53 protein-coding genes (2 of these 53 running past the window's edge) are annotated in these 56769 nt (G+C 57.2%); 24 read left to right on the forward strand and 29 right to left on the reverse strand.

Annotation, left to right across the window (positions count from 1 at the left end; translation table 11 throughout):
- Nucleotides 1–999: the 3' portion of a hypothetical protein gene (locus tag ABVF61_RS06235; RefSeq protein ID WP_353992654.1), read on the forward strand. Its footprint begins 531 nt before the window's first position; 999 of the gene's 1530 nt are visible here — the last part of the coding sequence; the start codon falls outside the window, past its left edge; it ends in the stop codon at nucleotides 997–999.
- Nucleotides 1000–1077: 78 nt separating this feature from the next.
- A complete protein-coding gene (locus ABVF61_RS06240) occupies nucleotides 1078–1989 on the forward strand; it encodes a hypothetical protein (protein WP_353992655.1) in 912 nt (303 codons plus the stop codon).
- 50 nt (nucleotides 1990–2039) lie between these two features.
- Here the strand turns inward: ABVF61_RS06240 and ABVF61_RS06245 are convergent, their stop codons facing one another.
- Complete coding sequence (locus ABVF61_RS06245) at nucleotides 2040–3239, reverse strand: pyridoxal phosphate-dependent aminotransferase (RefSeq protein WP_353992656.1); 1200 nt, start codon at nucleotides 3237–3239, stop codon at nucleotides 2040–2042.
- Between the two features lie 130 nt (nucleotides 3240–3369).
- On the reverse strand, nucleotides 3370–4518 hold the full coding sequence (locus ABVF61_RS06250) for a hypothetical protein (protein WP_353992657.1): 1149 nt from the start codon (nucleotides 4516–4518) through the stop codon (nucleotides 3370–3372).
- A 526-nt stretch (nucleotides 4519–5044) separates the two neighbouring features.
- On the opposite strand from ABVF61_RS06250, the gene ABVF61_RS06255 reads away from it, so the two are divergent.
- The gene (locus tag ABVF61_RS06255) at nucleotides 5045–5281 is read left to right on the forward strand and encodes a hypothetical protein (RefSeq protein WP_353992658.1); all 237 of its coding nucleotides are present in this window, start codon (nucleotides 5045–5047) and stop codon (nucleotides 5279–5281) included.
- 12 nt (nucleotides 5282–5293) lie between these two features.
- Here the strand turns inward: ABVF61_RS06255 and ABVF61_RS06260 are convergent, their stop codons facing one another.
- Both ABVF61_RS06260 and ABVF61_RS06265 read right to left on the reverse strand, forming a co-directional pair.
- On the reverse strand, nucleotides 5294–5725 hold the full coding sequence (locus tag ABVF61_RS06260) for a YqaA family protein (protein WP_353992659.1): 432 nt from the start codon (nucleotides 5723–5725) through the stop codon (nucleotides 5294–5296).
- Nucleotides 5726–5927: 202 nt separating this feature from the next.
- Nucleotides 5928–6239 carry a helix-turn-helix domain-containing protein gene (locus tag ABVF61_RS06265; RefSeq protein ID WP_353992660.1) on the reverse strand — a complete coding sequence of 104 codons (312 nt, stop codon included), beginning with the start codon at nucleotides 6237–6239 and terminating at the stop codon, nucleotides 5928–5930.
- A gap of 132 nt (nucleotides 6240–6371) precedes the next feature.
- Between ABVF61_RS06265 and ABVF61_RS06270 the strand changes: the two genes are divergently transcribed.
- Complete coding sequence (locus ABVF61_RS06270; protein WP_353992661.1) at nucleotides 6372–7811, forward strand: helix-turn-helix domain-containing protein; 1440 nt, start codon at nucleotides 6372–6374, stop codon at nucleotides 7809–7811.
- Between the two features lie 57 nt (nucleotides 7812–7868).
- Here ABVF61_RS06270 and ABVF61_RS06275 read toward each other — a convergent pair whose 3' ends face one another.
- Nucleotides 7869–8267 (reverse strand): response regulator transcription factor, encoded by a 399-nt coding sequence (locus tag ABVF61_RS06275; RefSeq protein ID WP_353992662.1) that lies wholly within the window; start codon nucleotides 8265–8267, stop codon nucleotides 7869–7871.
- A gap of 18 nt (nucleotides 8268–8285) precedes the next feature.
- On the opposite strand from ABVF61_RS06275, the gene ABVF61_RS06280 reads away from it, so the two are divergent.
- On the forward strand, nucleotides 8286–8648 hold the full coding sequence (locus ABVF61_RS06280; protein ID WP_353992663.1) for a nuclear transport factor 2 family protein: 363 nt from the start codon (nucleotides 8286–8288) through the stop codon (nucleotides 8646–8648).
- A gap of 56 nt (nucleotides 8649–8704) precedes the next feature.
- Here the strand turns inward: ABVF61_RS06280 and ABVF61_RS06285 are convergent, their stop codons facing one another.
- From ABVF61_RS06285 to ABVF61_RS06325, 9 genes are all read right to left on the reverse strand, one after another.
- Nucleotides 8705–9205: a thioredoxin domain-containing protein gene (locus ABVF61_RS06285; protein ID WP_353992664.1), complete on the reverse strand. Its 501-nt coding sequence runs from the start codon at nucleotides 9203–9205 to the stop codon at nucleotides 8705–8707.
- A 58-nt stretch (nucleotides 9206–9263) separates the two neighbouring features.
- Nucleotides 9264–9944 (reverse strand): L,D-transpeptidase, encoded by a 681-nt coding sequence (locus tag ABVF61_RS06290; protein WP_353992665.1) that lies wholly within the window; start codon nucleotides 9942–9944, stop codon nucleotides 9264–9266.
- A 21-nt stretch (nucleotides 9945–9965) separates the two neighbouring features.
- Entirely contained in the window at nucleotides 9966–10541 is a 576-nt protein-coding gene (locus ABVF61_RS06295) for a L,D-transpeptidase (protein WP_502949932.1), read from the reverse strand.
- Nucleotides 10542–10608: 67 nt separating this feature from the next.
- Nucleotides 10609–10935 (reverse strand): hypothetical protein, encoded by a 327-nt coding sequence (locus ABVF61_RS06300; protein ID WP_353992666.1) that lies wholly within the window; start codon nucleotides 10933–10935, stop codon nucleotides 10609–10611.
- Nucleotides 10936–11054: 119 nt separating this feature from the next.
- On the reverse strand, nucleotides 11055–11774 hold the full coding sequence (locus tag ABVF61_RS06305; protein WP_353992667.1) for an aspartate/glutamate racemase family protein: 720 nt from the start codon (nucleotides 11772–11774) through the stop codon (nucleotides 11055–11057).
- A gap of 7 nt (nucleotides 11775–11781) precedes the next feature.
- Entirely contained in the window at nucleotides 11782–12621 is an 840-nt protein-coding gene (locus ABVF61_RS06310; protein WP_353992668.1) for an ABC transporter permease, read from the reverse strand.
- 2 nt (nucleotides 12622–12623) lie between these two features.
- Entirely contained in the window at nucleotides 12624–13574 is a 951-nt protein-coding gene (locus tag ABVF61_RS06315; RefSeq protein WP_353992669.1) for an ABC transporter permease, read from the reverse strand.
- Nucleotides 13571–14863, reverse strand: coding sequence for an ABC transporter substrate-binding protein (locus tag ABVF61_RS06320; RefSeq protein ID WP_353992670.1), 1293 nt, complete (start codon nucleotides 14861–14863; stop codon nucleotides 13571–13573). The genes ABVF61_RS06315 and ABVF61_RS06320 overlap by 4 nt, the downstream gene beginning before the upstream one ends.
- A gap of 61 nt (nucleotides 14864–14924) precedes the next feature.
- Nucleotides 14925–15914, reverse strand: coding sequence for an ABC transporter ATP-binding protein (locus ABVF61_RS06325; protein WP_353992671.1), 990 nt, complete (start codon nucleotides 15912–15914; stop codon nucleotides 14925–14927).
- 222 nt (nucleotides 15915–16136) lie between these two features.
- Here ABVF61_RS06325 and ABVF61_RS06330 point away from each other — a divergent pair, with 222 nt between their 5' ends.
- Nucleotides 16137–16892, forward strand: a complete 756-nt coding sequence (locus tag ABVF61_RS06330; RefSeq protein WP_353992672.1) for a GntR family transcriptional regulator — start codon at nucleotides 16137–16139, stop codon at nucleotides 16890–16892.
- 129 nt (nucleotides 16893–17021) lie between these two features.
- Here ABVF61_RS06330 and ABVF61_RS06335 read toward each other — a convergent pair whose 3' ends face one another.
- Nucleotides 17022–20804 (reverse strand): Ig-like domain-containing protein, encoded by a 3783-nt coding sequence (locus ABVF61_RS06335; protein WP_353992673.1) that lies wholly within the window; start codon nucleotides 20802–20804, stop codon nucleotides 17022–17024.
- Nucleotides 20805–21199: 395 nt separating this feature from the next.
- On the opposite strand from ABVF61_RS06335, the gene ABVF61_RS06340 reads away from it, so the two are divergent.
- Nucleotides 21200–22840 carry a hypothetical protein gene (locus ABVF61_RS06340; RefSeq protein ID WP_353992674.1) on the forward strand — a complete coding sequence of 547 codons (1641 nt, stop codon included), beginning with the start codon at nucleotides 21200–21202 and terminating at the stop codon, nucleotides 22838–22840.
- 31 nt (nucleotides 22841–22871) lie between these two features.
- On the opposite strand, the gene ABVF61_RS06345 is transcribed toward ABVF61_RS06340, so the two are convergent.
- Nucleotides 22872–23735, reverse strand: a complete 864-nt coding sequence (locus ABVF61_RS06345; RefSeq protein WP_353992675.1) for a DMT family transporter — start codon at nucleotides 23733–23735, stop codon at nucleotides 22872–22874.
- A 111-nt stretch (nucleotides 23736–23846) separates the two neighbouring features.
- On the opposite strand from ABVF61_RS06345, the gene ABVF61_RS06350 reads away from it, so the two are divergent.
- Entirely contained in the window at nucleotides 23847–25238 is a 1392-nt protein-coding gene (locus tag ABVF61_RS06350; protein WP_353992676.1) for an aminotransferase-like domain-containing protein, read from the forward strand.
- A gap of 56 nt (nucleotides 25239–25294) precedes the next feature.
- Here ABVF61_RS06350 and ABVF61_RS06355 read toward each other — a convergent pair whose 3' ends face one another.
- Nucleotides 25295–26179, reverse strand: coding sequence for a DUF5666 domain-containing protein (locus tag ABVF61_RS06355; RefSeq protein ID WP_353992677.1), 885 nt, complete (start codon nucleotides 26177–26179; stop codon nucleotides 25295–25297).
- A 2-nt stretch (nucleotides 26180–26181) separates the two neighbouring features.
- Nucleotides 26182–26994 carry a DUF6502 family protein gene (locus tag ABVF61_RS06360; protein WP_353992678.1) on the reverse strand — a complete coding sequence of 271 codons (813 nt, stop codon included), beginning with the start codon at nucleotides 26992–26994 and terminating at the stop codon, nucleotides 26182–26184.
- Between the two features lie 164 nt (nucleotides 26995–27158).
- Between ABVF61_RS06360 and ABVF61_RS06365 the strand changes: the two genes are divergently transcribed.
- The 6 genes from ABVF61_RS06365 to ABVF61_RS06390 all read left to right on the forward strand — a co-directional run bounded on the left by ABVF61_RS06365 (nucleotide 27159) and on the right by ABVF61_RS06390 (nucleotide 34431).
- Nucleotides 27159–28781: an AMP-binding protein gene (locus ABVF61_RS06365; RefSeq protein ID WP_353992679.1), complete on the forward strand. Its 1623-nt coding sequence runs from the start codon at nucleotides 27159–27161 to the stop codon at nucleotides 28779–28781.
- Nucleotides 28781–30094, forward strand: coding sequence for an FNR domain-containing protein (locus tag ABVF61_RS06370; RefSeq protein WP_353992680.1), 1314 nt, complete (start codon nucleotides 28781–28783; stop codon nucleotides 30092–30094). Before ABVF61_RS06365 ends, ABVF61_RS06370 begins: the two co-directional genes overlap by 1 nt.
- Before the next feature lies 1 nt (nucleotide 30095).
- The gene (locus tag ABVF61_RS06375; RefSeq protein ID WP_353992681.1) at nucleotides 30096–30866 is read left to right on the forward strand and encodes an enoyl-CoA hydratase-related protein; all 771 of its coding nucleotides are present in this window, start codon (nucleotides 30096–30098) and stop codon (nucleotides 30864–30866) included.
- A 345-nt stretch (nucleotides 30867–31211) separates the two neighbouring features.
- The gene (locus ABVF61_RS06380; RefSeq protein ID WP_353992682.1) at nucleotides 31212–31685 is read left to right on the forward strand and encodes a DUF3775 domain-containing protein; all 474 of its coding nucleotides are present in this window, start codon (nucleotides 31212–31214) and stop codon (nucleotides 31683–31685) included.
- A 146-nt stretch (nucleotides 31686–31831) separates the two neighbouring features.
- Nucleotides 31832–33034, forward strand: a complete 1203-nt coding sequence (locus ABVF61_RS06385; RefSeq protein ID WP_353992683.1) for a DegT/DnrJ/EryC1/StrS family aminotransferase — start codon at nucleotides 31832–31834, stop codon at nucleotides 33032–33034.
- Between the two features lie 407 nt (nucleotides 33035–33441).
- Nucleotides 33442–34431: an acetyltransferase domain-containing protein gene (locus tag ABVF61_RS06390; RefSeq protein WP_353992684.1), complete on the forward strand. Its 990-nt coding sequence runs from the start codon at nucleotides 33442–33444 to the stop codon at nucleotides 34429–34431.
- Here the strand turns inward: ABVF61_RS06390 and ABVF61_RS06395 are convergent.
- Nucleotides 34421–35314 carry a phosphotransferase gene (locus ABVF61_RS06395; protein WP_353992685.1) on the reverse strand — a complete coding sequence of 298 codons (894 nt, stop codon included), beginning with the start codon at nucleotides 35312–35314 and terminating at the stop codon, nucleotides 34421–34423. The genes ABVF61_RS06390 and ABVF61_RS06395 overlap by 11 nt on opposite strands.
- A 47-nt stretch (nucleotides 35315–35361) precedes the next feature.
- Here ABVF61_RS06395 and ABVF61_RS06400 point away from each other — a divergent pair, with 47 nt between their 5' ends.
- Nucleotides 35362–35661 (forward strand): Rdx family protein, encoded by a 300-nt coding sequence (locus ABVF61_RS06400; protein ID WP_353992686.1) that lies wholly within the window; start codon nucleotides 35362–35364, stop codon nucleotides 35659–35661.
- Nucleotides 35662–35985: 324 nt separating this feature from the next.
- On the opposite strand, the gene ABVF61_RS06405 is transcribed toward ABVF61_RS06400, so the two are convergent.
- Together ABVF61_RS06405 and ABVF61_RS06410 are read right to left on the reverse strand one after the other, a co-directional pair.
- Nucleotides 35986–36387 (reverse strand): carboxymuconolactone decarboxylase family protein, encoded by a 402-nt coding sequence (locus tag ABVF61_RS06405; protein WP_353992687.1) that lies wholly within the window; start codon nucleotides 36385–36387, stop codon nucleotides 35986–35988.
- Nucleotides 36335–36817 carry a MerR family transcriptional regulator gene (locus tag ABVF61_RS06410; RefSeq protein WP_353992688.1) on the reverse strand — a complete coding sequence of 161 codons (483 nt, stop codon included), beginning with the start codon at nucleotides 36815–36817 and terminating at the stop codon, nucleotides 36335–36337. The genes ABVF61_RS06405 and ABVF61_RS06410 overlap by 53 nt, the downstream gene beginning before the upstream one ends.
- Before the next feature lie 460 nt (nucleotides 36818–37277).
- Between ABVF61_RS06410 and betC the strand changes: the two genes are divergently transcribed.
- Entirely contained in the window at nucleotides 37278–38795 is a 1518-nt protein-coding gene (gene betC, locus ABVF61_RS06415; protein ID WP_353992689.1) for a choline-sulfatase, read from the forward strand.
- Between the two features lie 9 nt (nucleotides 38796–38804).
- Here the strand turns inward: betC and ABVF61_RS06420 are convergent, their stop codons facing one another.
- Complete coding sequence (locus ABVF61_RS06420; RefSeq protein ID WP_353992690.1) at nucleotides 38805–39689, reverse strand: hypothetical protein; 885 nt, start codon at nucleotides 39687–39689, stop codon at nucleotides 38805–38807.
- 223 nt (nucleotides 39690–39912) lie between these two features.
- On the opposite strand from ABVF61_RS06420, the gene ABVF61_RS06425 reads away from it, so the two are divergent.
- On the forward strand, nucleotides 39913–41445 hold the full coding sequence (locus tag ABVF61_RS06425) for a diguanylate cyclase domain-containing protein (protein WP_353992691.1): 1533 nt from the start codon (nucleotides 39913–39915) through the stop codon (nucleotides 41443–41445).
- A gap of 46 nt (nucleotides 41446–41491) precedes the next feature.
- Here ABVF61_RS06425 and ABVF61_RS06430 read toward each other — a convergent pair whose 3' ends face one another.
- Nucleotides 41492–43084, reverse strand: a complete 1593-nt coding sequence (locus ABVF61_RS06430; RefSeq protein WP_353992692.1) for a D-Ala-D-Ala carboxypeptidase family metallohydrolase — start codon at nucleotides 43082–43084, stop codon at nucleotides 41492–41494.
- 153 nt (nucleotides 43085–43237) lie between these two features.
- Nucleotides 43238–44224 (reverse strand): hypothetical protein, encoded by a 987-nt coding sequence (locus ABVF61_RS06435; RefSeq protein WP_353992693.1) that lies wholly within the window; start codon nucleotides 44222–44224, stop codon nucleotides 43238–43240.
- Nucleotides 44225–44522: 298 nt separating this feature from the next.
- Between ABVF61_RS06435 and uvrB the strand changes: the two genes are divergently transcribed.
- From uvrB to ABVF61_RS06455, 4 genes are all read left to right on the forward strand, one after another.
- On the forward strand, nucleotides 44523–47639 hold the full coding sequence (gene uvrB, locus ABVF61_RS06440; protein WP_353992694.1) for an excinuclease ABC subunit UvrB: 3117 nt from the start codon (nucleotides 44523–44525) through the stop codon (nucleotides 47637–47639).
- Between the two features lie 155 nt (nucleotides 47640–47794).
- Nucleotides 47795–47989, forward strand: a complete 195-nt coding sequence (locus ABVF61_RS06445; RefSeq protein ID WP_299472923.1) for a hypothetical protein — start codon at nucleotides 47795–47797, stop codon at nucleotides 47987–47989.
- A gap of 15 nt (nucleotides 47990–48004) precedes the next feature.
- On the forward strand, nucleotides 48005–49477 hold the full coding sequence (dgt, locus tag ABVF61_RS06450) for a dGTP triphosphohydrolase (RefSeq protein WP_353992695.1): 1473 nt from the start codon (nucleotides 48005–48007) through the stop codon (nucleotides 49475–49477).
- A gap of 103 nt (nucleotides 49478–49580) precedes the next feature.
- Entirely contained in the window at nucleotides 49581–49955 is a 375-nt protein-coding gene (locus tag ABVF61_RS06455; protein WP_353992696.1) for a VOC family protein, read from the forward strand.
- Between the two features lie 27 nt (nucleotides 49956–49982).
- On the opposite strand, the gene ABVF61_RS06460 is transcribed toward ABVF61_RS06455, so the two are convergent.
- Nucleotides 49983–51194, reverse strand: coding sequence for an MFS transporter (locus ABVF61_RS06460; protein ID WP_353992697.1), 1212 nt, complete (start codon nucleotides 51192–51194; stop codon nucleotides 49983–49985).
- Nucleotides 51195–51442: 248 nt separating this feature from the next.
- Here ABVF61_RS06460 and ABVF61_RS06465 point away from each other — a divergent pair, with 248 nt between their 5' ends.
- Together ABVF61_RS06465 and ABVF61_RS06470 are read left to right on the forward strand one after the other, a co-directional pair.
- Nucleotides 51443–51730, forward strand: coding sequence for a GIY-YIG nuclease family protein (locus tag ABVF61_RS06465; protein WP_353992698.1), 288 nt, complete (start codon nucleotides 51443–51445; stop codon nucleotides 51728–51730).
- A 438-nt stretch (nucleotides 51731–52168) separates the two neighbouring features.
- Nucleotides 52169–52456: a GIY-YIG nuclease family protein gene (locus tag ABVF61_RS06470; RefSeq protein ID WP_353992699.1), complete on the forward strand. Its 288-nt coding sequence runs from the start codon at nucleotides 52169–52171 to the stop codon at nucleotides 52454–52456.
- Nucleotides 52457–52730: 274 nt separating this feature from the next.
- Here the strand turns inward: ABVF61_RS06470 and ABVF61_RS06475 are convergent, their stop codons facing one another.
- From ABVF61_RS06475 to ABVF61_RS06485, 3 genes are all read right to left on the reverse strand, one after another.
- Entirely contained in the window at nucleotides 52731–52874 is a 144-nt protein-coding gene (locus ABVF61_RS06475) for a hypothetical protein (RefSeq protein ID WP_353992700.1), read from the reverse strand.
- Nucleotides 52875–52894: 20 nt separating this feature from the next.
- Complete coding sequence (locus ABVF61_RS06480) at nucleotides 52895–53389, reverse strand: hypothetical protein (RefSeq protein WP_353992701.1); 495 nt, start codon at nucleotides 53387–53389, stop codon at nucleotides 52895–52897.
- 83 nt (nucleotides 53390–53472) lie between these two features.
- Nucleotides 53473–53994 (reverse strand): hypothetical protein, encoded by a 522-nt coding sequence (locus tag ABVF61_RS06485; RefSeq protein WP_353992702.1) that lies wholly within the window; start codon nucleotides 53992–53994, stop codon nucleotides 53473–53475.
- Nucleotides 53995–54778: 784 nt separating this feature from the next.
- Here ABVF61_RS06485 and ABVF61_RS06490 point away from each other — a divergent pair.
- Nucleotides 54779–55315, forward strand: a complete 537-nt coding sequence (locus ABVF61_RS06490) for a dihydrofolate reductase family protein (RefSeq protein ID WP_353992703.1) — start codon at nucleotides 54779–54781, stop codon at nucleotides 55313–55315.
- A gap of 153 nt (nucleotides 55316–55468) precedes the next feature.
- On the opposite strand, the gene ABVF61_RS06495 is transcribed toward ABVF61_RS06490, so the two are convergent.
- Nucleotides 55469–56769: the 3' portion of an adenylate/guanylate cyclase domain-containing protein gene (locus ABVF61_RS06495; RefSeq protein WP_353992704.1), read on the reverse strand. The gene runs 10 nt beyond the window's last position; the window shows 1301 of its 1311 coding nt (coding positions 11–1311); its start codon lies off the right edge, out of view; the stop codon is at nucleotides 55469–55471.

Consider the following 56769-nt stretch of genomic DNA (forward strand, 5'->3'; position numbering starts at 1 on the left):
TATGCGGCGACCGGAGCGTTTGTCCTCATCTGGGCCAACGTCGCATTCGAGGATTGGCCATTGTGGCGAACAGCCATCCCGTGTGCGGCACTGGCAGCGGTCACTCTCCACGCACGCCCCAACGTTGCTATCGGCCTTTACGTGGCCTGCACCTTGTTGCTGATGTATCTGGCAGTGACATCGCTCAAGCAGAACTGGCTTCGGGTCGGCCTGGCTCTGGCAATTCTTGGCACAAGCGGCGTCGGATTTCTCGGACTGAATGTTGCACGTTTCGGCGATGCGACCGAAACCCATGGCCGATATACCAAAGACAGCATCCAATACGGGTTTGTGTTCTGGGGCTATGAGGATCGCGACAGCGCACGCGCGGAAGCTTTCAAGGAACACGGCAAGTTCAACGTGAAACGGATCCCGCACAATGTCGCGATCTATGCGCTGGATCTGCCGACGATCCAGGAGTATGTCGATCCGCTCTCCGAGCAGGTCCACACGTTCGCCAGAAACACGCTCGCCGGCGATCTGGGCTTCATCCGGATCGAAAAACCTTTCGCCGGCATTCTGTTCTTGTGGCCATTGTGGCTCGTCTTTGCGCTTTGGTCCTTCAAGGCACAACGATCGGTCTGGACGAAACTCGCCATTCCCCTGACCGGCGGGCTCGTTCTGGCCTTTCTGACACTCTCCTACGGCACCATCACGCTTCGCTATCGGATCGATCTTTGGCCGGCGCTCAGCCTCTTCGTTCTCGCCGGATTGTCCGCCGCAATGCCAAGGATCGCCGTTACCCGCAACACGGCGGCCTGGAAGTGGGGATTGGGGATCTGTTTTCTGGCCGGTCTTGCAATGTCTGCCAACGTGACGGGCCAGTTGCGCCAGTTCCGCGTCTCGCCCGAAGCCACATCCGTGTGGAGCCTTGAGGAATGCCGCCAGCTGGCATCGCTGCGGGACTTTACAACCGAGCAGACCGACACGATATGCCAGCCGCCAAGGATCGCACGATAGATTGCTCAAGGTGCTGAGAAACGAACGAGACCTCAGGTCTCAGGCAAATAGCAGGATCTGCAAAGGGAACACTGTAGCTTGAATAGCCGTCTGAAATCTCTGGCAATTTGGGGCGGCAGAGCCGTCCTGCTGGTTGCATTGGGATTTATTGCGGTTCAGATCAGATCCCACTGGACGGGTCTTTCCAGCTGGCGCCCGGACAGCACCGATGCCGCGCTTCTCGGCGCGTTGTCGCTGGCCTACTTTGCATCGTTGATGTTCGTGGTCGAAGGGTGGCACCGGATTGTGGCGCTCTATTCCGCCGAGCCGCGAAGCCGGACATATCCGTCCTTTACGATGACCCAGATCGCCAAGTACATACCCGGAAACGTTGCGCATCTGTTGGGCCGAGGTCTTTACCTGCGCAGCAGTTCCTTGAGCGATGGTCAGATCGTCAAGGCGACACTGGTGGAGCTTGCCGCGATCCCGGCGGGCGCAGTGACGGTGATCGCGGTACTTGGAAGCGCTGGATTGCTCTCCCCTCTCCTGCCATGGTTACCGTCCTGGCTATGGGTGCTTCTAGCACCGGGACTGGTCCTCGGTGTTCTGGCCGCGCTCGTGCTTGCACCCAGACTAGGACTGGTCCCGCAATCATCTACATCCGGTTTGCTGGTTATCGGCACGCTTTCAACGGTTTTCATGGCCCTGCTCGGCCTGATCTTTGCCGCCGTTTTCAGTCTGCTGGCAGCCGCGCCAATTGCTCCGCTCGCCGGGGCCGCCGTGATTGCATGGCTTGTCGGATATCTCACGCCTGGAGCACCAGGTGGACTGGGCACACGTGAAGCGGCATTGGTCGCTCTTTTGTGGTCCCTGAACCAAGAGGACGCGGTCCTGATTGCAGCCGCCCTGTTCCGGATCGTGACAACACTGGGTGACGTGCTTCTGTTTTCGGTTGGATGGCTGGTGTTTTCTGGTGGAACCGCTCGCGACGAGGCTTCGAGCAGCCACTGAAAAGGGCGGCAAATGCCGCCCTTCAATAGCGTTATGCAGCGTGTGAAATCCTACTTCAGATTGCCGCAGAACCGCTGGATGCGCTGGCAGGCCTCTTCCAGCGCTTCCGTTGACGTCGCATAGGAAATGCGGAAATTCGGTCCAAGGCCGAAGGCGGAACCATGCACCACGGCAACCCCTTCGGTCTCCAGAAGTTCCGTTACGAAATCTGCATCGTTTTCAATAACTTTTCCTGACGGCGCTGTCTTGCCGATCGTGCCGGCGCATGACGGAAACACATAAAATGCGCCTTCCGGAACCGGGCAGGATATACCGCTCGCCTGGTTCAGCATGGAGACCACGAGATCCCGGCGCCCCTTGAACACTTCGTTGTTCTTCGGAATGAAATCTTGCGTTCCCGACAAAGCTTCAACGGCCGCCCACTGTGCAATGGAGCAAGGGTTCGACGTCGATTGAGACTGAACCTTGGCCATGGCCTTGATAAGATCTGCCGGACCTCCCGCATATCCGATCCGCCATCCGGTCATGGCGTAGGCCTTGGAAACACCATTGACTGTCAGTGTACGCTCATAGAGAGACGGTTCGACCTGAGCTGGCGTCGTGAACTTGAAGTCGTCATAGACCAGATGTTCGTACATGTCGTCGGTCATGATCCAGACTTGCGGATGGTTGACGAGAACATCCGTCAACGCCTTTAGTTCCGCCTCGGTGTAAGCGGCACCGGACGGGTTGGATGGTGAGTTGAATATCAGCCACTTCGTGCGCGAGGTAATCGCCGCATCCAGCGCTTCCGGCGTGATCTTGAAGGTGGACTTGTCGGCTTCCACAATGACCGGTTCGCCGCCTGCGAGCAGCACCATATCCGGATAGCTCACCCAATAGGGTGTCGGGATGATGACTTCGTCGCCCGGGTTAAGGGTAGCGATCAAGGCGTTGTAAAGCACCTGCTTGCCGCCGGTCCCGACCGTGATCTGATTGGTGGCATAGGTCAGCCCGTTTTCCCGCTGGAATTTTTCTGCGATCGCAGCCTTGAGCTCGGGAATCCCGTCAACAGCGGTATATTTTGTCTTGCCTTCATTGATGGCTTTGACAGCTGCCGCCTTGATGTTTTCCGGGGTATCGAAATCCGGCTCGCCAGCGCCCAGACCGATCACGTCGCGGCCTGCGGCTTTCAGCTCGCGCGCCTTGTTGGTGACGGCGATGGTCGCAGATGGTTGTACACGCGCCAATGCGTCAGCAAGAAAGCCCATAATGTCCTCCAGGGGGAAACGGAAATAACAGCGCGCGGACCGTAGAACCGTGTGTGCCAGAAGACAAGACCCAATCAGCTTTGGTCAAGCTGGCTAAGCAACTTTTTGGGCTTGGGAGAACCGGCGCTTACTAGCTGCGTGTTTCCAGAATAAGCTTGGGTTCGTCCTTCTCTTCATCAATGAGAGAACACTTGAACCGCTTTTTCTTTGTCTGGCCATTCAGCGTCGTCACCGAGACCGACGACGGGACGTCCGATTCCTGCTTTGCGGCATTCATCAGTGACTGGAAGCTTTCAGCATCCAGGAGTGAATCGGTTATTTGGCGTTCGTCCAGGCTTTCCGGTGTCAGACTGTAGGTTTTCATGGCGGCCTGGTTGGCTGCAATGATCATCCGTGTCTTGGTGTTGACCACAAGGATGGGCGCGCTGCACATCTCAAAAACTTGCGCGAAATCAACGTCTCCACCCACATGGCCAGCCGAAAACAGAACGCCGCCGACCGTACCGCCGAGACGGAAATACATCGCCTCGTACTTAAGGTCGATGCTGTCGCCCGGAGCAATCAGGAACTTGCCGCGGCCTGTTGCGCTTGCTCTACGCGTCAGCGCCGCCAACGCCAGGGAGACGATCGTTCGTCCGACCCGGTTCTGGATATGTGCGATGTTCCGGCCGAGGATCAGACGCGCGTCTTCGATCTGAAAACTCTTGAGAAAGCCGTCGCTTGCAAAGCGCACGTAACCGAAATTGTCGACAAGGAGAACAATTCTTGAAGACGAGGCAACAAAGTGCGACAGGATCGGCGCCAATCCGAGTGCAATCTTGCCTGGATGGTCATCGGACTCGCCAATCGACGGGAAGCAGATCGCAATTATTCTGCCTTCGGACAATTCATAGCGATGCGCTACGATTGGAATTCCCGGAATTCGGTGATCGGGGCCGCCGCCGACATCAAACGGACCAGCCTGCCCGTCGCGAATGGCGCCTTGAACCAGGCGCAGGATTGTCTTGCGGTCTTCCGTCGAAAGATGCCGCAGCGCCTCATTCGACGGCGCTTCCTGCAGCTCCTTGACTTCGCTGTTGAAGTTCTGGGAACCCACTTCGTGCCAGAGCAGGGTTTTTTTGTTGATGTCGGCAATGAAAAACTGCAATCCCGAAAGCGAAAGCGCGGGCGCTTCCCCTTCATTTGGCTGCGACTGCACACGTGTCTGCTGATCCTCTGCGGATGCCGCGGACTCTTCGGACGTTTTGGGCAATGCGTTCTGCGCTGCGTTGAGTGTCATTCCGCGCCTGACCTGTGCTTAATCCATTATCCCGGAGAATTACTATTGCGCAAAAATGCAAACAAAGACTGAAGCGGATGACAGAATGAGCCCAATCTCGCCCGAGTTTCAATTAAGGGTTTAGCGCCGTGACCGGTGACACGTCCTGATCCGCGATCGCGCCGCATTATCGTCACGAAAACTCTCACCGAATGCCTGATTGACGTCGGTCTGAAGACCCAATTGTTGTCGAGAGTGCAAACAGGAAGACGATGGAGGTTCCCATGCGGTTTTTGACATCATCGGAAACACCTCGGCGGGCAACAAGGTCTGCGGCTCAGCCGGAGTTGCTGTTTATTCTCGCTATAGCGTTTTTGATGTTGATGACTCTCGCGGTCGCTCCACTCCTGGCTCTTCCTCTGATTGCTTTCGTTGTAATGGCTGCAGTCACCCGTCAATTGGGTCTGAGGCTTTATGACGATCTTACCCGGGCGATCGATCAAGACGGTTAGAAACACGAACGATAAGAAACCGAATAAGACTGACAATGGCAAAGACTGAAGACCTTTCCCACCGGAAATCCGTTTCCGGCCGCAGTGACTTGCGCGATGCAAAACCCCTATTGCAGGCAATCTTTCTGGGAATGGTGCTTGCCATTGCTTTGGTCGCGGCAGCCGCAATGGCGAGTTCCGATGCAGAAGACAGCCCGGATCCGCGCGGTCCTGCGATTGAGCAACCGGTGACCGGTGACGGGCAAACGCAAAGCCCCGGACACGGCATCTAATGCGCGGTGGCCTTAGATCGCACCCAGCGTGATCGCGGCCACAACAACGTATCTTCCGGTTTTGGCGATGGCCACCAGGATCAGGAATGGCCAGAACCGCTCTTTGAGCACCCCGGCGGCAAGCGTCAACGGATCTCCGATAAACGGCGCCCAGCTCAACAAAAGACTCCAGCGTCCATAGCGGTGGTACCACCGCGTCGCTTTTTCCAGTTTCTCGACACTTACGGGGAACCACTTGGCGTGCGAATAGGCGGCAGCACCACGCCCGATCCCCCAGTTTACGACCGATCCCAGCGTATTGCCGAGGCTGGCGACGAGAACCAGAACGGTCACAGGTTCACTTTCCAGATAGATGAGGCTTGCCAGTCCGAACTCGGATTGCGCGGGCAGCAAGGTCGCTGCAAGAAAAGATACGCCGAATAGGCCGATCAGACTGACACTCATGATGCCGGTTGGATATACGCACACCGGACAAAGAGGCAAGCACCTGTTCGGCGAAACGAACAGGCGTGCCCTGTTTAACGAACCAAAGGGTTCCGCGAGGGATCGGGCACCAGCTTAAAGCGTGCCGTATCTCTTCGGATTTACGAGCGATCCGTGCGGTCTTCAGATTACCACCCGAACAATCATTCATCCGGATTGCAGATTAGCTTGCGAGAAACTGCGCGTTTCTGAAAATGGCGCTGTTGGCAGCGACGATTGCGACCGCATTCATGCGGTTCTTGGCACCAAGACGGGTGATCGCATTGCGGATATGCACTTTCACTGTCGCAGTGGACACACCCAACTCATAAGCGATCTGCTTGTTGACTTTGCCTTCGCACAAAAGCAGCAGAATTTCGAGCTGACGGCTTGTCAGTTTGTCGCTCAGGGACTGCATTGCGCGCGCGGCACCCGAAAAGACCTCGTCATGTCCGGTCCGGGCAGTGTGTGTGTCGAGAGCAAAATGAGCGTTCATCACGATGTTCCTACCTAGAGCGTTTCCAATTTTTTGATGCGCTCACTTTCATCCAAAGAGAGTATATTGTAAAATGTTAAAGTGCTGACAGAAAATAGCTAAGATTTTGCAATTTGCTCACCGGGTCAAGTGATGAACAGGAAACTCTACTCAGGACACACGCTTCGGCAGATCAGGTCAGACTTCGGTCTTTCTCAAACCGATTTCGCCAAAAAAGTCGGCCTTTCAACAGCTTATGTCAACCAGATCGAAAACAACAACCGGCCGGTCACCGCATCCGTCCTGCTCACCATCAACCGCATTTTCGGCGTCGATCTGGCCGCCTTCGAAAAGAACGATCTCGACCGGGTTGTTCAGGATCTGCAGGAAGTCTTCGCCGATACACAGTTTCATACGTCTTCGGTGAACCGGCAGGAAATACAGGAACTTGTCACCCGGGCACCCGCCGTAACCCAGGCGATCATGGACCTTTACGGCGCTTTGCGCAGTTACCATGACAGGGATGTGCTTGAAGACGATCTTGTTCAGATGGGCGGGGAGGAAACCGCTGCAGGTGGTATTCGCAAATCGGCCTATGACGAAGTGCGGGATTTCTTCCATTACACCGACAACTATGTCGACAGTCTCGACCGCGCCGCCGAAAAGCTCGTACACGAGATCGGGCTTCACGCATGTGAGGACAAATTTGACCGGTTGACCGGCTGGCTCCGCCAGCGCTTCGACATTTCAGTGGAGCAGCGGCAAGACTACGAGGGCACCCTTATCCGTCACCAGGAATATACGCGAACGATTTCGATCTACCGGGCGGTTCCCCAGTCAACCAAAAATTTTCTGTTGGGATCGGTAATTGCGGAATTGTGTGTGAAGGATCTGGTTGCCGAGGAAGTCAGGCGCGCGAGTTTTCGAACCGGTTCGGCCGAAAGTATCGCGACCCTCGCCCTGCGGAACTATTTTTCCGGCGCGCTTTTGTTGCCCTACGACGATTTTCTGAAAACGGCGACGAAATGCCGGCACGACATTCAGCTTCTGTCGAACACGATGGATGCCAGCATCGAGACCGTGTGCCACAGACTGTCGACCCTTCAGCGGCCGGGTGCGAATGGTCTTCCGTTCTATTTCGTCAAAATCGACCGCGCCGGCAATGTCGTCAAACGGCACAGCGCAACGCGCTTTCAATTTGCGCGTTTCGGCGGGTCCTGCCCGCGCTGGAACGTTCACCAGGCGTTTGAACAGAACTCCAACAAGTTTACCGCCCAGATCGCGCAGATGCCCGACGGCGTAGAGTATCTGTGCATCGCGACCAGTGTCACCAAACACCAGCCGGACTATCACACCGGCGAACGCCGGTATGCGCTCGGCATCGGCTGCGAAGTCAAATATGCTGACGCCATTGTTTACGCCGATGGCCTGGCTGTGAATGAAGTCGCCGAACCGGAGCCGATTGGAGTGAACTGCCGCATCTGCCCGCGTGACGACTGTGATCAGCGGGCCTTTCCGGCAATTGGCAAAGAACCCTTCATCGATCCTGGGCAGCGCGGCATCGTTCCTTATCGGGTCAAGGCTGCCGAATAGATGCAGCCCTGTATCCATCTTCGGATGGATTGTGCGTCAAATCACCCACAGTTAGTGTCACTGTGTTGCGCGCGCTGCCGTCATCACCGCGCGCCGTGACGGAAGGTTCAGCCTTTGCAGAACCGCGTGTACGTGATCCTTTACAGTGGCGACGCTAATGCCGAACTCTTTTGCGATTTCCCTGTTTGACTTGCCAGCGATGATCAGCCGGGCAACCTCCTTCTGGCGAGGCGTGAGCAGTGCAAGAAAGGCCGGATCTCCGCCTTCGCGGACAACCGTGATCAGCGGCGCTCCGATTGTCCGGCTGGCCTCCAGGTCGATCTTCAGTTTCGCACCGCGTTCCGCAAGCGGCGCCAGAGCTTCAATGACCGAGACGGGAATAGGCGTTTGCGGCGTTTCCCGCAGATCGTCCAATGCGTTTTTCAACGCGTCAACCACCTCAGCATCCACCGTCATCCGTGAAAGGTCTCCTTCATGAGCAAGCTGCCCCTGGACATTGCAAACTTCTTTCTGGCAATGCAAGCCGGGCCCTCCGGCGCTGAGATACTTGGCTCATTCTTTGACGATGACGCGGTGTATTCCGAACCCTTCTCCGGTCAGTCGGAGCCTCATCGCGGACGCGACGCCATTCTGGCAGCTTTTGCGGCAAGTCGAAGCGAAGACTTCAGCGACGCCGTCATCAATCTTGGCGCGGTTGAAGTCGAAGCTGAAACCATCACGGTCAAATGGACTTGTTATTCCCAGGCCATACCGGGCGGCAGCGGCAGCGGAACCAATGTCTTCACCGTTTTAAACGGCAAGATTGTCTCCCTGGTCACTACGCTCGACATGCCCTGAGGCAAGACCGCAGGAAAGCCTGGTAGCCTAGCCGCCGCAGCACCCGTCACAGTCCGCTAGCTGTCCAGCAGGTTCTGGAAATGGTTTCTCAACTCATAGGCACCACGCTGTCCCTGCAGTACTTCCTGCAGGTCACCTTTCCCGTCGAAGAGGAGCAGGGTGACATGCGGCACGCCATACCGGTTGGCAAAGGTCTTGCCCTTGGCAGTCCGGATATTGGCAACCACGTAGTTGAGCTGCTCTTCCTCGAACATATCGAGCGCTTTTCGGGCGTCGGCTTGCAGGGATCTGCACAGTGAACACTGGGGATCATGGATCTGCACGATCGTCGGGCGGCCGTTGCCGACACGTGTAAGGTCATGCTCATGACGCATGTTCACGTGGTTGCTTGCGAAAACATAACCTGTGCCACCCACCAGAATGGCACCGATGGCGATGTTCCGGCCGAGGCGCAGGAAGTTCCGCCTCCCTTGATCGGTCTGCCCTTTTGACGGTGCGCCGGCGGACTGCCGGGACCTTTTGTCCCGGGCTTTTGGAGACTTGCGTTGCTTTTTCATAATTCACCTTTTGAAAGGCTTGCGCGGGACACAGGTTGCTGGCCCGCGCGCACAAAAATCAGGTCACGACAATTGCAGCACCCGGTTTGACCCGGTCGTAGAGATCGATGACATCCTGGTTGATCAGGCGAACGCAGCCGGAGGACACCGCCTTGCCGATTGAGGCAGGTTCGTTGGTGCCGTGAAGCCGGTAGAGCGTGTCGACATTGCCCTGAAAAATGTAGAGGGCTCTTGCACCGAGCGGGTTACCCAGCCCGGGCTGCATGCCGCCGTTGCGAGCACTGTACTTCTCCAGTTCAGGCTCGCGCGCAATCATTTCATCCGGCGGTGTCCAGGTCGGCCAGGGGCGCTTCCAGGCAATGCGTGCACGCCCGGACCACTCGAACCCCTGACGGCCAAGACCGACGCCGTATCGCATCGCCGTTCCGCTTGGTTCGACAAGATAGAGGTAGAAATCCCTCGTATCGACGATGACCGTCCCGGGGGCCTCGCTGCTGCGATAAGAAATGCGCTGGCGCCTGAATTTCGGCGCAAGCACCCTCGGGTCGATTGCCGGAAGCGGAAACTGTTCTTGCGATCTGGGACCGTAGTTCTGCAGGAAACTGGCATCTACACGCGGCTGCTCAGGTGCTTCAACCGGAGTTCGGCTGGTTGTCGTTGTTGAACAGCCCGCAAGCGTCAGGCCGGCCAATGCAAACCCGCCACGAAGCACGCCACGCCGTGTCACGAAGTTACTCATCGATGATGTATCCGGATCGCGCTAAAGAACCACAACCTGCGTTCCAAGGGGAACGCGTGTGTACAGATCGATGACATGGTCATTGATCATGCGGATACAGCCATTCGACACTGAACGTCCGATCGACCAGGGCTGAGTGGTGCCATGGATGCGATAATACGTGTCGCGGCCGTTCTTATAGAGATAAAGCGCGCGCGCGCCGAGCGGATTGTTGATCCCGCCTGGAACACCCTCGGCATAACGTGCATATTTTTGCGGTTCGCGTCGGATCATATTCTTTGTCGGCGTCCAGCGCGGCCACTCGGCCTTGCGCTCAACGGTCGCCTGTCCGCGAAAGGCCAGCCCGGCCTTGCCGACACCGACGCCATAGCGGCGCGCACGGCCCCAGCGTTCCATCAGATACAGATAGTGATTTCGCGGGTCGACCACGATCGTTCCGGGCGCGTAGTTCATTGAAAAGAACACGCGCTGCGGCGCATATTGCGGTGCGAGTTTGAAATTCTTGTATTTCTTGGTGTGGTGCGCCCGGGCAAGGCCAGGCTGCGCCACCAATAGCGCAGCTGCTCCACCGAGCAGCAAATCCCGTTTATTCAACACGATAATATCTCCTGAAATTCCAATACTTAGTGGGTGAGCGCGTCGGCTCACCGCTTCGTTCGGAATGTCAGGAATTGGGTGGCTTGGGTTCCAGCCGTTTCTGCGCAGAGGCCTGGCTACGGTGAGTGACCCAATCAGGGTGATCCTGCTCCTTTAAGGAAACGGACAGGACGGATGCCATAACAGCCTTGCATTCGGAATTCTTGCAGAACGAAGGTTTGGTTTCGGCCACCGGCTGTTCATCGCAACACGCGTCTTCCGACAATTGCGAAACCGCCTGGTCCATAGACATGATCACCTGTGTTTCGGTTTCAGACACATCGACAGTGCCGCGTGCAAAGCCTTGTTGCACGCCAGCGATCAAAAGGCCGACAATGAGTAAAATCCGGAACATGAACAACAATTTACCGAAGCGGGTTAACGAAACCTAGACACGCAGCTTCACACTATTGTGAGGAGCGCGAGAGCATCTGACCTCCTCGAAGCGCTTGCTGGCACATGCGCCACTGCCATTCACGGCTCGAATTCAAGCGAGTCGCGGTCATGCACCGTCTCCATATGGCTGAGATCGATCGCAACTTCCGCGAAACGGGTGGCAGCCGCGACCCCGTCGATAACCGGTATCTTGAATTCTTCAGCCAATTCGCGCGCAAGATCCGCCATCCCGGCGCACCCGAGTGCAATGGCGCCGGCTTCGTCCTCGGCAAGCGCTTTGGCAATCTCGCTCCGGATTTTGCGCTTTGCGTCCAAGCCCGCCTCTTCAAGCTCCAGCACGGGCACGCTTGAAGCACGGACTTTGCCGCATCGATGGGCAAGGCCCTGGCGCTGCAGATTATCTTCCAGCACCGGAACCGAAACCGGCAATGTAGTGACGACGGAGAACCTTTCCGCACTCATGGCTGCCAGATGATAGGCCGCTTCGCCGATGCCAAGGACAGGTATATTCAAGCGTTTCTTGAGGGTCCAAAGACCGGTGTCGTCGAAGCAGGCAATGATCAGGGCATCATATCTGATCCCTGACGACATGGCCTCATCGACGAGCGCGTAGAGCCCGGGCAGCGCCGCTTCGCCGTCATCCGCGCCCTGGATCGCCGCGGGTCCGGACACGGGGTTCACGGCCGTAACCCGGGTTTCAGCTGCCGACACGGACCGCGCACAAATCCCGATTTTCTCCGTCATCGACGCCGTCGTATTGGGATTGACGATCAGGATGTGTTTTGGGGCAGGCTTCATCGAGATCTCACACCATGCCCTGTCCGGCATCCGACCCATGACGCGCCTGCCTGCGGCGCAACAGGGCAAATCCTCCAAGGAAGGATCCGATGATGATGAGCGAAAACACCGTCGTCAGGGTTCCAAGCGCGTAGAGAACGGGCGATGTGACATTGGTCGTCATGCCGAAAATCTCCAGCGGCAACGTATTGTAGGATCCGCTGGTCAGAAGCGTTCTTGCAAACTCATCATAGGAAAGCGTGAAGCCGAACAGCGCGACACCAATCAGCATGGGCGCAATGATCGGAAGAACCACGAACCGGATCGTTTGCCACGAGGTCGCTCCCAGATCTCGTGCTGCCTCCTCGTAGGATTTGTCGAACCGGTTGAACACGGCGAACATGATCAATAGCCCGAACGGAAGCGTCCAGGTGAGCTGCGCACCAAATCCGGAGGTCGACCAGTGCACCTCCCAGTCGAGAATATTGAAGATCAGCCCAACGCCGAGCGACACGAGAATGGACGGAATGATCAGACTGGCGACGATCACGTAGAAGAGCAGGCTCGAACCGCGAAACCGGTTCCGGAACGCAAGCCCGCCCATGACCGACACCACCACCGTTACGCTCATCACCATCAGGCCCAAGAGAAGCGACCTTCGAAACGAGCCCCAGATATCGCCAACAGCCTGCTCTTCGAAAAGATCGTAGAACCAGTGCAGCGAGACACCATTCATCGGGAAGGTCAGCCCCCCTTGGGGCCCCTGGAACGAGAGTATCCCGATCGTGACGACAGGTCCGTAGAGAAACAGCAGGAAAAGCACGAAGAAGGCGGCAAGAGCGTAAAAGGAGCGGCTTCTGGGTTCCATGATCAAAGCTCCTTTCTGATGTCGACGAAGCGCATCATGATGCCGATCATCAAGAGAACCGTGCACAGGAGAACAACGGAGGATGCAGCGGCTGCCGGATATTGCAGTAGGGATATTTCGTTTGAGATGATCCGACCGACGGAAGCGCTCTGGCCGCCGGACATGTGCCGGACCGTGATGAAGTCACCCATCACCAGCGTTACGACGAAGATCGAGCCGATCATGATGCCGGGCTTGGACAGCGGCAGGATGACGTTGAAAAGAATCTGAACACCGCTGGCCCCGGCATCGCGTGCAGCTTCAATCAGCGATTTGTCGATGCGCATCATGGTGTTGAATATTGGAACCACCATGAACAGCGCATAGAGATGCACAAACGCGAGCACGACCGCGAAATCGGAGTAAAGCAGCCACTCAAGCGGCTCGTCGATCACGCCGATCTGGATCAGCGTCGAGTTGGCAATTCCGTTCCGTCCGAGGAAGGGAATCCATGAAATCATGCGGATGATGTTGGATGTCCAGAACGGGATCGTACACAACAGAAAGAGTGCAACCTGCATCGGCAGTGTTTGAACGTGAAACGCGAGAAAATAGGCAATCGTGAAGCCGATCGCAGCGCAGAAGACCCAGGTCAGGGCCATGAACTTGAGCGTCTTCAGATAGGTCGCCAGGGTCACCGGCGAGGTCAGGTGAAAAATGTAATTGTCGAAAACGAAATCCGGAAAGAAGGACCATTCATTGTAGTTCCAGAAGCTGACCACAACGATGATCGCGATCGGCAGCAGCAAAAAGAAACCGAGGATGAAGACGAGCGGCGTCGCCAGGAACCAGCTGACACGCTCGGCCAGCCTGGACGGGTCCAGGCGTCGTGTCTTGGCAGTATTGGAAGAAGCTTCCCTGTCGCCCCCTGCCCGGCCTTCCGCCGGGCAGGAAGCTGCTTGTGAATTCATCATGCTGCGATGAACTCGTTCCATTTGCGCACCATGTACTGATTTTCGTCCATGACGGCGTTCCAGCAGGCAACGGCGCCCATGCGCTCCAGGAACGCACCACCATCGCGGACGGAACCGGCTTTTTCCATGACGTCGCCGAACGGATTGACGATGTCTTCCGTTGCCGGTTTGCCTTCGAACCAGAAGCCCCACTCGTTTTCGGACATGTAGTTCTTCGACGTTTCCGGAACGGCGGAGTAATAGCCCTGGCGCATGAGGAATCCGCCGACCCAGCCGTCGAGATACCAGTTGATGTATTCATAGGCCGCATCCAGCTCGAGTCCGGACAGATTCTTGGAAAGACCGATACCGCCGCCCCATGACCGGTAGCCTTCCTTCAGCGGCTGATAGACACACGGGATACCCTTGGAGCGGACCGCCGTGATCGCCGGTGACCACATGGACTGGATGACGACTTCGCCCGACGCCATGAGGTTGACGCTCTCATCGAACGATTTCCAGAAGGCGCGGAACTGGCCGTTTTTCTTGGCCTCGGTGAAGATCGCCATGGTCTGGTCGATCTCTTCCTTCGTCATGTTGCCCTTGTCGCCATAGTTGATTTCACCCATGGCTTCACACACCATCGCCGCATCCATGATGCCGATGGAGGAAATATCCAGAATGGAAGCCTTGCCCTTGAATTCCGGGTTCAGCAATTCAGTCCAGCTTTCGATAGGGCGGCCGATCAGGTCAGGCCGGATACCGAGCGTGTCGGCGTTGTAGATTGTCGGGATCAGGGTCATCCAGCCTGTTTCTTCGGGCATGAAGGTCTTGCCGTCTGGGCCGTCGACGAAGCCGACGGTGTGCGGCGCGGTTCCCTGAGCAATCGTCGATTCCGGTGTCAGCTTGCCGCTTTTGAAAATACCGACAATCTTGTCGTAGTTCTTGATCTTGGACGTTTCCATCGGCTGAAGATTGCCGGCACCCCAGACCTTCTTGCAGATCCAGTATTCGATGTCCGCAATGTCAAAGGACTTCGGCTGGGTCGCCGCTCTCTGGGTCACGCTGTCGCTGTCCAGTGCCGTCATCTCAAGCGTGAAGCCGAGATCTTCCTTTACCTTCGCCGCAACCTCGTTCAGGTTCGACACACCGGTGCCGAACTGGCGCAGTGTCACGTCCTTGATGTTCTGGGCCCAGATTGTTGGAAATCCGGTCACGGCGCCGGAGCCGAGCGCGGCACCTGCGGCGGCCGCGCCGCCCTTGAGAATGCTCCGGCGGCTGACGCCCTTCCTGTCTGCTTTACTTGTCATTGCTCTACTCCTCATCCCCTTGGAGGTCTTGGCCCTTCAGTTCGGGCTTTTCGGCGGCGTTCTAAGCCGCCAGGTAATGCGCATCCTCAGGCTTCCAGGACAGGAAGACGGTCGCGCCAATTTCGATTGGGTCATTGAAAAAAATCTGGTCTGGAAGAGCCGCTGTCAGGTCACCAAAACCGTTGACAGCAAGAGCCAGGTTCACTGACGACCCCTGATACTCGACATCCCTGACACTGGCTTCGACGCCTGAAGTCTCGCCAGCCGACTTCTCGACTTTCAACCGGTCGGCCCTCACGGCGACCGGCGCTCCATCGACATGCAGAACATTGTGGCCGCCGATAAACCGGGCAACGAACTCGGTGACCGGCGTATTGAAAACCTCCCGCGGAGCCCCAGCCTGCTCGATCACACCGTCATTCATCACGATTATCTCGTCGGCCAGAGCCAGCGCTTCGTCCTGCGAATGGGTTACGTGTATGAAGGAAATTCCAAGCTCCCTTTGAAGCCGCTTGAGCTCCAGCCTCATGCGGATCCGAAGAAACGGATCAAGGGCCGACAGAGGCTCATCAAGGAGTAGAACCGACGGTTCCGTGATAAGTGCACGCGCAAGGGCAACACGCTGTTGCTGACCGCCCGAAAGTTGTGACGGCAGCCGGTCGGCATAGGTTGCCATGTCGACAAGCTCGAGACGCTCGTGCGCCTGTGCCCGGCGCGTCGACTTGTCGACACCGCGCATCTTGAGCGAAAAGGCAACGTTGTCGACAACGCTCAGGTGAGGAAACAGCGCGTAGTTCTGGAACATCATCGCCGTACCGCGTTTGGCAGGCTGAAGATCGGTGATATTGGTGGAGCCCAGCAGAATGTCGCCGCTGCTGACATGCTCATGGCCCGCAATCATCCGCAAGGTGGAGGATTTGCCGCATCCGGACGGGCCCAGGAGGCAGGAATATGTTGCGGCTTTGAACCGATGACTGATCGCGTTGACGGCAACCGTTTCCCCATAGCGCTTGGTCGTTGCGACCAGTTCGAGGTCTTCGGTATTTCTCATCAGGCACACCTTTGCGTCTCGCGAAGTCACGCACAGATCTGCATTTCGCGTGCCAATCGAAACGAACCGCGGTTTTCTGCCATTTCCTGACAAAAGCGTCACCACGCCTCACACAAACGCGCACAAAAATTAATCATTTTAAATACGAACTGATGAAAAATTGTATACAATTACGTTTGCGATCGGACACATGCGGCGCTATAGATTAGGCACGAACAGCACATGCATGATGACAACTCCATGGCCAGATCGATAACGGTTCAAGATGGGTTTGGCGCCGCCGCGACGCACGAGACCTTTCCGCTTCCACCCGGACGCACGCTCGACATTTGTCTTGAACTGCACTCGGCGATCCTGGAGCACCGCTTATCTCCAGGCATGAAACTGTCGGAAGACGAGGTTGGTGAAATCTATGGCGCGAGCCGGACAGTCGTGCGCGCAGCGCTCCAGGCGCTCGCGCATTCCGGTCTTGTGACGATTGCGCGAAATCGCGGTGCATTCGTATCGCGGCCCAGCATCCGCGAAGCCCAGGAAGTGTTCGAAGCGCGCGCGCTCATCGAACCCCGCATTGCCCGCCTCGCCGCAGAGGCCATGAAGACGGCGGACCTGAAAAAGCTGAGAAAGCATCTCGACGCAGAGCACGCCGCACTTGATTCCGGGGACATGGGCAAAGCGCTGTCATTGTCGGGTGCATTTCACATCGCCATAGCGGATATCGCCGACCAACAGGTCCTGTCTCAAATGGTCCGGTCTCTCATTTCCAGATCGTCGCTGATCATTGCTCTTTATTGGCGGCGTGCTGACACGACCTGCGAAAGCCATGCGCACCATGCGCTCATGAAAGCTTTTTCGGAGAAGGACGGCCCAGGCGCTGAAGAGATCCAGAAAAGTCACATAATTGATCTTCATTCCGGGCTGGATTTGAGAGAGAAGAAAGAACCGAGTTCATCTCTCGCGGACGCTTTAAAACCCGCCTGAGACACCGCGTCTTGCCAACAAGAAGACTTACGACACAACGCTATTACAGCAGTAGAACAGGCTCAAACTTTGCCTGGAGGTCTGATAGCGGGGAGCAGGATATCCGCTCCCCCTATATCTTGGCACCAATCAGATGAACTGAAAATCGTCGTTTTCGAGCGTCACTAGCAACGTGTTTTGCAGGGTCAGGCTATCGGTTTCGCTCAAAGTGAACACGGTATCGGAGCCTTCCTGAGACGCCGTTGCAAGCACGTCGTCAAAGTCGAATATACCGGCAAACGAGATCGAGATCAGATCGCCATCGGCACCAGATACCTCTTCGCCAACGGATGGATCAAAGTCCTGGACAACGTCATTGCCACTGGTGAATACGAAAATATCAAAACCGGCCCCACCGACGAGCAGGTCATTCCCAGCCCCGCCATCCAGCCTGTCGTTTCCAACACCCCCAAACAACTTGTCATTGCCATTCTCGCCCAGGAGCGTGTCGTTTCCACCTAAGCCGGAAAGCAGATCGTTTCCATCGCGGCCGAAAATACTGTTTGATGCACCGTTGCCCACGATGATATCGGCTGAATTCGACCCGACAATGCTCTCAATGCTGACAAGGTCATCATGTTCGATCGTGCCGGACGCAATCCCGGTCGTGAGTGCTGTCCAGCCCAACGATTTGTTGCCCAGCGAGGTTTCCCAGGACTGATCAAGACGGACATAGATGCCTTCCGCTTCTTGCGAATAGTCCGCCGTATCCGTGCCCTCACCGCCATCAAGCAGGTTTGAACCACTGCCACCGATCAACCGGTCGTCACCCTCTTCACCAAAGAGGTCATCGTCCCCGCCAAGGCCTGCAACATAGTCGTTGCCGTCGCCTGCGCGAACTTCGTTGTTTCCGGCATCACCAACGATCTGGTCGCCGAATGCCGACCCTATGATGTTCTCGATATTCACCAGATCATCATGTTCGATCGTGTTGGCGGCGATTCCCTGCGTCAGGGCTGCCCATCCAAGCGACTTGTTCGCAAGATCTGTTACCCATCCCTGATCCATGCGGACATAAACAGCGGAGGATTGCAGCGAATAGTCGGCAGCATCATTGCCCTCGCCACCATCAAGCAGATTGATGCCGCTACCGTCCTGCAGCCGATCATCCCCTTCGCCGCCCAGAAGATCATCATCTCCTTCACCGCCATTCAGCGTGTCGTTTCCAAGGCCACCTGAAACGATATCATCACCACCTTCACCACTGATGTCGTCATCATCGGCACCTCCGCGCAAAAGTTCGTCCTGCTCTGTGCCTGCAACCGGTTCAGAAGGTGCCGGATCATCAGCTGTCGTGAAATTGAAGGTGGACGTGTCCCCTTCAGAGATCCCTTCGAAAGGATTTCCGTCAAAGTCAACAAATGCACCCTCGGTGATTTCGACATAATAGCGATCGTCAGCCTTCAGATGTTCAGACGGCGTCACGAGAACATCCTTGCCGTTGAATTGTACGAGCCGTTCATCCGTGACATCGACCGGTGTACGCTCACCGGTATCCCGGTTAACGAGGGTAATGAAACCGCTACCGGCCTCGACCTCCTCGGTAAATTCGAGAACGAGGGCGCTGTCATTCGGAACGTCGCGTTCGTTGTCCGCTGGCGAGGCTGAAACAAGAAACGGATCTGCGTCTCCCGTGAGTGAAATTTCGACCGGGAAATAGACCGAACCGTCGGACGAAAAGCCCAGCCTGCCGTCTGAATTCGAGCCCCAGGTAAAGATCGAGCCATCGTCCGCAACCGCGATCAGCGAGTTCGGTCCGGTATGGAGTTCGACGATGTTGACGTCGTCGAGTTGCGGGATCAGCGTCGGATAGAAGAAGGCATCAGATTCAAGTCCCGGGTCGCCGTCAAGCCCACCACTCGGGCCTTCGTCATTCGGCCCCCACACGTAGACATCACCGTCTTCAGTCAATGCCGCTCCCCAGCGGGCTCCGCCCTTGACCTCAACGACATTGCCCGGAAGTCCGTCCAGTTCGATCGGTGAGAGGACATCCGCAGTATCCGCAGTGAAGGTGCCGTCGCCATTGTCCGTGCCCTGAAGCAGCTGCCCGTAACGGCTCTCACCCCAGCCGAAGACACGACCGTCGGCTGTTACGGCATAGGAGGTTTTCGTATCCGCAGTAACGGAAATGATGTTGCCTGGTAGCCCTTCGACCAGGACCGGCTCAACAGACCGGCGCGCAGGTGTGCCGTCATCTTCCAGGGCATCCGGTGATCCAAGCTGTCCGTCAGTGTTGCTGCCGAAGGCCCAGACCTGACCGTCGGCAGTCAGCGCGAGCGTGAACGCGGTTCCGGACGACACGAGGACGACGGTTTCGTTCGACAATGCTTCCACAACGGTCGGTTCAAGGCGTTCTTCCTGATCGCCCAGCCCAAGCTGCCCGTTTGAATTCGTTCCCCACGCATAAAGGGTTCCGGTATCGGAAATCGCGTAGGAAACACCATTGCCGTTTTCGATTATGACGATGTTCACATCGTCGAGATCCTCGACCAATGTCGCCGTCGTGCGCGTCTCTTCGTCACCGGTTCCAAGTGGCCCGCGATTGTTGAAGCCGAAGGCGTAAACGTCACCATCCTCAGTCAGGAAGGTGGTGTGAAGCAGACCGGCCGAAACGGACACGATCTTGCTGTCGAAACCTTCCGGCATCGCAACTTCAACAGGGGATTTCACGTCAAAACCGGTCGTCCCGATGCCGAGTTGGCCGACGACATTCTCACCGGAGGTGTAGAGTGTGTTTTTTTCCGTATCCAGGAAGACAGAGAAATGGTTGCCAGCCCCGGCTGTTGCGACGGTGACTTCGGCCTTGCCTTCATAAAACTCGACCGCACGCGGCCTGTTGAGTTGTCCGTCAAAGTCGGAGGAACCGAAAACGCTGGTTTCACCTTCATCGAGATAGTCGCCGTCACCGTTCAAGTCGCTGAGGCGGACGACGTTGTTCGCCGCACGGAACGTGTTGGCAGTAAGCGAAAGGTTGCCGTCTTCGTCGGCAGCAACGGAAAAGCCGATCTCAGCGCCGAAGCCCTCTGGCATCGCCGAGGCGTTCCAGACTTCAACTGCCTCGGACTGATCGTCGATCTGGCCTGAACCGTCCAGATCTGTCAGCCTGTAGAGCTTCAGCTCTTCACCGAATTCAGGAAACCAGGTAAGCGTGTAGAGGGAACCGTCAACGGAAGTGGCGTTGGCGATATCGACCGGTGCGCCGAAATTCATATCGTCGGAAATAAAGGTCGTGACCTCGTCGTCCTGGATCGTTCCGTCGCCGTTTTTGTCCTCGATCCGGTAGATTGCATCAGTCGCAGCGCCGGTCAGGTCGTTCAGATAGGCGACATCGCCGTCAAAGCTTATGTCGAACGGAACTGCCGTGTCGATGACGGTCTGCACGTCCAACCAGAGGGTTGCCTCACCCTCGTCGTTTGCGTCTCCGTCTCCATTCAAATCGACTGTGCGGTAAATCGCATCCTGGGGCGTCGACGACGTGCCGGCGTTTGTAACGTAGATGGCACCGTCGCCGCCTTCATAGATGCCATTCGGCGTAATCGTTGAGAACCCGGCGGCGTTTTCCGCCGAAAACCAGACCTTGGCTTCGCCGGCGTCTTGCGCATCGCCGTCATTGTTCAAATCATTCAGTTTGAAGACCGCATCGGCAGTGCCGTCACCTATATAGACGGACTTGTCCCTGGACTGATGAACCGTGAAGACATTGTTGGTTGGCAGGGTGAGTCCGGACGCATTGGTCTCATCAAAGAAGACCGTCGTCTCGCCTGCACTGCTCGCAGCGCCGTCGCCGTCGAGATCCTGAAGAAGCAAGAGTTGATCCAGGCGCTGGTCTCCGACCAGTACGCCGTTTTGAACGCGCGAAATAAGGCGTGCCATGAGAGGCTCCCAAACTGATTGAACATATTTGCCTGGCGAGCCTGCTGGGTGGTTTGGGTCCAATTATTTCTCAATGCATGAGTTGTCAATCAACCTTCGATAAAATTTGAATAAAAAATTCAAGTTTAGAATTATTCCATATTTTTCAGATAGATGAACACAGAATACGAATACAGCGTTCGCCACACAGGCGACGGCACACATGTTCTTGCGAACGTTGAGATTTCCGTGCAAAGCCAAACCAAATTCAACGAAACCGTGCCTGGAACCGGGTTGGAAGACGGGATCAAATCGTAACTTGACGTTGGGGCAATCAACCATCTGAATAAGCACAGGGACCACTGCCGAGACCGCCAGATCTTTGGTGGGCCCGACACACTGTGGGAGGCGCTGACATGGAATTCGACCTTGGAACCTATTCCCGGAAGGTCTCGACGACCTGTGAGGACGCACAGCGCCTTTTCGATAAAGGTCTGGTCTGGCTCTACGGATACAATCACGAGGCCGCAGCAGAGTGTTTTGAAAAAGCCCTTCAGATCGACCCCGAATGTGGCATGGCACATTGGGGCCTCGCCTATGCCATCGGCCCGAATTACAACAAGCCGTGGGAGTTCTTTGAACCAGACGAGCGCGTTGCCGTTTTGAAGCAGGCCGCGGAGATCGTCGAGAAAGGCCTTGCTTGCTCCGGCAAGCTGCAGCCCGTCGAAATTGCGTTGATCGAGGCCATCGGCAAACGCTTTCCGGAGGACCCGGCCGTTGAGGACTACCTGCCCTGGCATGATGCGTTTGCCGATGCGATGCGTCAGGTGTACTCAGCCCACAGAAGCGACCTCGATGTCGTGACGATTTTTGCAGAAGCGCTGATGAACCGCTCGCCCTGGCAGCTTTGGGATCTCCCGAACGGTTGTCCGGCAGAAGGAGCGTCCACTCTGGAGGCACAAGCAGCGCTCGAAACCGCCTTTGAAAGCAATTCTGCCGCATGGGACCATCCGGGTCTTCTGCACATGTATATCCATCTCATGGAAATGTCGCCGACCCCCGAAAAGGCCCTCAAGCACGGCGATCGTCTCGTCGACCTGGTGCCGGACAGCGGGCATCTGTGCCATATGGCGACCCATATCGATGTCCTTTGCGGCGAATATCAGAATGTTGTCTGGCGCAACCACCGGGCCGCACAAGTCGACCGCAAATACGAGGAAATCGCCGGGCCGCAGAATTTCTACACGCTTTACCGCATCCATAACGTCCACTTCGAGGCTTATGGTGCGATGTTTCTCGGCCAGCCGGAAAAGGCGCTCGCAGCTTCTGAAGAACTGATGCGGATGCTGCCGGATGAAATCGTTCGCTTCATGCCTGATCTGTTTGAATCCTTTTATGGAAAGAAGATCCACGTCATGGTCCGCTTCGGCCAGTGGAGCGAAATTCTGGACGAACCGTTCCCTGATGACAGGGAACTCTACTGCTACACCACCGCGGCGATCCATCAGGCACGCGCCGTCGCCCTGGCCAATCTGGGCCGCCTTGACGACGCGGCACAGGAGCGCGAACGCGCGGTTGCTGCAAGAAAGGCAGTGCCGGAAAGCCGGATGGTCTTCAACAACACTGCAGATGCAGTCCTGGCAATCGGTGAGGCGATGATGGACGGCGAATTTGCCTTCAAGTCCGGAAAGCGCGACGAAGGGCTGGTACATCTGCGCCGGTCCGTGGAGCTCGACGATGCGCTGCTCTATGACGAACCCTGGGGCTGGATGCAGCCGACACGGCACGCCCTTGGCGCTCTGCTTCTGGAAGACAACCGTTTTGAGGAAGCCGAAGCGGTTTACCGCGCGGATCTCGGACTAGACGACACGTTGGCGCGCGCCTGTCAGCACCCCCAAAATATCTGGAGCCTTCACGGTCTGCATGAGTGCCTGGTCAGACGCGGCGAGCTGACGGAAGCCCGGCATGTCAAGCTGCTGCTGGACAAGGCGGCTGCCCGCGCAACTGTCCCGGTCCACGCGTCTTGCTATTGCCGCAGCAAGGCCAAGGCGGCGTGAAGCACGCACCCCGGTACTACGCAAGCTGATCTTACGAGAACCGTTTCGCGCCGGCAACACAAAGGACGACGAAAACGGTCACCGCAATCATGAGCGGAGGCGTCGGTTCCGACAGCAGGAGGGCTGAAAGGATCAGGCCGAAGAAAGGCTGGAGCAGTTGCAGCTGACCGACCCCGGCTGTCCCACCCAGTGCGAGCCCCCGGTACCAGAAGAAAAAGCCGATTAACATGGAAAAAAGCGAGACATAGCCGACGCTGATCCAGACGGGCACCGACAGTCCCGCCAGGGTGTCCGGCTTAAAGAAGAGAGCGAAGACCAGCATCAGGGGCAGCGCTAGGACGAGGGCCCAGCAGATCACCTGCCAACCGCCGAGGCGCCGGGAAAGCAGCGCCCCTTCCGCGTAACCGAGACCGCAGGCAAGTATCGCCGCAATCATGAGAGAACCCCCAAGTAGCGAGACGTCGCTGTTTTGCTGAAGCGCGAAACCTGCAACGGCCAGACTGCCCAGCACGGAAAAAATCCAGAACAGTGGTTCTGGTCTCTTGTCACCGCGCAGAACGCCGAAAATGCCGGTCGCAAGGGGAAGCAGGCCGATGAAGACAATCGAATGGGCTGCTGTGATGTGTTGAAGCGCAATTGCGGTCAACAGCGGAAAACCGACGACCACACCGGCTGCGACGATCACGAGGGACAAAAGATCGGATCTTTCCGGTCTGGGTTGCTGGAACACCATCAGCATCGCAGATCCCAGCAAAGCAGCAATTACAGCCCTCACCGACGTCAGAAACATCGGATCAAGCGCGCCGACTGCAACACGCGTTGCCGGCAGAGAACCACTGAAGATCAACACCCCCAGGAAGCCGCTGCCCCAACCCGCAAACGAAGTATCTGTCATGCTCAATTTCATGTTTGTTTTTGTAGCGTCGATGGGATGGCGCCAACAGATACAAACCAGTACAATATGGAAAAACTGTACTGCCAATGACATCCATACAGAGAAGGTTTCATGAAGCTGGCCGAACGTCGCAAATGGGTCATGGACGACATCAAGCGCCGGATCACGTCCCGGACGATCGCCTCAGGAGACAAGTTGCCGTCCATTCGCAGTTGTGCGGCGCGACTTGACGTTTCCCCTTCAACCGTTGTGGAGGCCTACGATCTACTGGCCGCGGAAGGTTTGATCCATGCGCGTCGCGGTGCCGGGTTTTTCGTTGCCGACAAGCCGCAACCCTTTGCGGTCGCGGAAACAGGTCCCCAGCTGGAACGCGAGATAGACCCATTGTGGGTGGCGCGGCAGTCGCTCGACACAGGCGAAGATGTTCCCAAGCCGGGATGCGGCTGGCTTCCTGCCGACTGGATGCCTGTTGCCAGCTTGCGCAAGGCGATGCGGTCAATGGCAACAGCAGATATCGACATCCTGACAAACTATGGCAGCGCAAGGGGAGATGCGAAGTTGCGCCGCCTTCTGTCTCAGCGGCTTTACGACCAGGGTGTCGCTGTCGGCCCGGACCAGGTTCTTCTGACTGGTTCCGGTTCACAGGCGCTGGATCTTGTCTGCCGCATGCTGCTTAGTCCCGGGGACACGGTTCTTGTCGATGATCCTTGCTACTTCAATTTCCAGGCGCTGCTGCGTGCGCACCAGATATCGATAAGGAGCGTGCCTTATACGCGCACCGGACCTGATCTGGCAAAATTCGAACAAGCTCTGAAAGAGCATCGCCCGCGCCTCTATCTGACCAACTCGGCCCTTCACAACCCAACGGGAGCGACGATTTCCGCGCCCATCGCGCACCGCGTGTTGTCGCTTGCCGAAGCGCATGATCTTGTAGTGGTCGAGGATGATATCTTCGCCGAGTTTGAACCGGAGCTTTCTCCACGTCTTGCTGCACTGGACGGATTGGATCGTGTTCTGAGGGTCGGCAGTTTCTCAAAGACACTCTCGGCCGCCTGCAGGTGCGGTTACATCGCCGCGCGAACCGACTGGATCGAGGCACTCACCGACATGCAGGTTGCCACCAATTTCAGCGGTCCCAGCCCCATGGTAGCCGGCCTTCTTCACGCTGTTCTGACCGACGGCAGTTACCGCAAGCACATGGAATCTCTGAAAGCCCGGCTGGTCTCCAGACGCGATGAAGTCATCGACCGCCTCGGTGCGCTCGGTATTTCACCATGGGTCATGCCACGGGGTGGCTTCCTTGTCTGGTGTGAGCTTCCGGACGGGCACAACGCAACGGAGGTGGCCCGTGCGGCCCTCCAAAAAGGGTTGGTGCTTGCGCCAGGAAACGTCTTTTCCGCAGCGCTGGACAAGGAGACATTCATGCGCTTCAACGTCAGCCAGATGCAGGACCCGATGTGCTTTGAAATTCTCGCAGACCTCGTCGGAAATGCACGACAGTGATCGCGCAAAACCAGCTTTGTTCTGAGGGTCTGTCTCCACTTATCCGGACTGCGCGTTTAAAGGCAATCCAGTTTCCTGCGGATGGTTTCGATCTGTTCCGACGACAGATCGTTGACAGCAAAAACACCCAGCCTGCCGTTGGCACCGCATTGAATTGTCCGGGTTCCGGATTGAACCATCTCGGGGCGATCCGTGTAGGATATCAGTCCGGATCCAAGGACGGTGTAAAGTCCATCCGGCTCGGGGTCGGAGAAGAACCCCTCGGCCTGGATGATACCGACCGGAGCATCAAAAAGCGTTGTTTCAAGCCGGCTAGCGTCAATCCCGCCGGGAATTGGTGTGCCAGTAACATGGGCAAACGCTCCCGAAGAAATGTGTTGAGGATCTATCCCTGCAATTTCGCTGGCTCCTATCCTTGCAGGCAAAACCCCGTCTGTTTCGAAGAATGTTCCGCTTACCTGGGCAGGTCCTTGCCAGTCCGGCAAGTGCTCGATCGCCGTTACGAGTATGCGCTCCGAACGCCAGAAACCGCTGACCGCAACCCAATCCCCTTCATTCACTGTAATCGCCAGTGCTCCAAGGTCGATGGTCGTACCCAGGACGCTCAGGGATCCGTCGCCGACCGCTTCCACGGGCCCGACAAGTGGAAGCACCTGCCGGATACCGAGCGCCCGCCACGCCTCGCCTTCCAGAGCTGCCACGACTGCCACCGTCTGTCCCGGTTTGAGTGCGCCAGCGGAAATGTCTGGGACTGACCCCATCACGGGCAAGTCGCTGGCGATTTCAATCTTCTGACCATTGACCAGGATACTGCCGAGTTCAGTGATTTCACCCACAATCCCCGTGCCGACGATGCCGCCTTCGCGTTCTTCCTTTTCTTCGGCTAATACCGGGTGCACGCTGAAAACAATGGCAGCAACTGCAATGATACGGAGGAGCACTGTCACCCTTCCTTGTCTTCTGGAAGCGTCGGCAGGATGTACGTACCGGCCACAAACCGGCCTGTCTGATTGTCGTCCTCGTCCCGGTCCTGCAACTGGCGTGCCTTTGCGTTGATCGTTTGAAGAAACTGCTGTGCCTTTTCTGACGATAGGGCGCGCAACTCTTCCACCGATGCAGCAGACAAATGTGAATATCGTACGGCACGATCGAAATGGCGGGGCGTATCGTCACCTGCAATAAGGTTGTGTGTCGCGGCGGCCAGGTGTGCGGACAAGGTGGCCCGGTAGGCGGCGACCTGCTCGGCGCTTCCGGCCGTCGGCACAAATGCGTCACCCAAAAGCCTGTAGGTTCCGTCTGCCAACGCGGATATGAGCTTCTGGTCGAGGAGCGTCTGCAAAACTGTTCCGGGCGCCATGTCTATTCTTGCCAGACGCACAAGATCGTCAAACCCGGGTTGGCCATCCTTTGATTTTCGGCTGAGTTCACGCGGCGCATTGTTTTCCGACTGAAATTCCGGCGAGGTCGACCAGTAGCCGATAATGAGCGCCGCTGCACTGCAACTGCGTTTGGCGGGCACGGTCTCTTCGTCGCTGCGCAACCGTTTGACATCCTTGCGGTGGATGCCGGTCAGCGCGCTGACCTTGCTGTCGCTCAGTCCATCTTCGGAGCTTTCCTCGGCAGCTGTGACCAGGGATTTCTTCAACGCCTCCGTCGCCGTTGCGACAGTGACCCCACGCGCAACCATTGCCTTTGCCAGGGGTATTAGCAAATCGGCAAGCGCGATTTCAAACGGGTCCTTCGGTCCAGTCGACATATTAATCCATACAGCTCTGTCAGCCTAAGTATCTAGCACTCAATCCAAAACTTGCGCCCCCAGGGGGTTCAACATTTTCGTGAAAAGGAGTTTAACGAACGTGACACAAAATGGGAAAAATTCCCATTAATAATGAAACCGCTTCAAACAAATGGGAGGGTGCCATGCCGGAATTTTCGCTTCATGCCTTGAACGGGTCACAACCAGTCAATCCCGTTATCCCTCAGTTTCATTCAAACCCTCTGGCGTGCCTGTCTCCGGAAGATCGCGAGAAATTCCTTGAATTCGGCTGGGGCGCCAAAGTATCGCCGCGCCACGCCACAATTTCGGCGGCCATCGCCTACTGGCTGCGCGCACAACCCGACACGATCGCCGTTGAATGCGGTTGCGAAACCATGACCTACCAGGAACTCGATCAGGCCTCCAACAAGCTGGTTGCGGTCCTGTTTGAGCACGGCGTAAGGCGCGGAGACGCTGTTTGTCTTTATCTTCGCCGGTCGCTCGAAATGGTGGTCGGTATCGTCGCCGCAATGAAACTCGGCGCAGCTTATGTGCCACAACATGTTGGCGTTGCGCCGGAAAAGGGCCTGCTTCACATTTCCAAAGTCACCAACGCCAAGGTGCTTCTCACCCTTGGCGAAATGGCTGACCAGGTTCCGGTTCAGCCCCACCAGAAACTGGTTGCGATCGATGATGTGCTCGCCGGCCAGAGCTCGAGCCCTGAAGCACCGGACCTCTTCCTGCAGCAGGTTGAACCGGACGATCTGGCGATGATCCTGTTCACGTCGGGCACAACGGGCGTTCCGAATGGCGTGCAGGTCACGCACCGAAATCTTGCCAATATTCTCCTGACCGCACCCGGAGGTCTCGGTATGCGCCCGGGACTGAAGGTCGGTCAGATCCTTTCGATTGCCTTCGATATGGCAGCCTGGGAAATCCTGGGTGCTCTTTCGAACGGCGCAACGCTCGTAATTCGCGGAAAATCCATTCAGGAAACGGCTGAAGAAGTCGACATCATCGTCGCGACGCCGTCCATTCTCGCGTCTCTCGACCACGCACGTTGTCAGCAGGTAAAGGTCGCCGCGGTCGCAGGCGAACCATGCCCCCGTTCGCTCGCAGACAAATGGTCTTCGTTTTGTATCTTCTACAATTCCTGCGGGCCGACCGAGACGACGATTATCAATACTGCCGAGGCGCATTTTCCGGAAAAAGACGTGCTGTCAATTGGCAGCCCGACACCCAACAACACCGTCTATATTCTGGATGACGATCTGCAGCCCCTCCCGATCGGCGAAAAGGGCGAGATGTGGGCCGGAGGCGACTGCGTAACGGCTGGTTATCTCGCCAACCGGAAACTCACCGACGAGCGGTATCGCCCCGACCCGTTCCGGCCGGGCCACATGATGTTCCGCACCCGGGACCTTGGTCGCTGGACGGACACCGGGGAACTTGAACATTTCGGAAGGGTCGACGACCTCGTCAAAATCCGGGGGTTCCGGGTCGAGCTCGACGGCGTGTCGAATGCGCTTGAGCGCGCGGACTGCTGTGTCCGAGCGGTCACGTTGAAGCTCGATGACCGCAACCTGGTGAGTTTCATCTCACCGGCAACCGCCTGTCCTGAAAAGGCGCGGGAACAGGTCAATGAAAGCCTGCCTTACTATTGCATGCCAACCGTCGTGCTGCCCCTGCCCGAGCTGCCGCGCACCCCGCGCGGCAAACTGGACAAGCGCCTGCTGCACCAACTCGCCCAAACCCATATCGCCGGCGAAGGGGTGGAGCTGAACTGATGGCGTCACAAGCAACAGACCTTTCCTACGCCGCGCCGAATTGGCGCCGGGTGACACGACATCCCGCCCTGATGGAATACCGGAGGCTTTTCGTGATTGTCGCGCTTGCCAATCTGACGGTGTTCGCGGCAGGCGTTCAAAATGGCCATTGGTATGATGGCCAGGCCTTTCGCCTGGACAGGATCGCCGACATGGCACTCATCAATCTCTCATTGGGTATCTTGATCCGCCAGCAAAGGGTCGTGAATGTCCTGTTCTGGCTGGCGACCCGTATCCCTGTTTCCTGGCCTTTGTGGATCCGCTGGGGCGCCGGTAAAGTCTTTCATTTTGGCGGGTTGCACTATGGCGGCACGGTTATTGGCACGCTCTGGTTCGCGTTTTTGCTCTATGCGATGGCCCAAGGCTGGCAGTCCGGCAATGCGCAGGTTTCTGGCATTACCTTGGGTTTGAGCGGTCTCATGGTGGCACTCATGACGCTGATGATCCTGACGGCTCTCAGCCGCTTCCGGGCGAAGTTCCACAATGCGTTTGAAAAGATCCATCGCTTTGTCGGTTGGACCGTGCTGGCCCTCTTCTGGGCGCAGACGGTCTCGATTTCCGGAGACATGGGCGTCGTTCTGACGAGCACACCGGCCTTCTGGATGCTGTGCCTGATAACCCTGTCCATCGCCTCGCCCTGGCTCACGCTGAAGCGGGTGAACGTTGAAATCGTCAAACCTTCAAACCACGTCGTGCTGGCCCGTTTCAACTATGGCGACACCCCGTTTGCCGGTAGCTCGAACGCAATCAGTCACACACCCTTCGGCGAGTATCACTCCTTTGCCAACATTCCCGCGCCGAATGAACCGGGTTATCGGCTCGCGATTTCCCGTGCGGGAGACTGGACCGGCGACTTTATTGACACCCCGCCGTCCAAGGTCTGGGTCAAGGGCATCACCACGAGCGGAGTTGCCCGCATCGAGGATCTTTTCAGGAAGGTGGTCTACGTGGGCACAGGCTCAGGCATCGGCCCCATTCTGCCGCATCTTCTGAAAGGAAAGGTGCCGAACCGCCTGATCTGGTCAACCCGTTCACCCCGAAAAACCTACGGAGATGACCTGATCAATGAAATTGAGACCCATACGGAAAATCCATTGATCTGGGACACCGATACGCACGGAAAACCGGATCTTTCGGCTTTGGCACTTCAGGCCGTGCGCGAAAGCGGGGCCGAGGCGGTCATCGTGATTTCGAACCAGAAACTGACACGCAAGGTGGTCTACGACATGGAAGCGCTCGGCATCCCCGCCTACGGCGCCATCTGGGACAGCTGATATGTTTAAAACCATCGAAACATCTGTCGACGGCCGCGTGGCAACGATCCGGCTGAACAGGCCGAAGCAACTCAATGCCCTCAATTCGACGGTCATGGAGGAAGTCCTCGCGGCCGCGCAGGCGTTCGACGCAGATCCTCAGATCGGATGCCTGTTGCTGAGGGGAAACGAACGCGCCTTCGCGGCGGGCGCAGACATCAAGGAACTCGCCGTCCAGGATCATGCGAGCATGCAGGCAGGCGATTACTTTGCAGACTGGGATCGGTTTGCTGCGCTTCGCATAGCAAAAATAGCTGTCGTTGAAGGCTACGCCCTTGGTGGCGGCTGCGAGCTTGCCATGATGTGCGACCTGATCCTGGCAGGTGAAAAGGCACAGTTCGGGCAGCCGGAGATCAAGATCGGCTGCATCCCGGGCATAGGCGGCACGCAGCGGCTGACACGGTTGATAGGCAGAACCCGGACAATGGACATGATTTTGACCGGACGCATGATCGATGCTCGGGAAGCGCTGGAAACAGGTCTCGTCAGCCGTGTCATTTCGCCGGAAGATCTGGAAAACGAGATCCGGGACGTCGCGCAAAGCGTGGCGGAGGCCCCAAGAGAAATCGTCCAGATGGCGCGTGCCTGCGTCAACTTTGCCGAAAACAGCACACTGGATGCCGGAATGCGCTATGAGCGCCAGACCTATCATGCCCTTTACGGTTTGCCGGCGCAGCGCGAGGGAATGTCCGCCTTCCTCGAAAAGCGGCCGCCCCGGTTCAACGAGGCCTGACGCCACTTTTGAAAGCAAAGGCCCGGCATTATGCAATTTGCATGAATGCCAGGCCTGAGTGCCCGGTCCGCCCCGGAAACCGAAATATCGTCGACCGAACCTGTCTTTCACCGGAATGCGTCGCTGCGTTGTTTACCGCGCGCGCGTTGATCCGGGTCAAGGACAGTTCCTTGCGTCTCGTGCGAGTAAAGCAAGTGACAAAAACCACTGCAAGGCCGTTCAGCACTCTGAGAAGGCGTATAGGGTCATTTAACTGAAACCGGGTTATGATTTGAGCGACTCTCGTGGATAAACCTGTTGGAAACGATGCCTTGCACGGACTGCGGGGAACAAGGAATTCGCGACATGACCATTGCCAATGAAGAAAAGTGGATCGATAAAGAAAAGACAGGTTTGTCGGAGGCAGCCATGAACATCAACCTCACACTTTCGGCCGACACGATCCGCATGTTCGCGCAGAAGGCACGTGCGGTCGCATCCGCTCTGCAGGACACGTTCGAAGACGGCCATGACGGCGAGGTGGAATTCGACGCGGATTCCCTGGAAGAAGGCCACAACCATGATGGCCTTGCGGAGGAAGAAAGCGACGATCTCTCCGATGAGGAACTGCGGGAACTGATTGAAGACCTGAACGTGGATGAAGCGGCAGAACTGGTTGCCATCACCTGGATCGGTCGCGGGGATTTTGAAGCGGACGATTTTGAGCAGGTCGTCGAAGAAGCACGCGAACGCGCCGTCGGGTCGACTGCCAAATATCTAATCGGTATGCCGCTTTTGGCGGACTACCTGGAAGCCGGTCTCGACGCGCTCGACCTTTGATCATTTGGCTCGGCTCTCACCGGTCTGACAACGTTTTCGGCTCAAACGATGTGTCCTTCACGCACCGCGGAGATAGTTCTTCGAAAATCCGCGTGAATTTGGCAACATGCCCCGATAAGCAGCTTGTCAGGACAACGGAGAGAGCCTTGGATCCCTTTCGCGGAGTGTTTACCCAACAAGAGGCAATACCGGACGAGGCCATCGCCGCGGCGGTCGACGTCATGCGCAGTGGCCGGCTGCACCGGTATAATACGCTCGGCGACGAGTTGAGCCCGGCATCGGAGCTTGAGCGTAATTTCGCCGCCTATCAGGGAAGTCGCTATTGCCTTGCCTGTGCCTCAGGCGGCTATGCAATGTCGATCGCCCTCAGGGCAGCGGGTGTCCAACCCGGAGACCATGTTCTGACGAACAGTTTCACGCTCGCGCCGGTCCCCGGTGCGATCGCAAGTGTTGGGGCAAGACCCGTCTTTGTTGAGATAACCGAAAACCTGGTTCTGGATCTTGCGGATCTGGAAGCAAAAATCAGCGAAACGGATGCCAAAGTCCTGCTGCTCTCAAGCATGCGCGGACATTTGTGCGACATGGATGCGCTGGTTTCCATCCTTGAGGACAACGGCATCTTGCTGCTGGAAGACTGCGCCCACACAATGGGAGCCAAATGGAAGGATCGGCTCAGCGGAAACTTCGGCCTTGCGGGGTGTTTTTCAACGCAGACCTACAAGCATCTGAATTCCGGTGAAGGCGGATTGCTCACGTCAAACGATCCGGAGTTCATGGCGCGTGCCACTATGCTGTCTGGATCCTACATGCTTTATGACCGCCATGGCGCGGTTCCGGCAAGTGAGACGTTTGAGGACATACGGCTTGAAACGGCGAACATGTCAGGGCGCATGGACAATCTGCGCGCCGCCGTTTTGTTGCCACAGCTTGCGGCACTGGAAGACAGCATTCGCCGCTGGAATGAGCGGTATGATCTCATCGCCCGCCAGTTGAGCGGTTTGGGGGCCATTCAATTGCCTCACCGCCCGCCGGAAGAACGTTACGTGGGAAGCTCCATTCAGTTCCGACTGCCGTCCGTTACCCCGGACCAGGCGCGCGCTTTCCTTGCCGCCAACAAGAACCTTGGCGTTGAACTGAAGTGGTTCGGCGACGACAATCCGGTGGGGTTCACATCCAATCATCACAGTTGGAAATATGTGGATCCGCAAAAGCTTCCGGTAACGGATCAGATCCTTGCCGGCCTTTTCGACATGCGCATTCCGCTGAGTTTCACGCTTGAGGATTGCGCACATATCAGCCGCATCATCCGTAATACTGTCGAGGAACTTTCCTTGTCCGGTGCCGCCTGACGCTTTCGCGCTGATCCACAAGAGAAACTTCTCAAGAGCGACAATTGGGAGAAACACCCAATTTTTCAGGCCGTTATCGACGTCAAGAGGTGACGCACTGCTTTGCCGGATGCTCCACACCTCGATGTTTTTCTTGGGAAAACAGAGCTGGATATCAATTCCGGGCTTTTCGCATCACGCGAATTGCCCCACTCTCGCCAAAGTTCATGGTGGGACTAGGGAGTTGAGGGCAATGCTGCAAGACCCGGCGAACCGCGATGCGTTTACCGTTCATCGTCCGTCTCCGTGGCCGTTTGTTGGCGCTATGCTCGCCGCAACAGCTTTGATCACAACATTGGTTGTTGCTTTCAGCAGCTAGGAAGACAGATCACTTGAGAAACTGTCCCTGATCCGATAGCGATCGGGAGATGCAAGTTTCTACAAAAAGTTCCGGGACGCCGCCCGGTCGTTTGGCGGTGCTGGACCTTGCCCGTGGCGCGGCGGTCGTCGCCATGGCGATCTACCACTTCTCCTGGGATCTTTATTGGTTTGCCTTTGTCGACTGGCCTGTGGCCCAGGGTACGGGTTGGCGGGCCTTTGCTGTGACGATTGCCGGAAGCTTTCTGTTTCTGGCCGGGGTCAGCCTGGATCTTGCGCATCACACCGGCATTCGTTGGCAGTCCTTCTGGCGGCGATTTGCGGTCATTGCCGCCGCTGCGGCAACCGTTTCCCTGGTGACGTTTTTCACGTTCGGTGAGAATTTCGTGCGGTTCGGGATCCTCCACTGCATTGCGGCTTCAAGTTTGATTTCACTGCCATTCCTGCGATCACCATTCTGGACCTCAGGTGCCGCGGCCCTGTTTCTGCTCACTCTCCCACTCTGGGCAAGCTCCGCTGCCTTCGACGGTGCTCCGTGGCTTTGGACAGGTTTGGGAACCCCCGGTTTCGGGAGCGTAGATTATGTGCCCATTGCCCCCTGGGCCGGTATCGCTCTTGCCGGACTGAGCCTTTCAAAGGTGTTTCGAAAACTGCAGATCTGGCAACGCCTGTCAGTGTTGTCATTTTCCGGGCGCGCTGGCGGTCTCACACGGTTGATGGGCCGGCATTCGCTGTCGATTTACCTGCTGCACCAGCCGATCCTCTACGGACTGGTCTGGGCCGCGGCAATGGTCAGCCCGGAAGTCGATCGTGCAGCAAGTGCATTTGTCGGCAATTGTTCCGCCGCCTGTTCACAAACGCTTGGGGAACCGGACCTGTGCGTGGCAGCCTGCAGCTGCACACTCGATCATCTGAAATCTGACGGAACCTGGACCATGCTCGTCGTCGAACCTGACGATCAGTCGCTGCGCGAGCGTATGAATGAGCACTACAAACTCTGTTTGGCCGACCCGGACAGACGTCCGCCAGTCATCGAATAAAGTTTGCAGCCCTGGAAAGGGCCCGATCTCGCCTTTCACGCGCAAAGGCAAGGAAATCCGTGCGGTCGCTTTCCTGGCGGAGTTGTTCCAGCGCCCAAAGCGCCGAAACAGCATCACATTTGACTTTCATGATCTCGACTTGCCGGGGCGTCGGACAACGTGCATCGGGAACTACGGCCTGATAAGCCCCAACCAGCACCCTTTCCTGCGAAACTGAAAACGCGTGTTCAAGCACCGTGTACGCAATATCCCATTCCGGTGCCGCCATTGCGGAATATTCCCAGTCGATAAGCCAGAACGTGTCCGATGTTGCCAGACAATTGCCCGGCGAAAGGTCTCCATGGCTTGGCACCAGCCTGTTCGGCAGCGATCCGGCTTCAAGCAGCGACAACTCCACGAGCACACTTTCAAGCGACTTCACTTCGTTCAACAAATCTGACCGCGCCGACAAAACCTCTCTTTGGGCTTCGATGACGCGGTCTGCGCTCAGCTGGCCTTTAAAAACGGCTCCGGATGCGTGGAGCCGCCCGATAGCTTTCCCGAGCTGAACAGCCAGGGCGTCAGCGGCCAGCGAGACGGGTTCAACGGCAGGGGTCAGCAGAATGCCGCTCTCCGGTTCGCAGAAAACCGGTGGCAACGCAACCGAGAGCCCGGCGGCAATGTCGATGTTCCACGCTTCTGAAAAGCGGTCCACCATACCTGCTGTTTCCGGCCTCGGAAGACGCAGGAAAAAGCACCCCATGTCGGCTTCCAGACGATAGACGCGATTGCTCAAACCCGTCTGACGCTTCGCTGCACGAACCGCGCCGCAGATCTTGAAAAGCTCGGAATGCGCCTGAAACGCCTCACGAATATCTGGCGGTAGGGAGGTTGAATGTGTCACAAGCGCTGAAGTTCGTTTGCTCTTGCTGAAAGTGAAGGCCAGACGCCATGACCGACGTCCCCTCGCCCCATATCATCATTACCTACTGCCGCCAATGCAACTGGTTGCTCAGATCCGCCTGGATGGCGCAGGAAATCCTTAGCACCTTTTCCGAGGAAACCGGCGCCGTGACACTTGTCCCCGGCACCGGTGGCATCTTTGTTATTTCGTGTAACGGCACAACTGTTTGGGACAGAACTACCGACGGCGGCTTTCCCGAAGCAAAGGTTCTGAAGCAACGCTTGCGAGATCTTCTGTGGCCCGACAAGGATCTGGGGCATTCCGGTGGCAAGGCGGCGGATCGGTAACGCAGCGCCGCCCAGACCAGTCTCATCGAGGAAATCTTTCATCCATGAGTTCGCGCGTCTTTCAACGCAGCTGATCAACAATCCAGCTTGCCGTCATCGCTTCCCTGCTGTCCCGTTCCGGGCAATGTCCGGGCGTATTGACGACCCCTTGCTATCTTTCCCTGTTTTCAGAACGGAAATTGCCGGGCACGACGGGTTACTGGTCGCAAACAATAACCCGTCATTGCGATCTGAGCGCTGGATTGCTCAGGCTTGAAACCCGATACCTTGTGCCGGGCCTTGCCGGTTCATTTTACGACGCAGTCTTTGCGACCAGGCCAATCATTATCGCGCCTGTTCAGATTGCGACGTCTGATCCCGCTCAGCAAACACTTCGCGCGCTGCGTTCAAGCCATTGATCGCAGCCGGCAGTCCGCCGTAGACCGCCATCTGCCAGATCGCCTCGACGATTTCGACCCGGCTCGCGCCCGCTGCAAGCGTGTGTTCGATGTTGACCTTCAGTTGCGGCGCCGTTTGCCCGCCCAGCACCGTGAGAGCCGCAATCGTGCAGAGCTGCCGTGTTTTCAGATCGAGCCCCGGCCGCGCGTAGTGCCGCCCGTAGCCCCACTCCACGAGACTCTCCGTGAAGCCTGGCAGCAGATCGTCGTATCTGGACCTGAGGGTTGCTTCCAGATCAGGGTTGAGGCGGCGCGCTATTTCCCGTCCCCGGTTCAGTGCTTCGCTCATCGTCAATGCCTTTCGAAGATGGCTGCGCGCCGTGTTCGGTCCGGGCGCAGTTTTCAAAGGCTGGGTCGACAGCTTCGCCGGCCTCCATCCTTTTGTAGAGGTCGATTTTTTCGTCCAGTACCGTCAGCATCTCGGTCAGACGTGCAACGTCGCCCGCGACCTTTTCCCGATGAGTCTCGAGCATTTGTCTGCGCTCGGTCAGCGAAGCTGCGCCCTTCGTGCGCAGATCCGCATAACGCAGACGGCCCTTGATGCCCATGCCGGTCGATTTGAGCCTGGCAAGAAAGTCAATCCAGCGCAGAACCGTCTCGTCATAGACCCGGCGTCCGCCGCCATCGCGAGGCGGTTTCGGCAAAAGACCGATCTTCTCGTAGTAACGCAGCGTGTCGGTCGAGAGTCCCGACTTTTCAGCAAGATCACCAATCCGCATGACTGTCTCCGAACAGAACGATCTGCTTCACATACATGTTGGAGCGCACTCCAGGTCAAGAGCCTTTTCTGTCCTGTTTACGCCGATATGGGTTTGTAAGTTGATCCCAGGTCGACGGATTGGTCATTCCGGCTGAAGCACAGCGGAAGGCCGGAACCCGGTAACCTCTTGCTTTGTCGCCTATCCTTCCCTCGGTCACACGGGGTGCCGGACCATGGCCTTGCCGCTTGCGCATGAAACCGGGACGACAAGTCCGGCAAAAATCACCATCCAGACTTGGCGACGGACGAAGTTGTGTGGCGCTCTCAACGACAAAAAACCGGTTTCATTTTCTAATCCGGGCCGCATTGAACAAGACCCGGATGTCGGAAATCGGCAACAGATGTCCGTGTTTTGATTGATTGACCAATCAAGAACCAGATACGCTTTCAGCGACTCAGATCCAGCCACGGGGAATGCCATGACTTCTCGCAAGAACATTCTGATCTTGATGGTGGATCAGCTGAACGGCACCCTGTTTCCCGATGGGCCTGCCGATTTTCTCCATGCACCGAACTTGAAGAACCTTGCTGCGCGGTCGGTTCGGTTCCAGAACACCTACACGGCCTCGCCGCTTTGCGCCCCGGGCCGGGCCAGTTTCATGTCCGGGCAACTGCCGCGCCGGACGGGCGTCTATGACAACGCGGCTGAATTCGCTTCGGATATTCCGACCTATGCCCATCACCTTCGCCGGGCCGGGTATACGACATGCCTTTCGGGCAAGATGCATTTCGTCGGGCCCGACCAGATGCATGGCTTCGAGGAAAGGTTGACCACGGACATCTACCCTGCCGATTTCGGCTGGACTCCCGACTACCGCAAACCGGGAGAACGCATCGACTGGTGGTATCACAACATGGGCTCGGTCACTGGAGCCGGCATTGCCGAAATTTCCAATCAGATGGAATACGACGACGACGTCGCCTTCCAGGCTGTTCGGAAGATTTATGACTATGGCCGCGGCAAGTATGACCGTCCCTTCTGCCTCACGGTCAGCTTCACACACCCTCACGACCCCTATGTCGCGCGGAAGAAGTACTGGGATCTTTATGAGGACTGCGAGCACCTGCTGCCGGAAATCCCGGCAATGGACTACGAGGATCACGATCCTCATTCAAAGCGCATTTTCGATGCCAACGACTGGCGCAGTTTCAACATAACCGGAGAAGATGTCCGTCGCTCTCGCCGTGCCTATTTCGCCAATATCTCGTATCTCGACGACAAGATTGGCGAGATCCTACACGCGCTCGAGGCCATGCACCTGGCAGACGACACGACAATCCTGTTCGTTTCGGACCACGGCGACATGCTGGGCGAGCGTGGTCTCTGGTTCAAGATGACCTTCTTTGAAGGATCTTCGCGCGTCCCCTTGATGATCTGCGACAAGAACCTTTCCCCAAAGCATGTCACCGCACCTGTCAGCACGCTCGACGTATTGCCGACCGCCTGTGATCTGGTCGGCATCGACATGAGCGAAATCATGCCGTGGACCAATGGCGAGAGCCTGCTGCCACTCGCGACCGGAGAAGAGCGAAGCTCACCGGTCCTCATGGAATACGCCGCTGAAGCCTCCTACGCCCCGCTGGTCGGCATCCGCGAAGGTGACTGGAAGTACATTCACTGCGAGCTGGATCCGCCGCAACTCTTCAATCTTGCCGACGATCCGTTTGAGCTCGAAAATCTCGCAGAAGACCCGGCCTATGCCGACGCTTGCGAGCGGTTTGCCGACGCAGTTCGGGCGCGTTGGGACATGGGCGCTTTTGATGCGGAGGTTCGTCAGTCGCAAGCGCGGCGCTGGATCGTCTACGAAGCCCTTCGCAACGGCGCCTATTTCCCATGGGACTACCAGCCCCTCCAGAAAGCCTCCGAACGCTACATGCGCAACCATATGGATCTCAACGAGGTCGAGGAAGGACAGCGGTTTCCGAGGGGCGAGTGAGGTTGTCGCCTATTCGGCGAATGCCTCCAGCCCGATCGGAAATTCAGCGCCGGATTTCGATGCTTCCTGGCCAACCATTTCAAAAAGCGACACGCGACTTTCCGAGAAAGTCGGTGCCGCTGCGCCTGTCGCCATGGCAAGCCGTTCCAGGCCGAGGCCGCCACCGACGCCTCCGCCTCCGCCTGACGACGGCTCCGCCAGGCTGATCTCACCGATCTCCAGGTAACCCGGAAGTGGGTAGGACAGCTCACCTGGCGTCCCCTCTCCGCTCGGGTAATGAATACTGACAGTCGCAAAGCCCTTCGTATCAGGATGGCCTGCTGGCGCGAAAAAGCCGGAACCATCCCCTGCTGCCTGTGCCTCCGCCAGATCTCTTTTTACGAAGCGCCCCTTTTGAAACACTGGCTCGGCATTGAAATAGCGTTCAAACACTTCGGTCGATACAAAGACCAGCTTGTCCGGGTCAATTTCCATGTTGTCGACGAGATAGCCGAAGAGCTGGCCAAGAGCGTCCCCAGGCCCCGCGCCGGCCGGCAAATTGAGAACCATGATGTGAAACAGCGCAAGAACCCCTGGCTCCGTTGACTTGCCACCATCCTCAATGCGGCAGGCCGGTTGAACACAAATGGAGGCAGCGTCGGGATAGGACGGCCGCGTATCGTCATATCTGAGCCCGCCGTTGAACCCAACGCCGGTTATCAGAGGGAGCGGATCAAGGACTTTCGCACCCTGACCGGAAAAGTGCTGAATGAAACCCGTCGAAGAGGTCGCGGCCGCATTTGCCGAAAGTCCGGGCAGCATCATTCCCAAGCCTCCGGTCGCGGCAAGGCTCATAAGGCGTCTTCGGTCGAGCTCCATCGCATTCTCCTTGGCTTCGACGGGAGAGGTCAACATTATCCACCCGGCCTATAGCTTGTAAAACCTCCTTGCAGCCTCATCGCTGCAACTCCTGAAAAAAGCTCCCCTGATCTTCCTAAAATCTGCATTCACGCCCTAACCTCACATTAACTGAGACTCTCAAAACACGGGCCTTTTCGGGTGTTGCAAACCTCGTTTTCATCGTCGGCGTGCCATCACTCTCCCGGGCAAGGGACTTCTGCGAACAGGGAGCCGGGGCGTGACAGGGAACAGGCAGAACAAAGGCATATTGGCGAAGGCCGGTGAGGACAAGGCGCAAAGGGTCCGGCTGCGGCATCTCGCCTACGCCTCGATCTCGATGCTTCTTGCTGGCGGCGTCTTCGCCATGGCTTATCTGTTCCTCAGCACCACCCACAGCGCCGACCAGCTTGCATTGCGTCACGAGCGCGCTCTTGTCACCGAGGCCCTGGAGCACAGTCTGGAACTCGAAGCGCGGCATCAGACATTCATTGCCGTCAACGACAAGACGGCCCGCGAAGTTCAGATCGACGACCGCATCGACGATGAATTCGCCCACGAGATTGCCCGCCAGATGTGGCTTGATTTCCACCATGACTGGACGCTGATCGTCGACGGCAAGAATGATCTCATCCTGGTCGCTGCGGAAGACGAAATCGTTCCGCCGATTGCTGGCCAGGAGATTCTGGATGCCACCCGCGACCTCGTCGCCAAGGCCAGGATCGGCTATCAGGCCGTGCGCCGCCCGGCTGCGGAAGGTTTCAAGGTCAAATATGTTGAAAAAGGCGAACTCGCGCCGATATACGCGACCGACGTCCGCGATGTCGCCGGCAAACCGGCTCTCGTCAGCGCCATGGCCATTGTTCCTGAATCCGATGATCTGGCACTGCCGGACGGACCTCCTGGGGTCATCGTGTCCGTTGCCCTGATCGAAGAAGCTTTTCTGTCCGAAATCGGTGAGACCTTGCTCCTGCAGGATTTCATCTATGTCGCGGGTGAGGACCATCACGAGGCAAGCGTTCCCGTCGCAGTCCACGGCCACAAGCCGATCGGATATTTCGAATGGACCAGCGAAGCGCCGGGCAGCAAGATCCGCAACGCCATCGGACCCATCGCAGCCATACTTGTCTTGATGTTTGTGGCAATCGGTGCGTTTTTCGCGCGCAAGCTGGCACAAAAATCCAGGGCTCTGGAAGACAGTGAATCCCTCAACCGGCGCATGGCAACCCACGACCTTATGACAGGGCTTGCCAACCGTCCGCACTTCCACAATGCCTTTGAGCGCGCCATCGCCCAGTGCCACACCACGCCCTGCGCCGTCATGGCGATCGATCTCGATCGCTTCAAGGCGGTCAACGACACGTTCGGGCACGAGGCCGGTGACATGGTGATCCGACAGGCAGCCCATCGCCTGCGCACCGTTTTGTCGAAGCACGCCCTGATTGCCAGAACCGGCGGCGACGAGTTCATGGCACTCCTCACAGGTCCGGTCGACGAGAACCGCATGCGCTGGCTCTGCGACACGTTGATCGAGGCCATCGCACAGCCCATTCCGGTTTCCGGCGGCCTTGCCCAGATTGGCGTCAGCATCGGCTGGGCAACTGCGCCCAAACACGCCGACACGGCCTCGCACCTGCTTGCTCTCGCCGATCAGGCGCTTTACTGCGCCAAGGAAAACGGACGCAACATGGCGGTGTGTATCGAAGATCTCTACAGGCGGCAGCAACCGACCGTGGTTGCGGACAGACGCCAGCAGGGGCAACGATCAGCATAAGGCGAAAGCGGGGTCACCCTCTCCCGTCAAATGCCCTCGTTCCGGATTACCAGTTGGCGCGGGTGCCGCGCACGTCGACATGCACAAATGTGTTGTAAACGCCGATCCCCCCTTCAAACAGACCGGACGCCCGTATCGTCTTCATGCGCTTGGCCCAAGCCGACGTTCCACCCCCACCGCCGCCGGCAACTTTGAAATCGGCCGCGGTAAACGCCATGTGCTGGCTGCGCGTCGCACCTCCGATTTTGGCGTTATAGGCCGGGCTGCGATAAACGCTGGTGAGGACGACCGGCAGGCCAATCTGGTCCCTGAATTCGTCCAGAGCCCGGGCCAGCGGCAGGACATTTTCCCACAGATGCTCGGGCGGATCCGTGTTCAGACCGTTGCTTGAATGCGAACCGCCCTTGATCAGAAACTCGTGCCACTTGAAATACCTGATGTCGGGAAGGTTCTTGTCAAAGAACGCCTGAAAGGGATGTTCCGGCGGAACGTTGTCATCGATATTCGGCTGGTTGTTATCGACGACTGCACTGACATCCGCATCGGAGTCAGGCTGGTTCTGCTCGTCCTCGCTGGTGAGGTCCAGCTTCAGGTCGACATGGCCGTTTTCATGCAGGAATTTCAAAAAGGTGGCACACCCGCACTGCTTGGAGACAGCCGTCTTGCTGAAAACACCGTCTCCGACATATTTGCCTTTGTCGTAGATCGACGAAAAGCTCCACAGATAGGGCGTCGGCAGGCGTTTTTTCCGGTACCCCCACCCGTTATAACGCTCCCAGCGCCAGAGCGCCCTGGGCAGGGACCAATCCTTCAGTCCGGCCAGCTTTTGATGGCGTAGGGCATCCTGCGCGCTTGCTTCCCAGGAGTTTGGCGGATTCCATTTCTTCGGCTTGCCGGATGGAACGCGAAATGTCCGCTTTGTCAGTGGATCGCCATTGTGGAGGTGCGTCGAAAAATTGTACGTCGATTCCAGAAGGTGGATCCCGGCGATGAACCACCACGGAATGCCAAGCGGCGTTCCGACGGCTTCATAGCGCGACTGGTTGCCCACAGCTTTAAGCGCGAACTTCTTGATGAGGGCTTCACGGTCGTTCTTGTAGCCCGCCGAGACGAAGAACCTGACATATTCATCCGCGATTTCGGCGAATTCCCGGCTGGTCGAGGTCTTGGGGGCAACCAGGATCTTGTCCGGCACGATGTCGTCGGGAATGGTTACCGGGTCGATCACCGGAGCCAGTTTCTTTTCGTCGTCTTCCAGGTCTTCCGCCTGCTCTTCCGAGTTATGGGTCTTGCGCAGCCCCTCGTCGTCGTGAAACAGGCGCAGCGCTTCGGAAAGACGGTTGTTGAGAGCGGCGAGCGCCGGTGCAGCGTCGGGATCTCTGTCCGGAGTGATCTTGAAAAAGCTCGTGTCCAGGTCGTCGATCGACTTGAGGATGTTCTCGGTCACGTTCAGGAATCGGCGCGTTCCGGCGCGAAATCCCGCCACACTCTCAAGCAGCCGCTTTCCGAGTAGTTCATTGGCAAACTTCTGTATCGCGACGACTTCTTCAATTGACTGCGCCTGGTCAATCAGATCAATCAGATTGGCCGCCGATAGTTCATCATTGAGTTTTGCAAGAACTTCTTCTGGTGAATCCATGGCACCCCCCCTCCGAAAAATGCCTCGGCAGGACACTTCAAGGTTTCTCTCCCGACGCTGACCTAGAGTAAACGCGAAGTGGTGCAAGCAATACAAGTGTCGGAATTTTCCGGAGACGCGAATTGCGCCTTGCGTGTCGACAACGGCCCCCGTTTAGCGGCTGCCCATCGCTGTAAGGCGGACCTTCCGGATCGCGACCCAGAACGCCTCAGACCGGCGGCGAACTTCCTCGGCTTCGACAGCAACGCGCGTCAGATTGGCGGTAGTCACCTGCGGCGTTTCGGCCGCCGCTACGAGCACATCGAGCGCTGTGGAAGTCTGTTCAAGCAATTCGACATAGGCCGTCAGGCTTTCGTGAAACTCGGCGATGCTTCTTGACGTCGCGCTGAATTTCCTGTTCGCCAACCCGACGGCCTGCGTGTTGCCGGAGAGTTCGGCAATGCGCCGCTCCGCCCGGATGTTCACGAGGTCGATTTCGCGCGCCCGCAGGAAAATCGTGTAGATCTGGCTGGTGTCGTCACCAAGTGCCTGCAAAAGCTCCTGAATATCACCCTTGCTTTGCAGGATTGACTGTCGAACTGCGGCGCCGGCACGCGCCTGACCAAACCTTTGCGCAATATCGCTGGCATATGTTGCGCCTTGCGGAATGAGCGCGGAGAGCCCGCCGCCCGGCACAATGCCGATAGCAGCGACGGAGTTGGCGAGCGTCGCGAGTTCGTCAACCCGATTGTTGAAGGCGGCAGTGTTCTTGCCTTCGGCGATATCGACCAGCATTCCGTTGTAGATTGCGACGGCGGACAGGGCGTCGCGCCGGGCGACAATTGCGGGGTCTTCGTTGAGACGGGCTTCCGTGCCGCCACGTGCGGTGCTTGGGTCAAAGCACTGCGGGTATCCCAAACGCGACGTCCCGCATTTGGCGGTGCTGGCAGTTGGCGTCCTGCCGGAAACAATCGGTGAAATCTCGTCAATAAGCAGATCACCGGCATCCCGAGCCTGTGTGAATGCATCGGCATAGGTGGTGAGTGTTTCGACCGGAATGCCCGAGCAACTGGCGATAAAGGAAAACAGCGGCAACAGAACTGCAGCAAGCGCCGCACGCTCACTTGAAAACGCCCCCCGCGCTCCAGCGAAACCAGCCAATTCCTATCCCCCGACGGGCCGGGCCCGCAGGAGCGGAATCACCGACTTACCGAGCCTAACGGGCCGATACGCGCATTAGCAACCGAAAGAAGTGCCGTAACGGACACCTACCCACATCTAGTTCCCCAAAATGACCTTTGGCTCGCGGTCTTCGCGCCGAACGAAACGCCAAAAGACAGGCGGAATTCGCTCTCTCCTGACACCATGATGTCAGGAGACTGACAGGAAGTCCGGAAAAGCCTCCTGAAGTCGTCTGAGCCCCCTTTCCTCGCGCGCGGAACAGGACCATATTGCCCCCATGCAAAAGCGTTCCTCCAAATCCCGTTCCGTAGACACCACCGCGCCCGAAGGGTTCGGTGAAGCCCCGCAAAAACCGCTCTCCGGTGCGCCGCTCTCCGGCTCCATCAGCGACTGGGCTGCCGAAATCGCCGAGGAGGCTGAAAAGCCGGCCCCCAGGTCCAAATCGAAGATCAAGGATCCGGCCGCACCGAAGGACCTCGCCCCCGGCGCACCCGGAACCATCAGCCGCACTGCTCGCACCTCGTCACGCGAGCGCGAACGTGCAGGCGGCGACGGCGCGGTCGCCAAGGACGTTCAGGAAGGCCGCAAGGCGAAGCTCTCTCCCAAGGGTGCGAAGGCCAAGGGCAAGATCGAAAAACCGACAAAGTCCGCGCGGGGAACGTCTATAGGTAAAGCCGACAGCGCGCGCGAACGCGCAGCGGGCGGTCTGAACCCGGTCGCCGGCCTCGACATGTCTCTGGAGGAGGCCGAGAAGCTTGAAGAAAAGCTCAAGCAGCACAAGAAGGACAACAAGAAGAAATCAGCGGCGGATGGCCGCTATGGTGATCTTGGCGGCAACCAGGGCGCGACCGCGACGGTTGAGGCCCTGTCTGCGCTGATTGAATCCGGCAACCCGCTGCACAAGAACGGCGAAATGTGGGTGCCGCACCGCCCGGAACGTCCGGCCAAGTCCGAGGGCGGTGTCGAGATCGCTCTGAAATCCGAATACGAGCCCCGGGGTGACCAGCCGACCGCAATTGCCGAGCTGGTCGAAGGCATGGAAACCGGCGAACAGACGCAGGTGCTGCTCGGTGTCACCGGCTCGGGCAAGACCTACACCATGGCGCAGGTCATCTCGCGTACCCAGCGCCCGGCTCTGATCCTCGCACCCAACAAGACCCTGGCGGCCCAGCTCTACGGCGAGTTCAAATCCTTCTTCCCGGACAATGCTGTCGAGTATTTCGTTTCCTACTACGACTACTACCAGCCGGAAGCCTATGTCCCGCGCACGGACACCTATATCGAGAAGGAGAGCTCGATCAACGAGCAGATCGACCGGATGCGCCACTCGGCCACCCGTGCGCTTCTGGAACGCGACGACGTCATCATCGTCGCCTCGGTCTCCTGCATCTACGGTATCGGCTCGGTCGAGACCTACACGGCGATGACCTTCGCCATTGAGGTCGGCGAGCGCATCGACCAGCGCCAGCTGATCGCCGATCTGGTCGCCCTGCAATACAAGCGCAACGACGCCGCCTTCCAGCGCGGCGCCTTTCGCGTGCGCGGCGACACGATCGAGCTGTTCCCGGCCCACTATGAGGACCGCGCCTGGCGCATTTCCCTGTTCGGCGACGAAATCGAGTCGATCACCGAGTTCGACCCGCTCACCGGCAAGAAGTCGGGCGAGCTGAAAAGCGTCAAGATCTACGCCAATTCGCACTATGTCACGCCCAAGCCGACGCTGAACCAGGCGATCAAGTCGATCAAGGAAGAGCTGAAGCACCGGCTGGAGGAACTGAACACCCATGGCCGCCTGCTGGAAGCACAGCGGCTCGAACAGCGCACGATGTTCGATCTGGAAATGCTGGAGGCAACCGGCTCCTGTGCGGGCATCGAGAACTATTCGCGTTATCTAACGGGCCGCAAGCCGGGCGAACCGCCCCCCACCCTGTTCGAATACCTGCCGGACAACGCCATCGTTTTCACCGACGAGAGCCATGTCACCATACCGCAGATCGGCGCCATGTACCGGGGCGACTTCCGCCGCAAGGCAACGCTGGCAGAGTACGGCTTCCGCCTGCCCTCCTGCATGGACAACCGCCCGCTGCGCTTCGAGGAATGGAACGCCATGCGGCCGCAATCGGTCGCGGTCTCGGCCACCCCCGGCTCCTGGGAGATGGAACAGTCGGGCGGCGTTTTCGCCGAACAGGTGATCCGCCCAACCGGCCTTGTCGACCCGGTGATCGACATCCGCCCGGCCTCCACCCAGGTGGACGATCTCCTCGGCGAGGTGCGCGAAATCGCTCAGAAGGGCTACCGCACGCTCGTCACCACGCTGACCAAGCGCATGGCCGAGGATCTGACCGAATATCTTCACGAGAACGGCGTCCGCGTGCGCTACATGCACTCCGACATCGACACCCTGGAGCGGATCGAGATCATCCGCGACCTGCGCCTCGGCGCCTTCGACGTGCTGGTCGGCATCAACCTGCTGCGTGAAGGTCTCGACATTCCCGAATGCGCGCTTGTTGCCATTCTGGACGCGGACAAGGAGGGGTTCCTGCGCTCCGAAACCTCGCTGATCCAGACCATCGGCCGCGCCGCGCGTAACGTTGACGGCAAGGTGATCCTCTACGCCGACAACATGACCGGCTCCATGGAACGGGCGATCGCGGAAACCAACCGCCGGCGGGAAAAGCAGCTCGGCTACAACGAAGAGCACGGCATCACCCCGGAAAGCGTCAAGCGCAACATCGCCGACATTCTCGACAGCGTCTACGAGCAGGACCATGTCACGGTGGATGCAGGCTTCGCAGAAGAAGGCTCTCTCGTCGGCCACAACCTCGCCGCCCATATCGAGGATCTGGAAAAACAGATGCGCGACGCCGCCGCCGATCTCGACTTCGAGACCGCCGCACGCCTGCGCGACGAGATCAAGCGTCTGCAGGAAACCGAACTGGCGGTGGCGGACGACGCCATGGCTCGACAGTCCGACGTCGACGACAGGACCGGCGGCTTCAGGGGCAACCGCAAATTCGGTGCCGGCGGCACCAAGGAAGGCGCCAGCGGCAAGAAAAAGGAAACCGCAAAAGACCGCGCGAGAGCTGCAAGGGAAAAGAACTCGGGCCAAGGGCCCGCAAGCCGAACAGGCGCCGCGCCTGATGGCGCGCCCTCGCGGAGGTCAGGCCGACAGGCCGATGCGACCGTGAGCGAAAACCTGCCAGGACCTTCGCAGAAGGTCCGAAAGAACACGCTTGACGAGATGACGGTCGGTCGAACGGAAGTGCCCCTAGGCAACGACGATCCGGTACAGCCCGTGCGCCGCGGCAAGATCGGCGCGGGGTCCTATGAGGATCCTGTCGACGAGAAGAAACGCCGAGGACGGCCGAAGAAGAGCGGGCGGCCGGGGCAGTGATTAATCGGTACAGAGGCCCCATTTTGGCTGTGTACAAAACAAGGGCACCTATTTTTTTCACTCGAAATCAACTTATTCCGACGACAAAGAGTGAATATGATACCAAACAAAACTGACTCGCTTTAGTGTGAACAAGTGTCTTGGGGAGATCTGACATGAAAGATCGCAACGTTAAAAAGCAGGCAGCACCTTCAATCAAGGGTAGCGAAAACCGTGACAGTGGGCTTTATCAGACGGTACGCCGAGATATTCAATCACTGCAGCATGCAGCTGAAAATACAACGAACGACAAATGGATATCGATTAGAAGATCTATAGCTACGGGAAAGTTCGCAAACGCAAAAAAGTAAGGGCAAAATAACCCAATGCCGGGTCTCTATCGCAAGACAGATTCTAAGCGCCACGCCGTTGCAAGTAAAATTGCCAGTACGGAACCCTATCGTAGCGCTTGGCGTAGAGATTATGCTAGGTTGTTACATTCTGCTTCTTTCAGGCGACTTCAAGGTAAAACTCAGGTATTTCCTGGAGTCGAAAGCGATTTTTTCAGAAATCGACTTACGCACTCTTTAGAAGTAGCACAAATTGCCAAATCAATTGCCATTAAGCTAAATGAAACTCATAAACTCTTTAAAAACAAAAACAAAAAAATTGAACCTGATTTAGTTGAATTTGCTGGCCTAGCACACGATTTAGGACACCCTCCATTTGGTCACAACGGCGAGGAAGCGTTGGATGAATGCATGCGCGACCATGGTGGATTTGAAGGGAATGCACAGACACTTAGAATACTCTCTCGGCTTGAAAAGAAAGAAAATGCTCTGCCAGCAACCAGCGAGTACATAGTATTCGACCAAGATGGCTCTGATCAGCGGCGTGGTCTTGGACTTACCTACAGATCACTCGCCTCTGTGTTGAAATATGACAACCCTATTCCAGAACGAAGCCGAGACAGAGAGAACAAAGAAGAAGTAGTAAAGGGGTACTACAGAGGCGACTTCGAACTCGTTAAAGAAATAAAGAGAGCTGTACTAGGAAAATATTTCAGAGGGAAGTTTAAAACAATTGAATGCAGCATTATGGATATTGCAGATGATATTGCATATTCGACGTATGATCTCGAAGATGTATTCAAAAGCGGATTCAAGAAACCTTTGGACCTATTTGTACTTCCATCAAATATCTATGAGAACGTTGTCAAAACAATCAACAAAAGACTGAAGAAACAGTATCCAGACCACCCAAACATGAAAGTTAACACAAGCGACATTCAAGAAATACTGCACTACGTTTTCGTTGAAGAATTATTTGAATTTGGAAAAAACGAGTACAAGTTACTTAAAAAAAGGAAGATGTCCGCAGAAGCAAAGAAAATGTACTATGCTGCACAGTCGCAACAGGCATCGCAAACTTTGGCTGAAAACGGATACTATCGGACAAGATTTACTTCCAAGTTGGTTGAAATGGCCCTCAACGGTATTGAAGTAAAAAAGCATAAGAAATACCCGCAATTGCACCAAGCGCGGCTCGACGTATATACATTTATCATAGTGGAAGTGCTGAAAAACATAACATTTGAAACTATAATTCGCGCTCCCGCACTACAAGTTGTAGAGTATAGAGGGCGAGACATCGTAAAAAAGATTTTCGAAGCAATTATAAAGGATGGTGGTGAAAGGTTACTGCCGGATGACTTCAGAGAGACTTTTTGCGGTGGCGATGAGCTAAATCGGTACCGAACTGCTTGTGACTTCATAGCCGGCATGACCGATAGATATGCAATTGAATTCTACACAAGACTTTACGGTGCAAATGGAATGACGATGCATAAGCCTTTGTAAAATAGACAAATGTAAATGAACGAGGTTTTCAAGAACACCGAAAAAAACGCCCGCGCTTCAAAGACCCGTTTTGCCGATTGACACAGCGTGTTACTCTCTTCTCATGTCCTGGAAACCCGACGGCTATACGTCCGCCAGCCCTTACCTGATCGTGCGCGACGCCGAGGCGACGCTTCGGTTTCTGGAGCATGCCTTCTCGGCCACCCGGCTGCGCATTCACACCCGGGAAGGCGGCGCCGGGATCAAGCATGCCGAGGCGCGTCTCGATGATACCGTCATCATGCTGGGCGAAATGCCGGAAACCGTCGCTGCTCATGTGCATGTCTATGTCGCGGATGCCGACGCCGCGTTTGCAAGGGCCGTTGAGGCGGGTGGTCAGATCATCCAGGCGATGAGCCGCTCCGGCGATGGCGACTATCGCGGCGGGATCGCCGACCCGAACGGCATCGTCTGGTGGATCTCCACGCAGGAAGACTGACAAACAGCGTTTTCTTTAACGGTCGGCTTAGTCGCTCGCGGGCAACCCAAGGGACCCGAAGCTGGTGACCGACCGGAGATCGCTGAAGACCGAAACGGCAAATGACGCAAGATAGGCGATCGCCACGAAAGCAAGCCCGGCCTGCGGACCGGCAGAACCCGCGACGAGACCTCCCAGAAGCGCGCCCAAGGGCCTTATCCCATAGATGGCCGTTTGGATGACCGCATTCACCCGCCCGAGCATCGCAGGTGGCGTGACAAGCTGACGAACCGAGTTCTGGACGACGAGCCACATCGACGGCCCGAAGCCAAGCAGAAAAAAGGTGGCGTAAAGCCAGAATTCTCCGGTCTCGGGCTGGATCGCAAGCAGACCGCAGGCCGCAAGCACAGAACTCCCCGGTCCGAACAGCAGGATGACAGAAGGCGAGATCCGATTGGAAAAACGGCCCGCCAGCCAGCTCCCCAAAATGGCAGCCAATCCGAATGCGGCGAGACAGATGCCGAATGTCCCGGCACTAAGGCGATAGATCTCCTTAATCACGGGGACCATAATGACCAGCAGCGCCGCAAACGCGAGATTCCAGAAGACCGCGCAAAGCGAGATGGGCAGCAGCAGTGGATGCCGGACAACATACCGGGCACCCTCCAGGATCTGCGGGAGAACTCTTGACGCCGGCTTTTGCACGATGTCGAATTTCGGGAGGGAAACCGAAGCCATCACGGCAACACCTGACGCGGCGCAGGCAACAGCGAATATCAACGCGGCGGGCGCTTGGCCGATGGCGAGGCCCACGGCCAGCGGGACGGCGAATGAGCTGATCGCACGGGGAATTTCGATGCTGGCGTTTGCCCGGGCCAAATGCTGAGGACCGACCGCTCTGGGCACCATGGAAAGCGCCGTCAGGCCAAACAGAACCACACCAAATCCGGCGAACGTGATCGCAGCGCCAAACCAGAAAACGGTCCCGAGGAAAATGCTTGCGACAGCGCCACCGAAACCTGCCACGGACATTGCAGCCGACGCGATGGCAAGGGTCCGCAATTGTTTCCGGTCGATAAGAATGCCGAATGGAATCGAGCCGATCAGATGAGCCGCCGACTGGCAGGCGACGAGAATGCCTATGACTTCAGGAGATGCCCCAAAGGCCAGGACAGCGACGAGCGGAACGGAAACGAGCGCAATCTGATCAGCAAAGTGCATCCCGTAGGCGGCACCTGTCAGGCGGTGAATGGTGGACAAAGGCAAACTCCTTAAGTTTGCCCGGCACAATAGGAACACAGCTGTTTCTGAACGACCCGAAACGCGAGCGCATGAGTTCCAGACCTTTGCTCTTGCGCCGTCCAGGACCTGATCCGGGACGTCTCTCGTTCGCCACCGACAGGCCCCGGCTCAAGAGAGGGCGGCAACATTTTTGGCCACCTTGATACCTCAAGCATTGTTAGTCATCCCCGACTTGATCGGGGATCCAATCCACGCAACAACCGGGTATGGCGTTTTTCGTCTACATCCTCGCCAGCCGCCAGCGCGGGACCCTTTACACCGGCGTGACCAATGACCTGGCGAGACGGGTGCATGAACATCGGGAAAAAACTGGTAGCGCGTTTACCCGGCGCTACGGTGTCACCCGCTTGGTTTACTACGAAACTTTCGACACTCCGGATACAGCCATCGCCCGCGAGAAGCGTCTCAAACGCTGGCCAAGGGAATGGAAGGTGCAGACAATTGAGAAGTTTAATCCGGAGTGGCGGGATCTCTATGAAGACCTGAACCGCTGATTTGAATTTGCGGGCAGGTGGAATGGATCCCCGATCAAGTCGGGTATGACCTTGAGTATAGATTTCAATGCCCTGCCCCAAAAGCGCGCTGTCCCGAACCTCTTTGGTTCGCCGCCAGTAGGCCCCGGCTCAAGGCCGGGGCGGCAACATTTGTGGGGAAACTGCGTTGCTTCAAAACGTGCCGTCCCGGACTCGATCCGGGAACTTTCTCGTTCGCCGCTGATTGGCCCCGGCTTAAGGCCGGGTCGGCAACATTTGTGGGGAGACTGCGTTGCTTCAAAACGTGCCGTCCCGGACTCGATCCGGGACCTCTCTCGCTCCCCTCCGGCAGGCCCCAGCTCGAGACCGGGGCAGCGACATTTGTGGGGAGACTGCGTTACCCAGGCACGTTTGTCATCCCCGACTTGATCGGGGATCCAATCCACGCAACAACCGGGTATGGCGTTTTTCGTCTACATCCTCGCCAGCCGCCAGCACGGGACCCTCTACACGGGTGTCACCAATGACCTGGCAAGACGGGTGCATGAACATCGGGAAAAAACTGGTAGTGCGTTTACCCGGCGCTATGGTGTGACCCGCTTGGTTTACTACGAAACCTTCGACACTCCGGATACAGCCATCGCCCGCGAGAAGCGTCTCAAACGCTGGCCAAGAGAATGGAACGTGCAGACAATTGAGAAGTTTAATCCGGAGTGGCGGGATCTCTATGAAGATCTCAACCGTTGATTTGAATTTGCGGGCAGGTGGATTGGATCCCCGATCAAGTCGGGGATGACCTTGAGTATAGATTTCAATGCCCTGCCCCAAACTGTGCTGTCCCGGACCTCTTTGGTTCGCCGCCAGTAGGCCCCGGCTCAAGGCCGGGGCGGCAAGATTTGTGGCCGCCTTCTTGCCCCAAGCACGTTTGTCATCCCCGACTTGATCGGGGATCCACTCACTTCCAGAGCAATGATTGAAGCGTCGAACACAAATTTGATGGATGCACGACCTCTTTCAACCATCAGCCATTGTTACGCACGATCAGATCCGACACGTCTTTCAAACCAGCGATCAGGCCTAGGCTCAAGGCCGGGACGGCAACAAGAGAGGTCTTGAGTGCAAAAAGGCGAAGAGTTACCTGAAAAAACCCAATGAAAATAGACACATGCCCGACAATCCCTCCTCTCACGAGTGACAGAGATTCACATCTCGTGCACTTGGCGCGTCGCAGGTTTGCCGGTTCTGCAGCGCGTGGGCGTCTTCCCGGTAGTCGGAAATGCACGCCGAAAGCGACAGGTACAGCTTCTTGAAGCCTGATGCCGGCGAGTAACCGGCGCGAAGGTGCGCGCCCTTCAGTTCAAAAGGAACGCTCTTCTCCTCGCCGTCGGTCATCGACGTCACGACCCGTTGGTGGCTCGAATACTTCCCGGGCAGCATGACTGTTGTCATCGCCTTTGCCTGACAGGCGCAAATGGAAACAGGCACGGACTTGTCAGTGATCTTGAGGCGCATGCCCGAGACATGTTCATCGCAGGCCGTGTAAGCGGCGAATTGTGCCTCATCAAGATCATGATCCGTCATGATCCTGGCGATTTCGGCCTGCCTGTCCTGATGAACGCCAAAGGCCAACCAGAGGATCACTCCGACAAAGCCCAAAGCAAAATAACCCTTGAGCGGCATGACTTTCTCCAAAACTCAATCAGAAACCGAATGAAGCGATCTACGTAGGGCCACGTGCATTAGCAAAGCAGTTGGCCCAAATCTCAAGACCGGCACAGATGGGTGTCACGTGAATCGGGAGAGTTACAGATTTTCCGGATGGTCTCCCGCTGCTGCGCCTCTCGCTCAACACGATAGTCGGAAATACAACCCAGAAGTGATCGCTGCAGCTTTGTAAAAGCGACCGAAGGCGAATAGCGGGCAACCACCTGGGTTTCAATCAGTTCCGTGGGCGTATCTTTTTCGCCGTTGGTGATCGACTTAACAATGCGCCTGTGGCTCGAGTATTTCCCCGGCAGCATGACCTTGACCATTTCCTTTGCCTGACAGGCACAGATCGAAATCGGCACAGACCCGTTGAAAACTTTGATATTCGGGTTCTTCGGATTGAGCTGTTTGCCGGACATCTGACTGTCGCAGGCCTTGTAGGCGGCAAGTTGAACCTCATCGAGATTATGCTCTTCGATAACCTGGGCAATTTCAGCGTGCCTTTTTTCGTAAACGCCAAATGCAATCCAGACGATCACACCCATAAAACCAATCGCAAAATAATTTTTGAGAGACATAGGTTACTCCAGACATTTCAATCTGGGATTGAAATACTTTGAGAAGATAAACTTTGGGTGAAAAGCATTGGTCAAATTGTCAATCTGAAAGCCAAAAGTCCTCTCAGTACCAAGAACAGCTGCACACGCCTCAAATACAAACGCAGCACAATCACCAAACAAATCGGAGACGGATAAGGGCTTGATCGAAAATGCGGGTCTAAATGACCGATCCTTCGAGATGGACCTGACGGTCCTCCTCAGCATGAGGGCCGTGTGTTTGAAACCTCAAAACGGAGACCCCGCATTCAAAGCCTCTTCCTGAGGAGCTGCACAAGCCGCGAGCCGAAGGATACGCTCCTTGCACCGTTCGGGAGTGGCAACAGTCGGTACCAAACCAATAGGCCGTTCCGGACTCGATCCGGCACCTCTCTGGTTTGCCGCCGGCAGGCCCCGGCTCAAGGCCGGAGCGGCAACATTTGTGGCGTGACTACGTTGCCGCAACCGATGCGCCGTCCCGGACCTGATCCGGGACCTCTTTGGTTCACCTCTGAAAGGCCCCGGCTCAAAGCCGGCGCGATCACTGGATCGGGAGCAAACCAAACGTCGGAGGAAGCAGCGGCGTGCGGTTAGTCGCTGCGCGCTCGGACACGCCATTGCGGACGTCCTTCGCACTCAATTGACGCAAAACCTTCGCTGGTTTAGGGTCCCGCTCAACACGGGAGTGCTCCGTCAATGATCAAGTAAGTGCCATTTATGAAATCGCCCTGCCGGGCATTGGGTACTTACATGCGGAGCACATCTTATGCATCCAATCATCTACGACGTTGCCGTGTCGCTGGACGGGTTTATCTCGGGCCCTGGCGGCGAAATATCCAAATTTGCGCACGAGGGAGAGGTGGTCGACGACTACTTTGCCCGCCTGGGAGACTACACTACGGCCATCATGGGGCGCGCGACATATGAATTCGGATACCGGTTTGGTCTGAAACCGGGCCAAAATCCCTATAAGCACATGCGAACAATCGTCTTTTCCAAGTCACTGCAATGCCCGGAAGACGCCGAAATCGAAATTGAAAGCGTGCTGACGCCAGAAAGCCTCAAAACGGTGAAGGAGACATCCGAAGGTCCGGTCTATCTTTGCGGCGGCGGATCGTTCGCAGGAGCCGTGCTGGAATTGGGCCTTATCGACCGCCTCCGTCTCAAAAGATCGCCGGTGGTCATCGGCGGCGGCGTCCGGCTGTTCGCAGACAAGGAAAGCCGATCCAGCTTCCTCTGCACCGGGACGAAGCGATATGACTCCGGTCATGTGCTGGAGGACTATGAGATCAGGCCGGGCTGACAGCCTTTCGGTCACTGATCGTCGCGCGAATTAGCTCGTCCAATGAAGGTGCATTGGCAGAGACTACGCAGGCGTTCAGAACCAACATGGAAAGTGTTTCAAACAGCTGGTCAAACCCCGGTCCAGGACCGGGGCGGCACCGGGCGGATTTGCTCAAGCAAGCGCAAATACTTCCACTTTGCCGGTAATGCCTCTCAGCTCCTGAGCGCTGAACCTTTCCGTATCCCAACCTGTGTGTGCGGCCACCGCCTCATCCAACAGCACTGCCTTACCGAGCACTTTGCCATGGGCCTCAAGCCGGGCCGCACGGTTGACTGTGTCGCCGTAAACCGTGAAGGCCTGTCGGTTGGATGAGCCGATGCTGCCCGAGGCGACCGTACCGGCGGCAAGGCCGATACGGATCGAAAAGTCTGTCCTCTCCGCCACGCTGAGGAGGCCTCGACTGGCGGCGATCGCAGCCTGCTCGGGTGCAGTGCTGTCTATGGGTGTGCCGAAAGACGCCATCAGCCCGTCTCCGGTAAACTGAATGACAACGCCGTCGTGCCGGGCGATGACGTCGGCGCAGCCAGCCAGGAATCCGTTGAGCTGTTCGATCACTTCGGTCGGGGACCGGCTCGTGGAATAGGCGGTGAAACCCGCAATATCCATCACCAGAATGGCGGCGTGACGTTCCTGCGGCGCCAACGCTGACGGATCATCAATCAGGCGTTTGGCGATCGCCTCCGGCACGTAACGTCCGAGCGTTGCCGCCACCCGTTCGCGTTCTGCCTGCGCTTTCACCTGAGCGCGGAACACACGCCGCGCCCGGACGACCGCAAGCGCCAGGATGGCGGTCGCGATGAACAAAAAACCGGTTTCTTCCACCCGGTTGCCACGTCCGACAAAGTCGGGCGACAGGAACACTCCGACATAGGCGTCGAACCCGGCTCCCGGAGTAAGGTCGCCCCAGGAAAGCGTGCGTTCCATACCGGATACAACGATCAGAAAGGCCGCCCACCACCCCACGACCACCGCGGTTCCCGTCCACAGGACCAGACGCGGCGACAGAGACAGCGTTGCCATCGCCACCAGGGGGAAGAGGTAGTAGATACCATAAGCGCGGAAGGCCAGGATCTGGGGAACGTCACCGCTACTGCTGATCGGGAAGAATGCAAACGTCATGCAGATGCCGGTCGCGTCGACAAGATAGATCGCGTATTTCATCCACCAGCGGTCAAACCGCGTGCCGATAACGCTCGCATGGACGATACCGATCGCGGTGAAAGCGCCGAGCCCGACAAAGATCCAGGGGTTCGGGTAAAAGCCCGAGAATGCCCAGGTCCCGCCAACCCACAGAAAAGCCGCTCCGACGGCCACCGTCCGGCAGATGATCGCAAGGCGTAGCCCCTGGCGCTCGGCCTGGGCGAGCCGGTCCGCGTCTTCTGTTGTTTTTCCGTCAGTCAAGGTGGTGGCGG

Source organism: Roseibium sp. HPY-6, from assembly GCF_040530035.1.
Classification (GTDB): domain Bacteria; phylum Pseudomonadota; class Alphaproteobacteria; order Rhizobiales; family Stappiaceae; genus Roseibium.

What these genes read in the sequence shown, in the direction of transcription:
- ABVF61_RS06245 (WP_353992656.1), bottom strand. Translation starts at nt 3,239, where the DNA reads ATGGGCTTTCTTGCTGACGCATTGGCGCGTGTACAACCATCTGCGACC.
- ABVF61_RS06250 (WP_353992657.1), bottom strand. Translation starts at nt 4,518, where the DNA reads ATGACACTCAACGCAGCGCAGAACGCATTGCCCAAAACGTCCGAAGAG.
- ABVF61_RS06255 (WP_353992658.1), top strand. Translation starts at nt 5,045, where the DNA reads ATGGCAAAGACTGAAGACCTTTCCCACCGGAAATCCGTTTCCGGCCGC.
- ABVF61_RS06260 (WP_353992659.1), bottom strand. Translation starts at nt 5,725, where the DNA reads ATGAGTGTCAGTCTGATCGGCCTATTCGGCGTATCTTTTCTTGCAGCG.
- ABVF61_RS06265 (WP_353992660.1), bottom strand. Translation starts at nt 6,239, where the DNA reads ATGAACGCTCATTTTGCTCTCGACACACACACTGCCCGGACCGGACAT.
- ABVF61_RS06270 (WP_353992661.1), top strand. Translation starts at nt 6,372, where the DNA reads ATGAACAGGAAACTCTACTCAGGACACACGCTTCGGCAGATCAGGTCA.
- ABVF61_RS06275 (WP_353992662.1), bottom strand. Translation starts at nt 8,267, where the DNA reads ATGACGGTGGATGCTGAGGTGGTTGACGCGTTGAAAAACGCATTGGAC.
- ABVF61_RS06280 (WP_353992663.1), top strand. Translation starts at nt 8,286, where the DNA reads ATGAGCAAGCTGCCCCTGGACATTGCAAACTTCTTTCTGGCAATGCAA.
- ABVF61_RS06285 (WP_353992664.1), bottom strand. Translation starts at nt 9,205, where the DNA reads ATGAAAAAGCAACGCAAGTCTCCAAAAGCCCGGGACAAAAGGTCCCGG.
- ABVF61_RS06290 (WP_353992665.1), bottom strand. Translation starts at nt 9,944, where the DNA reads ATGAGTAACTTCGTGACACGGCGTGGCGTGCTTCGTGGCGGGTTTGCA.
- ABVF61_RS06300 (WP_353992666.1), bottom strand. Translation starts at nt 10,935, where the DNA reads ATGTTCCGGATTTTACTCATTGTCGGCCTTTTGATCGCTGGCGTGCAA.
- ABVF61_RS06305 (WP_353992667.1), bottom strand. Translation starts at nt 11,774, where the DNA reads ATGAAGCCTGCCCCAAAACACATCCTGATCGTCAATCCCAATACGACG.
- ABVF61_RS06310 (WP_353992668.1), bottom strand. Translation starts at nt 12,621, where the DNA reads ATGGAACCCAGAAGCCGCTCCTTTTACGCTCTTGCCGCCTTCTTCGTG.
- ABVF61_RS06315 (WP_353992669.1), bottom strand. Translation starts at nt 13,574, where the DNA reads ATGATGAATTCACAAGCAGCTTCCTGCCCGGCGGAAGGCCGGGCAGGG.
- ABVF61_RS06320 (WP_353992670.1), bottom strand. Translation starts at nt 14,863, where the DNA reads ATGACAAGTAAAGCAGACAGGAAGGGCGTCAGCCGCCGGAGCATTCTC.
- ABVF61_RS06325 (WP_353992671.1), bottom strand. Translation starts at nt 15,914, where the DNA reads ATGAGAAATACCGAAGACCTCGAACTGGTCGCAACGACCAAGCGCTAT.
- ABVF61_RS06330 (WP_353992672.1), top strand. Translation starts at nt 16,137, where the DNA reads ATGCATGATGACAACTCCATGGCCAGATCGATAACGGTTCAAGATGGG.
- ABVF61_RS06335 (WP_353992673.1), bottom strand. Translation starts at nt 20,804, where the DNA reads ATGGCACGCCTTATTTCGCGCGTTCAAAACGGCGTACTGGTCGGAGAC.
- ABVF61_RS06340 (WP_353992674.1), top strand. Translation starts at nt 21,200, where the DNA reads ATGGAATTCGACCTTGGAACCTATTCCCGGAAGGTCTCGACGACCTGT.
- ABVF61_RS06345 (WP_353992675.1), bottom strand. Translation starts at nt 23,735, where the DNA reads ATGACAGATACTTCGTTTGCGGGTTGGGGCAGCGGCTTCCTGGGGGTG.
- ABVF61_RS06350 (WP_353992676.1), top strand. Translation starts at nt 23,847, where the DNA reads ATGAAGCTGGCCGAACGTCGCAAATGGGTCATGGACGACATCAAGCGC.
- ABVF61_RS06360 (WP_353992678.1), bottom strand. Translation starts at nt 26,994, where the DNA reads ATGTCGACTGGACCGAAGGACCCGTTTGAAATCGCGCTTGCCGATTTG.
- ABVF61_RS06365 (WP_353992679.1), top strand. Translation starts at nt 27,159, where the DNA reads ATGCCGGAATTTTCGCTTCATGCCTTGAACGGGTCACAACCAGTCAAT.
- ABVF61_RS06370 (WP_353992680.1), top strand. Translation starts at nt 28,781, where the DNA reads ATGGCGTCACAAGCAACAGACCTTTCCTACGCCGCGCCGAATTGGCGC.
- ABVF61_RS06375 (WP_353992681.1), top strand. Translation starts at nt 30,096, where the DNA reads ATGTTTAAAACCATCGAAACATCTGTCGACGGCCGCGTGGCAACGATC.
- ABVF61_RS06380 (WP_353992682.1), top strand. Translation starts at nt 31,212, where the DNA reads ATGACCATTGCCAATGAAGAAAAGTGGATCGATAAAGAAAAGACAGGT.
- ABVF61_RS06390 (WP_353992684.1), top strand. Translation starts at nt 33,442, where the DNA reads ATGCAAGTTTCTACAAAAAGTTCCGGGACGCCGCCCGGTCGTTTGGCG.
- ABVF61_RS06400 (WP_353992686.1), top strand. Translation starts at nt 35,362, where the DNA reads ATGACCGACGTCCCCTCGCCCCATATCATCATTACCTACTGCCGCCAA.
- ABVF61_RS06405 (WP_353992687.1), bottom strand. Translation starts at nt 36,387, where the DNA reads ATGAGCGAAGCACTGAACCGGGGACGGGAAATAGCGCGCCGCCTCAAC.
- ABVF61_RS06410 (WP_353992688.1), bottom strand. Translation starts at nt 36,817, where the DNA reads ATGCGGATTGGTGATCTTGCTGAAAAGTCGGGACTCTCGACCGACACG.
- betC (WP_353992689.1), top strand. Translation starts at nt 37,278, where the DNA reads ATGACTTCTCGCAAGAACATTCTGATCTTGATGGTGGATCAGCTGAAC.
- ABVF61_RS06420 (WP_353992690.1), bottom strand. Translation starts at nt 39,689, where the DNA reads ATGTTGACCTCTCCCGTCGAAGCCAAGGAGAATGCGATGGAGCTCGAC.
- ABVF61_RS06430 (WP_353992692.1), bottom strand. Translation starts at nt 43,084, where the DNA reads ATGGATTCACCAGAAGAAGTTCTTGCAAAACTCAATGATGAACTATCG.
- uvrB (WP_353992694.1), top strand. Translation starts at nt 44,523, where the DNA reads ATGCAAAAGCGTTCCTCCAAATCCCGTTCCGTAGACACCACCGCGCCC.
- ABVF61_RS06445 (WP_299472923.1), top strand. Translation starts at nt 47,795, where the DNA reads ATGAAAGATCGCAACGTTAAAAAGCAGGCAGCACCTTCAATCAAGGGT.
- dgt (WP_353992695.1), top strand. Translation starts at nt 48,005, where the DNA reads ATGCCGGGTCTCTATCGCAAGACAGATTCTAAGCGCCACGCCGTTGCA.
- ABVF61_RS06455 (WP_353992696.1), top strand. Translation starts at nt 49,581, where the DNA reads ATGTCCTGGAAACCCGACGGCTATACGTCCGCCAGCCCTTACCTGATC.
- ABVF61_RS06465 (WP_353992698.1), top strand. Translation starts at nt 51,443, where the DNA reads ATGGCGTTTTTCGTCTACATCCTCGCCAGCCGCCAGCGCGGGACCCTT.
- ABVF61_RS06470 (WP_353992699.1), top strand. Translation starts at nt 52,169, where the DNA reads ATGGCGTTTTTCGTCTACATCCTCGCCAGCCGCCAGCACGGGACCCTC.
- ABVF61_RS06480 (WP_353992701.1), bottom strand. Translation starts at nt 53,389, where the DNA reads ATGCCGCTCAAGGGTTATTTTGCTTTGGGCTTTGTCGGAGTGATCCTC.
- ABVF61_RS06485 (WP_353992702.1), bottom strand. Translation starts at nt 53,994, where the DNA reads ATGTCTCTCAAAAATTATTTTGCGATTGGTTTTATGGGTGTGATCGTC.
- ABVF61_RS06490 (WP_353992703.1), top strand. Translation starts at nt 54,779, where the DNA reads ATGCATCCAATCATCTACGACGTTGCCGTGTCGCTGGACGGGTTTATC.